The sequence below is a fragment of the Planctomycetaceae bacterium genome (assembly GCA_041398785.1).
Lineage (GTDB): Bacteria > Planctomycetota > Planctomycetia > Planctomycetales > Planctomycetaceae > JAWKUA01.
In genome coordinates, this window is record JAWKUA010000002.1 from 1 (window position 1) to 57,671 (window position 57,671).

43 protein-coding genes (1 of these 43 running past the window's edge) are annotated in these 57,671 nt (G+C 60.3%); 26 read left to right on the plus strand and 17 right to left on the minus strand.

Features of this window, described 5'->3' with window-relative positions:
- The 7 genes from R3C19_02210 to R3C19_02240 form a co-directional block, all read left to right on the plus strand.
- Positions 1-753 (plus strand): RNB domain-containing ribonuclease (locus tag R3C19_02210; GenBank protein MEZ6059153.1); only part of this gene is annotated, 753 nt, incomplete at its 5' end.
- Positions 754-924: 171 nt separating this feature from the next.
- Positions 925-1,707 carry an ABC transporter ATP-binding protein gene (locus R3C19_02215; protein ID MEZ6059154.1) on the plus strand — a complete coding sequence of 261 codons (783 nt, stop codon included), beginning with the start codon at positions 925-927 and terminating at the stop codon, positions 1,705-1,707.
- A 150-nt stretch (positions 1,708-1,857) separates the two neighbouring features.
- On the plus strand, positions 1,858-3,504 hold the full coding sequence (locus R3C19_02220; protein ID MEZ6059155.1) for a hypothetical protein: 1,647 nt from the start codon (positions 1,858-1,860) through the stop codon (positions 3,502-3,504).
- Positions 3,505-3,654: 150 nt separating this feature from the next.
- The gene (locus R3C19_02225; protein ID MEZ6059156.1) at positions 3,655-5,544 is read left to right on the plus strand and encodes an oligopeptide transporter, OPT family; all 1,890 of its coding nucleotides are present in this window, start codon (positions 3,655-3,657) and stop codon (positions 5,542-5,544) included.
- Between the two features lie 336 nt (positions 5,545-5,880).
- Complete coding sequence (locus tag R3C19_02230; protein MEZ6059157.1) at positions 5,881-6,183, plus strand: DNA-3-methyladenine glycosylase; 303 nt, start codon at positions 5,881-5,883, stop codon at positions 6,181-6,183.
- 157 nt (positions 6,184-6,340) lie between these two features.
- Positions 6,341-6,865: a 5-(carboxyamino)imidazole ribonucleotide mutase gene (gene purE / locus R3C19_02235; protein ID MEZ6059158.1), complete on the plus strand. Its 525-nt coding sequence runs from the start codon at positions 6,341-6,343 to the stop codon at positions 6,863-6,865.
- Positions 6,862-8,022 carry a 5-(carboxyamino)imidazole ribonucleotide synthase gene (locus tag R3C19_02240; protein ID MEZ6059159.1) on the plus strand — a complete coding sequence of 387 codons (1,161 nt, stop codon included), beginning with the start codon at positions 6,862-6,864 and terminating at the stop codon, positions 8,020-8,022. The genes purE and R3C19_02240 overlap by 4 nt, the downstream gene beginning before the upstream one ends.
- Before the next feature lie 30 nt (positions 8,023-8,052).
- On the opposite strand, the gene metW is transcribed toward R3C19_02240, so the two are convergent.
- The 3 genes from metW to R3C19_02255 form a co-directional block, all read right to left on the minus strand.
- On the minus strand, positions 8,053-8,724 hold the full coding sequence (gene metW / locus R3C19_02245) for a methionine biosynthesis protein MetW (protein MEZ6059160.1): 672 nt from the start codon (positions 8,722-8,724) through the stop codon (positions 8,053-8,055).
- A 98-nt stretch (positions 8,725-8,822) separates the two neighbouring features.
- Positions 8,823-9,998 carry a homoserine O-acetyltransferase gene (locus R3C19_02250; protein MEZ6059161.1) on the minus strand — a complete coding sequence of 392 codons (1,176 nt, stop codon included), beginning with the start codon at positions 9,996-9,998 and terminating at the stop codon, positions 8,823-8,825.
- Positions 9,999-10,049: 51 nt separating this feature from the next.
- Positions 10,050-11,588, minus strand: a complete 1,539-nt coding sequence (locus tag R3C19_02255; GenBank protein ID MEZ6059162.1) for a threonine synthase — start codon at positions 11,586-11,588, stop codon at positions 10,050-10,052.
- A 233-nt stretch (positions 11,589-11,821) separates the two neighbouring features.
- Here R3C19_02255 and R3C19_02260 point away from each other — a divergent pair, with 233 nt between their 5' ends.
- Both R3C19_02260 and R3C19_02265 read left to right on the plus strand, forming a co-directional pair.
- On the plus strand, positions 11,822-12,589 hold the full coding sequence (locus tag R3C19_02260) for a PIG-L family deacetylase (GenBank protein MEZ6059163.1): 768 nt from the start codon (positions 11,822-11,824) through the stop codon (positions 12,587-12,589).
- A 232-nt stretch (positions 12,590-12,821) separates the two neighbouring features.
- Positions 12,822-13,064 (plus strand): hypothetical protein, encoded by a 243-nt coding sequence (locus tag R3C19_02265; GenBank protein MEZ6059164.1) that lies wholly within the window; start codon positions 12,822-12,824, stop codon positions 13,062-13,064.
- A gap of 229 nt (positions 13,065-13,293) precedes the next feature.
- Here R3C19_02265 and R3C19_02270 read toward each other — a convergent pair whose 3' ends face one another.
- The gene (locus tag R3C19_02270; GenBank protein MEZ6059165.1) at positions 13,294-14,688 is read right to left on the minus strand and encodes a MerR family transcriptional regulator; all 1,395 of its coding nucleotides are present in this window, start codon (positions 14,686-14,688) and stop codon (positions 13,294-13,296) included.
- Positions 14,689-15,198: 510 nt separating this feature from the next.
- Here R3C19_02270 and glyA point away from each other — a divergent pair.
- Both glyA and R3C19_02280 read left to right on the plus strand, forming a co-directional pair.
- Complete coding sequence (gene glyA / locus R3C19_02275) at positions 15,199-16,461, plus strand: serine hydroxymethyltransferase (protein ID MEZ6059166.1); 1,263 nt, start codon at positions 15,199-15,201, stop codon at positions 16,459-16,461.
- 96 nt (positions 16,462-16,557) lie between these two features.
- Positions 16,558-16,821: a hypothetical protein gene (locus R3C19_02280; GenBank protein MEZ6059167.1), complete on the plus strand. Its 264-nt coding sequence runs from the start codon at positions 16,558-16,560 to the stop codon at positions 16,819-16,821.
- A 19-nt stretch (positions 16,822-16,840) separates the two neighbouring features.
- Here the strand turns inward: R3C19_02280 and R3C19_02285 are convergent, their stop codons facing one another.
- Entirely contained in the window at positions 16,841-17,449 is a 609-nt protein-coding gene (locus tag R3C19_02285; GenBank protein ID MEZ6059168.1) for a Uma2 family endonuclease, read from the minus strand.
- Positions 17,450-17,523: 74 nt separating this feature from the next.
- Positions 17,524-18,423, minus strand: coding sequence for an ATP-dependent sacrificial sulfur transferase LarE (larE, locus tag R3C19_02290; protein MEZ6059169.1), 900 nt, complete (start codon positions 18,421-18,423; stop codon positions 17,524-17,526).
- Between the two features lie 597 nt (positions 18,424-19,020).
- Between larE and R3C19_02295 the strand changes: the two genes are divergently transcribed.
- The 4 genes from R3C19_02295 (at position 19,021) to R3C19_02310 (ending at position 31,359) form a co-directional block, all read left to right on the plus strand.
- Positions 19,021-22,578: a hypothetical protein gene (locus R3C19_02295; protein ID MEZ6059170.1), complete on the plus strand. Its 3,558-nt coding sequence runs from the start codon at positions 19,021-19,023 to the stop codon at positions 22,576-22,578.
- Positions 22,575-26,234, plus strand: coding sequence for a cyclin family protein (locus R3C19_02300; protein MEZ6059171.1), 3,660 nt, complete (start codon positions 22,575-22,577; stop codon positions 26,232-26,234). The genes R3C19_02295 and R3C19_02300 overlap by 4 nt, the downstream gene beginning before the upstream one ends.
- Positions 26,235-26,280: 46 nt before the next feature.
- A complete protein-coding gene (locus R3C19_02305) occupies positions 26,281-26,757 on the plus strand; it encodes a hypothetical protein (protein ID MEZ6059172.1) in 477 nt (158 codons plus the stop codon).
- A 216-nt stretch (positions 26,758-26,973) separates the two neighbouring features.
- On the plus strand, positions 26,974-31,359 hold the full coding sequence (locus R3C19_02310) for a hypothetical protein (GenBank protein MEZ6059173.1): 4,386 nt from the start codon (positions 26,974-26,976) through the stop codon (positions 31,357-31,359).
- Positions 31,360-31,396: 37 nt separating this feature from the next.
- Here R3C19_02310 and R3C19_02315 read toward each other — a convergent pair whose 3' ends face one another.
- Positions 31,397-31,720 (minus strand): hypothetical protein, encoded by a 324-nt coding sequence (locus R3C19_02315; GenBank protein ID MEZ6059174.1) that lies wholly within the window; start codon positions 31,718-31,720, stop codon positions 31,397-31,399.
- A 202-nt stretch (positions 31,721-31,922) separates the two neighbouring features.
- Here R3C19_02315 and R3C19_02320 point away from each other — a divergent pair, with 202 nt between their 5' ends.
- The 8 genes from R3C19_02320 to queG all read left to right on the plus strand — a co-directional run bounded on the left by R3C19_02320 (position 31,923) and on the right by queG (position 40,296).
- Positions 31,923-32,606, plus strand: a complete 684-nt coding sequence (locus R3C19_02320; GenBank protein MEZ6059175.1) for a hypothetical protein — start codon at positions 31,923-31,925, stop codon at positions 32,604-32,606.
- Between the two features lie 234 nt (positions 32,607-32,840).
- Positions 32,841-33,950: an aminotransferase class I/II-fold pyridoxal phosphate-dependent enzyme gene (locus R3C19_02325; protein ID MEZ6059176.1), complete on the plus strand. Its 1,110-nt coding sequence runs from the start codon at positions 32,841-32,843 to the stop codon at positions 33,948-33,950.
- A 205-nt stretch (positions 33,951-34,155) separates the two neighbouring features.
- A complete protein-coding gene (locus tag R3C19_02330) occupies positions 34,156-35,292 on the plus strand; it encodes a DUF1559 domain-containing protein (GenBank protein ID MEZ6059177.1) in 1,137 nt (378 codons plus the stop codon).
- 244 nt (positions 35,293-35,536) lie between these two features.
- On the plus strand, positions 35,537-36,691 hold the full coding sequence (locus R3C19_02335; GenBank protein ID MEZ6059178.1) for a hypothetical protein: 1,155 nt from the start codon (positions 35,537-35,539) through the stop codon (positions 36,689-36,691).
- Between the two features lie 32 nt (positions 36,692-36,723).
- Positions 36,724-37,338, plus strand: coding sequence for an imidazole glycerol phosphate synthase subunit HisH (gene hisH, locus R3C19_02340; GenBank protein MEZ6059179.1), 615 nt, complete (start codon positions 36,724-36,726; stop codon positions 37,336-37,338).
- A gap of 7 nt (positions 37,339-37,345) precedes the next feature.
- Positions 37,346-38,089 (plus strand): 1-(5-phosphoribosyl)-5-[(5-phosphoribosylamino)methylideneamino]imidazole-4-carboxamide isomerase, encoded by a 744-nt coding sequence (hisA, locus tag R3C19_02345; GenBank protein ID MEZ6059180.1) that lies wholly within the window; start codon positions 37,346-37,348, stop codon positions 38,087-38,089.
- Positions 38,090-38,257: 168 nt separating this feature from the next.
- The gene (locus tag R3C19_02350; GenBank protein MEZ6059181.1) at positions 38,258-39,052 is read left to right on the plus strand and encodes a phytanoyl-CoA dioxygenase family protein; all 795 of its coding nucleotides are present in this window, start codon (positions 38,258-38,260) and stop codon (positions 39,050-39,052) included.
- 125 nt (positions 39,053-39,177) lie between these two features.
- Positions 39,178-40,296, plus strand: coding sequence for a tRNA epoxyqueuosine(34) reductase QueG (gene queG, locus R3C19_02355; protein MEZ6059182.1), 1,119 nt, complete (start codon positions 39,178-39,180; stop codon positions 40,294-40,296).
- Positions 40,297-40,533: 237 nt separating this feature from the next.
- On the opposite strand, the gene dxs is transcribed toward queG, so the two are convergent.
- The 5 genes from dxs to R3C19_02380 form a co-directional block, all read right to left on the minus strand.
- On the minus strand, positions 40,534-42,441 hold the full coding sequence (gene dxs / locus R3C19_02360) for a 1-deoxy-D-xylulose-5-phosphate synthase (GenBank protein ID MEZ6059183.1): 1,908 nt from the start codon (positions 42,439-42,441) through the stop codon (positions 40,534-40,536).
- Complete coding sequence (locus tag R3C19_02365; GenBank protein ID MEZ6059184.1) at positions 42,441-43,460, minus strand: polyprenyl synthetase family protein; 1,020 nt, start codon at positions 43,458-43,460, stop codon at positions 42,441-42,443. Before R3C19_02365 ends, dxs begins: the two co-directional genes overlap by 1 nt.
- Before the next feature lie 146 nt (positions 43,461-43,606).
- Positions 43,607-45,565: an alpha/beta fold hydrolase gene (locus R3C19_02370; GenBank protein ID MEZ6059185.1), complete on the minus strand. Its 1,959-nt coding sequence runs from the start codon at positions 45,563-45,565 to the stop codon at positions 43,607-43,609.
- 371 nt (positions 45,566-45,936) lie between these two features.
- Positions 45,937-46,431: a hypothetical protein gene (locus R3C19_02375; GenBank protein MEZ6059186.1), complete on the minus strand. Its 495-nt coding sequence runs from the start codon at positions 46,429-46,431 to the stop codon at positions 45,937-45,939.
- Positions 46,432-46,917: 486 nt separating this feature from the next.
- The gene (locus R3C19_02380; protein ID MEZ6059187.1) at positions 46,918-47,199 is read right to left on the minus strand and encodes a hypothetical protein; all 282 of its coding nucleotides are present in this window, start codon (positions 47,197-47,199) and stop codon (positions 46,918-46,920) included.
- Between the two features lie 316 nt (positions 47,200-47,515).
- Between R3C19_02380 and R3C19_02385 the strand changes: the two genes are divergently transcribed.
- The gene (locus tag R3C19_02385) at positions 47,516-49,042 is read left to right on the plus strand and encodes a hypothetical protein (GenBank protein MEZ6059188.1); all 1,527 of its coding nucleotides are present in this window, start codon (positions 47,516-47,518) and stop codon (positions 49,040-49,042) included.
- Between the two features lie 33 nt (positions 49,043-49,075).
- Here R3C19_02385 and R3C19_02390 read toward each other — a convergent pair whose 3' ends face one another.
- The 5 genes from R3C19_02390 to R3C19_02410 all read right to left on the minus strand — a co-directional run bounded on the left by R3C19_02390 (position 49,076) and on the right by R3C19_02410 (position 56,534).
- A complete protein-coding gene (locus R3C19_02390; protein MEZ6059189.1) occupies positions 49,076-51,784 on the minus strand; it encodes a DUF255 domain-containing protein in 2,709 nt (902 codons plus the stop codon).
- Positions 51,785-52,278: 494 nt separating this feature from the next.
- Positions 52,279-53,955: an energy-dependent translational throttle protein EttA gene (ettA, locus tag R3C19_02395; GenBank protein ID MEZ6059190.1), complete on the minus strand. Its 1,677-nt coding sequence runs from the start codon at positions 53,953-53,955 to the stop codon at positions 52,279-52,281.
- Complete coding sequence (locus R3C19_02400; GenBank protein MEZ6059191.1) at positions 53,948-54,514, minus strand: putative molybdenum carrier protein; 567 nt, start codon at positions 54,512-54,514, stop codon at positions 53,948-53,950. The genes ettA and R3C19_02400 overlap by 8 nt, the downstream gene beginning before the upstream one ends.
- 542 nt (positions 54,515-55,056) lie before the next feature.
- Complete coding sequence (locus tag R3C19_02405; GenBank protein MEZ6059192.1) at positions 55,057-55,800, minus strand: hypothetical protein; 744 nt, start codon at positions 55,798-55,800, stop codon at positions 55,057-55,059.
- Positions 55,801-56,246: 446 nt separating this feature from the next.
- Complete coding sequence (locus R3C19_02410) at positions 56,247-56,534, minus strand: hypothetical protein (protein ID MEZ6059193.1); 288 nt, start codon at positions 56,532-56,534, stop codon at positions 56,247-56,249.
- Between the two features lie 105 nt (positions 56,535-56,639).
- On the opposite strand from R3C19_02410, the gene bshB1 reads away from it, so the two are divergent.
- The gene (bshB1, locus tag R3C19_02415) at positions 56,640-57,335 is read left to right on the plus strand and encodes a bacillithiol biosynthesis deacetylase BshB1 (GenBank protein ID MEZ6059194.1); all 696 of its coding nucleotides are present in this window, start codon (positions 56,640-56,642) and stop codon (positions 57,333-57,335) included.
- 206 nt (positions 57,336-57,541) lie between these two features.
- On the plus strand, positions 57,542-57,671 hold the 5' portion of the coding sequence (locus tag R3C19_02420; GenBank protein ID MEZ6059195.1) for a PQQ-dependent sugar dehydrogenase. 1,091 nt of this gene lie beyond the right edge of the window; the window shows 130 of its 1,221 coding nt (coding positions 1-130); its start codon is at positions 57,542-57,544; its stop codon lies off the right edge, out of view.

Sequence of the window (57,671 nt, forward strand, 5' to 3'; positions counted from 1 at the left end):
CCGGAAGAACGAGCCATCAACTTCGCGCTGCTGCGTTCGATGAAGCAGGCCGAATACAGCCCCGAAGATTTCGGCCACTACGCGCTGAACGAAGAAGATTACAGCCACTTCACAAGTCCGATTCGCCGCTACCCGGACCTGACGATTCACCGTATCGTCGGCGACCTGGCAGCCGGACGGAAACCGAAACCGGACAACATGGCCGAACTTGTGCAGCTGGGAAAGCACTGTTCGCGCACCGAACGCCGGGCCGAGCGAGCCGAGCGGGAACTGACAAAGATCAAGCTGCTGCGTTACATGGCCACTCGCGTCGGCGAAGAAATGGACGCCTTCGTCACGGGAGTCGAAAGCTTCGGCATGTTCTGTCAGGGAGTTGACATCCCGGCCGAGGGACTGATTCACATCAGCGCGCTGACGAATGATTTCTACACATTCGATCAGCCAACTCGGACGCTGACCGGCGATCGAACCAAGCGACAATATCGCCTGGGCGACCGTGTCCGCGTCGTCATTGCCAGAGTCGACATCGATCGCCGCCAGCTCGACCTGCGCCTGGCAGACAAGCAGCCACCCGCCGCCGCAGCGCCTTCGAAGAAACAACCGTCGCCAAAAGGGCGCGTCCGACAATCGACTTCCTCCACATCCGGTTCGCAGCGAAAGACAAAGACGTCGCAGCGGAAGTCGGCCGGAAAAAAATCGCCTGAAAAACCCGGCAAAGCGTCCGGGCGCCGGCAGGGACGCCGCAAGCGATAGTCCGAACGTCGGCTGCAGCCTCAGAAGCTGCTTCCAGGCGCGCTTCGTGTCAGTTGCGTCGGGTCGCCGATCGTCAATCGTCAGAAACGGCCGCAAACGATTTTTCCGGCGCTTCAGCGGCTCGCGTGACGTAGGTTTTTGCAACAGATGCAAACCTGCGGAGCGACTCGCGTGACCTCGACAACCGTGCTGACCGTTACAGATTTCCACAAGGCCTACGAAGGCGTCCCCGCCGTTTCGGGTGTGACGTTTACTGTGCAACCGGGCCAGATTCTGGGAGTGATCGGACCGAACGGAGCCGGCAAGACGACCACCATGCGAGCTCTCGCGGCCGTGATTCCGCCGACGTCCGGGTCGATGCACGTCGGCGGATTCGACGTTGAAAAGGATCCGGTTGCGGTGAAGCAGCGGCTGGCTCTGGTGCCCGATGATCCCGGCCTGTTCTCGAATCTGACGGTTGATGATCACCTTGCGTTCACGGCCGCTGCCTATCGCGTTACCGATGCCGCTCGCAAGGCGGACAGCCTGCTGAAGCAGTTCGGCCTGGAACACAAACGCAGCGCTGCGGCGAAAGACCTGTCTCGCGGCATGAGACAAAAGCTGGCCATCTGTTGTGCATGGCTGTACGACCCGATTGCTCTGCTGCTGGATGAACCGCTGACGGGCCTGGATCCGGCCGGAATTCGGACTCTGAAGAAGTCAATTCGCCAGCGCGCAGCGGCGGGAGCGGGCGTGATGATCAGCTCGCACCTGCTGGCCATGGTCGAAGACGTGTGTACTCACATTCTGCTGATCGATCAGGGCCGACAGACATTCTTCGGAACAGTCGCGGAACTACGACTCCGGTACGCTGACCTGAACGAAGGTGTCAGCCTGGAAGAAATCTTCTTTGCGGCAACCGGCGCACTCAACGACGAGTCACCGCACAGTGAAGCGACGGCTGTGCTGGCGTGACGCCGCTAAGCAGCAACCCTGGTCCATTCCTTCGTTTAACCCGTGGTCGATGACCAGACAGCCTGTGCAATCGATACCGCTGACCGCCGGACCTTCGACAATAAACCACACTTCATTCAGCAGCCGCCGCACTTCCACGAAACCCGATTCATGCATCACGCACTGACAACACTGCTGAAGGCTCACGGACGCGCGAGACTGCGCCGGCTGACGCTGGCTTTTTCCACGCCGCGACGAACGCTGCTGTCGCTGCTGATCGTATTTCTGGCCGTCGTCTGGACCGGACAGACCGTGGCCAGCATGCTGATGCGAGAACCGAGTCCGCCGGAAGTCTTTCGCAACTGGCTCGCCGCAGTTCTGGCGGGCTGGACGGTCTGGCACGTGCTGCGCGTCGCGTGGAAACGTCCGGAGACAGCCATCGAATGGTCGGCTGCGGAAGAAGCACAAATCGTTGCCGGTCCGTTTTCGGCTCGCGAACAACTGGTCTATCGGTTCCTGGTGATTCTGACCGCGACTCTGCCGAAGGCATTGCTGACCATTCTGATTCTGTGGCCGGATCTTTCGTGGGTCAGCCCGATCGGTCTGGTCGCGGCCCTGGTGGGACTGGAATTGTTTCGCATGCTGATGGACGTGGCCACGTGCTGCCTGAGCCGTCGCGGATATCAGTCGTATCGACTGGCGGTGTTTGGCGCCGCGATCGCCGCTGCGGTGTTCTTTCCGCTGGAAGCAACAGTCCGAAACCCTGATGCCGCTGCCGGCTCGACCGCGCAACTTCAGATGAATCCCGCAACGGTGATTGTCAGTTCGCTGCTGTCGAATCCGGCAGTGAAGCCAATCGCGTTTCCGTTTCTCCGTGCCGCGGAATTCATCGCCGGTCAGGGAAGCCGGGCGGCACTTGCGGTGACGTTCTTCGCGATGATCGCGACACTCGCGACGATGGCGATGACGATCATCGCTCTGGAATCAGCGTGGCGGCGCCAGCAGATTCGCAGCGAACGCGAGCTGTGGCGATTGTCCGCCGGAAGTTCAAACTCCGCGCGGCCGATGGCCGCTGCCGACGGACGACTGCCCCGGGTTCCGTGGTGCGGTCCGGTCATGTGGCGTCAATGGCGAAGAGTTCTGCAGTACAAGGGCAGTCTGCTGATTTCGATGGCGATTCCGGCGCTGCTGATGAGTCCCGCGGCGCTGTCGATTCCGGACGCATCCACAGCGTTTGGCTTCGTGCTGGCAAGTACTCTGTTCTACACGTTCGTGCTGCTTCCGGAAGCCATCAAGTTCGACTTCCGCCTGGACAGCGACCACATGGTGCAACTGAAACTGCTGCCGATGACCGCTGCCCGAATCACGATTGGACAACTGGCAACTCCGGTGGTGCTGGGAAGCCTGTTTCAGGTCGTTGTTCTGTCGGCTGTGGGGTTCTATCGCTCGGTTGACCCGCTGCTGGTCGTGGTCGGTCTGGCACTTTGTCTGCCGCTGACCGTGCTGTTTGTCGCGCTGGATAACCTGGTGTTTCTGCTGTACCCGCATCGGCCGACTCAGGAAGGCTTCGAAGCGTTTCTGCGCACGATCCTGAAGTTCACCGGCAAGATGCTGCTGATCACGCTGTTCCTGCTGTCGCTGGTTGCGTGGGCTCCTGCGGCCGCCGCGATTGCATCGGCGCTGCCGTTTCATGCCAGCGTCGCCAGCGTGTTCGTGCCGGGAGTCATCGCTGGTATCGTCGCCCTTGCCCTGGCGGCGACCGCCTGCGTGACGTCCGCATTCCGCCGCTTTGATCCGTCGCTGCACGGACTGGCGTGAATTGGCTGCAGTTCTCCGGTCCATGCGCGGGACGCGTCCGAGCCCGTTGACGCTCGCGACATGGCAGCGGCGTCGGTAAGGTTCATCTTCGCTTCCGACCGCCGGAAACGGGAACCCTTCCCGAAGTCGTTACGAAACGGAGTTTGCACCATGTCCACAGATCCCGTGGATTCTTCGAAGCTTGAACTCACGCCGCGAGCGATCGTGCTGGGGCTGATTCTGTCCGTGGTGATGGGAGCCGCGAACGTCTACGTCGGGCTCAAGGCCGGCATGACGGTCTCCGCGTCGATTCCCGCTGCCGTGATGGCGATGCTGTTGTTTCGGCTGCTGTTCAGCAACTCCACGATTCTGGAAGCCAACCAGGTTCAGACCTGCGCCTCCGCCGGCGAATCTCTGGCAGCGGGCATCATCTTCACGATGCCGGCAATGGTCCTGATCGGCCACTGGCAGCATTTCGACTACTGGTCGATCACGATCATCGCCATCACAGGTGGGCTGCTGGGAATCCTGTTCATGATTCCCATGCGGAAAGTATTCGTCGTCGACAACGACGAACTGCGGTACCCCGAAGGCGTCGCCTGTGCTGCTGTTCTTGAAGCCGGCGAGGCGGACGCGGATGCCGGCGCCGGACGCACGCTAGTCCTGGGAGGGCTGCTGGGCGGAGCCTTCAAGATCGCCGGCAGCTTTCTGGGACTTGTCAAAGAGAAAATCGAGACGGCAGGCCTGTTCGGCAGCCATGTGACGTACTTTGGCGGCGATCTGTCTCCCATGCTGGTGGCCGTCGGGTTCATTGTCCGATTGAATGTCGCGGTGCTGATATTTCTGGGCGGATCGATGGCCTGGCTGATTGGAATCCCGCTGCTCGGCGGAGCGGACTACAGCCCGGAAGCCAAATCCGCCCTGGATCAGGCCGATTACCTCTGGAAGTATCAGATCCGGTACGTCGGCGTGGGAGCGATGGTGGTCGGTGGATTCAGTTCGCTGATTTCGGTTCGCAAGGGTCTGCTGGCCGCGATTCGTCATCTGTTTGACGGGGTGACCGGACGAACGTCCGACGACAGTTCGGGCCGCGATATTCCCTCCTGGCTGATCCTGCTGCTGGGACTCGCCTGCGCCGGTGCTCTCGGGTACGTGAACTATTCCTTTACCAGGGACGGCGGCATCACGATCCTGTCGACCGCCGTGATGCTTGTGATGGGATTCTTCTTCACCGCTGTCGCCAGCTACATCGTCGGGCTTGTCGGGAACACCAATAGCCCGGTTTCAGGCATGACGATCACGGCGGTGCTGGTAGCGGGCGGGCTGCTGTGGATGTTCAAATACACCGGCATGCAGGCGATGGTTGCGACGCTGGGGACCGCCGCCATCGTCTGCTGCATCGCCTGCACGAGCGGCGACGTCTGCAACGACCTGAAGACCGGATCCATCGTGGGAGCCGCCCCCTATCGTCAGCAGTTCATGCAGATACTGGGCGTGATCGTCGCTGCGTTCGTGATGGCCCCGGTACTGACGCTGCTGCACGAAAATCCGGCCGGCGGAATCGGAAGCAAGCAACTGCCGGCACCGCAGGCAGAGCTGTTCCGAAGCCTGGCCGAGGGATTCTCCGGAAAGACAAAGCTGCCGTGGCGATTGATCGGAATCGGCGGCGGCCTGGGTATGATCATTCTGCTGATTGACACGATGCTGAAACACAGCCGTGCCGGTTTTCGAGCGCACCTGATGCCGATTGCCGTCGGCATGTACCTGCCTTTCGGACTGGCAATACCAATCCTGATCGGCGGGCTGATTGCTCATTTCTGCACGAAAGGCAAACCGGAAGCGGAACACACGGCGCTGCTGCACCGGGGAGTCCTGTTTTCATCAGGCGTCATCGCGGGAGAAGCCTTGACCGCCCTTGGAATCACCGCGCTGGCGGCAGCCGGAATCCATGCGCTGAAGCCGCACATTCGGCATCGTGCTGACAGCCTTTCCGTCGCCGCAGCTGTATTTGCCGTCATCGCGTTTGTGGTCATGACGAAACCCGCCGCCACGCAGGATTGAACCGTGACGGTGACTCCGACATCCGCTCTGCCGGCCACCTTCTATGAACGCGACACAGTCACGGTCGCTCGAAAACTGATCGGCAAGCTCATTTGCCGACGTGATCGCAGTGGATTCTGCATTGGGCGCATCGTGAGACAGAAGCGTATCTATCGATGAACGATGCTGCCTGCCACGCCGCGTCAGGAATCAACCGCAAAAATGCTTCGATGTTCGGTCCAGCCGGGCGAGCGTATGTCTACACGATCCATGCCCGGCAATGCTTCAACATCGTCACGGAAGCACAAGGCGGCGGCGCGGCTGTGTTGATACGAGCCGTTGAGCCGATTGCGGGGTTTGCCGCTGATGCAGAACCGCCGCCGAACGGAAACGCTGCGAGACCTGTGTCGCGGTCCGGCTCGACTGACCGAAGCATTCGCGATTGACCGCGGGCTAAACGGCTGGAACCTGACGAAGACAAATCGGCTGTGGATCGCGGAAGGCGGTTCTTCCGCAAAAACGGTGATCCTGTCGTCACCGCGGATCGGCGTCACTTCCGCACACGATCTGCCGCTGAGGTTCTTCGTCGAGGGCAGTGCTTTCGTCAGCGGCACTCGCAGGCTGAACGAAGCGGGCCTGGCCGGATCGCACATCGACTGATGCGTTACTGTGATTGCTGCTGACGAAAACCTGGTTCGAAGCGGCAAGAACGAGGCGTGTCACGGCTGGCTGCATTTCCACGACTCGCGGCGACGGTACGTTTTCCGTCTTCGATCGCCTAGATTTCTCCGGCAAACCTCTCCGCGGAACCGTGCCAATGACTGATAAGAACGCTCCGAATTCCTCGCCGCTGGTCGGCGTTATCATGGGCAGCCAGAGTGACTGGCCGACGATGCAGCTTGCGTCGAATGTCCTGGACGAGTTCGAAATTGCTCACGAATGCCGAGTCGTGTCGGCCCATCGCACGCCGGAATGGCTGGTGGAGTACGCGTCGACGGCGGCCGGTCGCGGGCTGGAAGTCATCATCGCCGGAGCCGGCGGGGCCGCTCATCTGCCGGGCATGGTCGCGTCCTGTACGGTGCTGCCGGTACTGGGAGTCCCGATTCAAAGCCGGGCGCTGAACGGCCTGGATTCGCTGTTGTCGATCGTGCAGATGCCGGGCGGCGTTCCTGTCGGCACGATGGCGATCGGCGATGCCGGAGCAAAAAACGCCGGCCTGCTGGCGGTCCGAATTCTGTCCGGCAGCCGTCCGGAACTTCGCGACAAACTGCAGCAGTACAGTGATCGGATGAAGCAGCAGGTGCTGGATGGCGCGGCGGATTTGAAGAAGGAACAGCGATGACCTTTCTTCCCGGCAGCACCATCGGGATGCTCGGCAGCGGGCAACTGGGACGAATGTTCGCCTTCGCAGCCCATCAACTGGGTTACCGAATCGTCGTCTATTCGCCTGACAGAAACTCACCGGCGGGGCAGGCAGCCAATCGCGAGATTTCCGCCGCCTACGACGACGCGGACGCTCTGCGAAAATTCGCGAAGTCCGTGAATGTCGTCACACTGGAATTCGAAAACATTCCGATTCCGACGGTGGAAGTCGTCGAGCAGTTCGTTCCGGTGCGTCCGGGGCCGCATGTGCTGGCCGTCGCTCAGAATCGAATCCGGGAAAAATCAACCCTGCAGCGAGCCGGTTTGCCTGTGCCGAAGTTCGTCGCCGTTCAATCCGCCGACGACATCACGACATTCCTGCAATCCGAAACCACAAACCAGCGCGGAGTTCTGAAATCCGCCGAAGCTGGTTACGACGGCAAGGGCCAGACGATCGCTGAAGGGATCCTGGACACCGCGGATGCGTGGAACCGCATCGGTAATGCGTCCGCCATCATCGAAGAACTGGTCGACTTCCGCTGTGAAGTGTCGGTGATCGGCGCGCGAGGCATCGACGGACAGATCGAATGCTTCGGCCCGGTGCTGAACCATCACAGCAATCACATTCTGGACGTGTCGATCGCGCCGGCGATGGGACTGGCAGCGTCGCTGAACCTCGAAGCGATCGAAATCACCCGGTCGGTGCTGGAATCACTGGACGTGGTTGGTGTGCTGTGCGTTGAATTCTTCGTCACCAGCGACGGTCGGTTGCTGATTAACGAGATTGCACCGCGACCACACAATTCCGGGCACCTGACAATTGAAGCGGCGGTGACCAGTCAGTTCGAACAGCAAGTGCGAGCCGTCTGTGGTCTGCCGCTGGGATCGATGGAACAGATTCGACCGGCGGCAATGGCGAATCTGCTCGGCGACCACTTGCTGCCGGGGCCGCCCGCCTGGGAACGGCTGCTGGCCAACCCGGAAATCAAGCTGCATCTGTACGGCAAGGATGAAGCTCGCATCGGCCGCAAGATGGGCCACCTGACATCGATGGCCGATACGCCGGAAGATGCACAACGAATCGTGCGAAACGCACGCAAATCGCTGGTTGTCACGGAAGCGACCTGCGCGACGTAAGTCCGCAATCCACTCGGAGTGAAAGCGGACTCACGTCGCGCTGCTCGCCGGTGTTTGCGCGTTGGCGGGACGAGCGTTCCCGCGTTCCAGCAGATAGAACGCGCTGTCAGCACGCAGATTGGCGGCCCAGGCGCGGTCGACCGCGTGACCTCGGATGATCGGGCTTTCCTTCACGATTCGCAGGCCGATGTTCTGCATCAGTTCGCGGAAATCGTACATCGACATGAAATGGACATTCGGCGACTCATGCCATTCGTAGGGCAGGTCGGCGGTCACGGGAGTCCGTCCGCGCCACAGTACTTCGTAGCGAACTCGCCAGTGCCCGAAATTCGGCACAACCACCAGTGCCCGCCGGGCCACGCGCAGCATTTCGACCAGCAGATCTCGCGGACGCTGCACCTGCTGCAGAGTCTGGCTCAGCACGGCAAAGTCAAAGCTGTCGGACGGAATGTCGACAAGTCCTTCGTTCAGGTCGGCCGCCACAACGGGAAGCCCGCGGCTGATCACCGAGACAACGTTTCTGCGTTCCAGATCGACTCCCGTCACGCGGCAGTCCATGTCGTCACGCAGCCGCTGCAGCAGTCGGCCGTCGCCGCAACCCAGGTCGATGACCCGGCTGCCGCGGACGATGTGGTCCATAATCAATTCGTCCGTCATGCGAACGGACGAATCCGGCACCTTGTAACGTGTGTTGTTTGCCATGGGTGTTTGACTGTTCGACGGATACCCGGTCGAGTCGGAGTCGTGACTTCCGCAGGCGCGCCGAAAAAGAGAGACGGGACAGGCTCCGGGCAGGATGTTTACCGCGCTGCGTGCGTCTGTTCCAGGAAGGGCCGGACAAGTTCGGCCAGCGGGTCGATATCGATCAGAAACGAATCGTGGCCGTAGGCGCACGGCAGTTCCGTGAATGAAACGTGTTTCCCTGCCTGCAGCAGCGCCGTTGTCAGAATACGGCTCTGGCCGGTGGGAAACAGCCAGTCCGTGTCGTACGACGCGACCAGAAACCGAGCCTGCACGTGTTCCATGGCTTCGACCAGTGAACCGTGGCCTTCCGCCAGATCGAAGTAGTCCATCGCTCGCGTCAGGTACAGGTAGCTGTTGGCATCGAACCGCTGGACGAAGCGTTTGCCCTGGTAGTGCAGATAGCTCTCAATCTGGAACTCAGTTTCCTTCAGCATGTCGAAGGCAAATTTGTCGCTGTCCTGCAGCCGGCGGCCGAATTTCAGTTCAATCGAATCCTCCGACAGGTACGTGATGTGCGCTACCATGCGAGCGAGTGCCAGGCCAAACCGCGGGCCGTCGCTGTCGTAGTAGTTTCCCTGGTGGAACCCCGGATCGGCGTAGATGGCTCGACGTCCGACCGCGTTGAAGGCGATTCCCTGTGCAGCCAGCTTCGGAGCAGACGCCAGCACCACGGCTCCCCGCACCTGCTGCGGAAACTGGACGGTCCAATCCAGCACCTGCATGCCTCCCAGACTGCCCCCGACGACAGCCAGCAGGCGATCGATGCCCAGTTGCTTCACAAGTTCCGAATGCACCGCAACGATGTCGGACACGGTCAGAAAGGGAAAGGTCAGGCAAAAGCGTTTGCCGGTTTCCGGGTTAATGTGACCGGGCCCAGTGGTTCCCTGGCAGCCGCCGAGGACATTGGCACAAATCACAAAGTACTTTTCGGTATCGATGCCCTTTCCGGGACCGATGAAGGCATCCCACCAGCCGGGCTTGCGGTCTTCCGCTTCGTGCATCCCTGCGGCGTGAGCGTCACCGGTCAGAGCGTGGCAGATAAAGACAGCGTTGTCGCGAGCGTCATTGAGTTTGCCGTACGTTTCGTAGGCAACAGTCACGGGCCCCAGCGTCTGACCGGACTTCAGCGTCAGACGGTTTGGTGGCTGAAACAGCGTCGTAAACTGAGTTTCAACCTGTCCGACGGAATTCGCATCGGACGATTTCTGTTCTTCAAGGATTTCGGCAGACATATCAGTGAGGAGCACTTGCTGTGAGAACGAGGCAACTCATCGGACCGTTCCTCATCTCCGTAGTGGACATCTCAGTATCGAACGTGCGAACAGTTTCGCGCAGCAGCCCCGGATTGGGCATCTTCCCGCTCCCTGCCGCACACCGCCGGAATGGCGATCGACAAAGAACCCGCCGGCTTTCCGAAGGCGCGACACAACGGTTCTTCCGGATGGTGTGCGGATTGTATCGCTGTGTACCGATCGATTCGACGTACGCCCTTCCATGAAATCGGCAGAAAGTTCGCTGCTGTTGTTCCGCCGCAAACACGCTGCTGAACCTGAGCCCATCAACCGTGTGCGGACATGCCGCGTTACTGCAAGTCGCTGGTAATCCACCGGCCGCGTGCAGTCCAGAGTCGCGCTGGCTTCGGGCAGTGGATACTTCAGTCCCGTCGCGCAGTTGAACAGGACGCAGTTGTCGTCCGGCGAGATTCGCCCGCTGGCCAGTTCCTGTTTCCAGGCGGCGAACGTGGCAGCTCCTTCGGGACACAGCAAGAGACCCTCGCGACCGGCCACTTCGGTCAGTGCCGAAACGATGGCTTCGTCGTCAACGGCAGTGGCGAAACCATTACTTTCACGCACGGCATCCAGAATCAGAAAGTCGCCCACGGCAACGGGAACGCGGATGCCCGAGGCGATCGTGTGAGCGTTCTGCCAAAGCTGTGCGTGACGCGTTCCTTCTTCGAACGCCCGGACGATGGGAGCACAGCCGGCTGCCTGGACAGCCACCATTCGCGGCAGTCGACCACGGAGCCAGCCGATCCGCTGCAGTTCGCTGAAGGCTTTCCACATGCCGATCAGTCCGGTGCCGCCGCCCGTCGGGTAGAAGATGACGTCGGGAAGTTGCCAGCTAAGCTGGTCGGCCAGTTCCAGTCCCATGGTCTTCTTGCCTTCGATGCGGTAAGGCTCCTTCAGCGTGGAGAAGTCGAACCAGCCCATTGCGTTCCTGCCTTCACCGACAATCCGGCCGCAGTCATTGATCAGCCCGTTGACTCGCCAAACCCTGGCACCCTGAGCGGCAATTTCGCGAACGTTGATTTCCGGCGTATCGTCGGGACAGAACACGAACGCTTCGATTCCCGCGCGAGTCGCATAGGCGGCCAGCGCGGCTCCCGCGTTTCCATTCGTCGGCATCGCGATTCTTGTGATGCCCAGCTCCTTCGCCATCGAAACAGCCAGACACAGGCCGCGTGCCTTGAACGAACCGGTCGGCAACCGGCCTTCATCCTTCACAACCAATCGCCCGGCGCCGCTTTCGAGTTGAGCAAGTCGGATCAGCGGCGTGTGGCATTCGCCAAGGCTGACAATATTTCGCGTGTGCCGGATCGGCAGGAATTCGCGGTACCGCCACATGTCGGGCGGACGGCGAGCCAGTTCGTTTCGGTCGACAGTTCCGGCCAGCCGTTCCAGATCATATCTCACCAGCAGCGGTCGTCCGGCTTTCGAAAGCCCGTGGACGACGTCCGCCTCGCAGCGCTCGCCGGTCAATCCACATTCCAGGTGAGTGACAAACGTCGGTCGATCGATCGTCGTGTTGGTGGATTCAAACATGGAAGCTCGCGCTGATTTCAGGAAAACAATTTTCGGGCAGGCGGACGGTAGGAGGTTTTCCTTTGACTTGCCACAGAGTTCGCGGGGCAGCCCTGCCATTGACGCGGCAGCACGGACGTTTGCGTCGCGTGGTGTTTTCTCGTGCTCATTCGACTTCCATGACGGCGTGAAGTACGGTTCTCCGGCATCCCACGGGACCTCAGATTCAGCTCAAACAGGCACTTTTTCCCGCCATGACACAGCCTTCGTCTGACCTTCGCGTTCTGGCGATTCACGCGCATCCGGACGACATCGAGATCCAGTGCGCCGGAACATTACTGCGACTGAAGGAACTCGGCTGTCAAATTTCCGTGGCCACCATGACGCCGGGTGACTGCGGCAGCGCCGAACATTCGGCCGACGAGATCTCCCGGATTCGAAGAGGCGAAGCTGCGGCCTCTGCACAGATACTGGGGGCCGACTTCACATGCCTGGAGTTTCGCGACCTGTCGATCGTGTTCGACAACGACAGCCGGAATCGCATGACCGAGTTCCTGCGAAGAAAACGGCCGGACATCATCCTGACCGCACCGCCGATCGACTACATGCACGACCACGAAATCACCAGCATGCTGGTGCGCGACGCGTGCTTCAACGCGTCCGTGCCCAACTACAAGACTCGCCAGTGGGATCCCGCTCCGGCTGCTGAGAAGATTCCGTATCTGTACTTCGTGGACGCCATTGAAGGAATTGACCACTTCGGAAACCGGCAGCCCGTTGATTTCATCGTGGACGTGTCGGAACAGTTTGAAACCAAACAGCGCATGCTGGCCTGTCATGCCAGCCAGCGGAACTGGCTGAGACAGCAGCACGGCATTGACGAATACATGGATTCCAGCCGCCGCTGGAGTGCCGAACGCGGCCACGAAATCGGAACTGAATACGGAGAAGGCTTTCGGCAGTACAGAGGCCATCCGCATCCGACCGACAATCTGCTTGGCAACCTGCTGGCGGCGAAATAGCGGCCAGAATGTGCCATACCGTTCGGTACCGCGGCGGGCGAGTTCTGCTGAGTCGGCAGCCGGTTTCAAACGCCGGTTCTGCCGGTCGCAGTCAGACGGCCTTCCGGAGTTCGAAAATCTCGAATGGAACAGAATCCTCGATTCGACGACGCGGCGAATTCCAGCTATCCTGCCGCGAGAAAACTGCCCGGAAGTCTCCGTTCCTGAACCTTTTTCTACGCATGTCGCCGTCATGACCGAAACCGCCACCGAAACGAAGATCGAGAAGCCGCTGTTTTCCGATGTGGAGATTGAACAGTTCGACGCGGACGATGTCGTTGCCGGGTCGGCCATCGGCAAGATGCTCTCATTGCTGTTCCTGTACACCGTGCTGGCCATGTCGCTGGTCGCCTGGTGGACGTTTCGAACGGTCGATGCAAGAAGCGTCGCGGAAAGTCCGTCGGACGCTGCGGCACACGGCGACACCGGACATTGAACCGACCTGTGGGCCGGCCGTGTTCAGTACGGCCGTGTTCGGTGCGGCGGTGCTCGGTGCGGCGGTGCTCGGGCCGGCCGTGTTCAGGCGGTGCACCGGCGAATCTCGCGGTCACCTCGAATTGCCGTCACCGTGAATCGCGGCGCGGGACGCGGTTTCGGTTCGGTCAGACAGAAACCCGACGCGCCAGGACCAATGTTCAAAAGCGGAGCGGCTGAGGCCGGTGGCTTCATTCCACGGTTGCGGCAGCTTCCTCCAGCCGCTGCCTGGCATGATCGGCCCAGGGACCTCGCGAATCATGCTTCAGGTATTCTTCCCACTGCAACACGGCTTCTGCAGGCCGCTGCATCTGATCCAGTAGCTGAGCGTAGTGCAGCAGCGCGTCCGGGTTCGCGGAATGAATCGAGATCGCGGTCACCAGCGATTCTTCGGCGGCGGCCCATTGCCTGCGTTCGCCCTGAAGACAGCCGAGCTGTGTCCAGGCTTCGATGAAATCCGGAGCAAACTCAATCGCACAGTGGTAACGTTCGATCGCCGCTTCCGTTTTTCCAACGCGATACAGCGCGTCGGCCAGGTGGAAGTTGACATCGGCCGGATCCGGAAACACGTCGGCAACGCGCGCGACGTGCGGCGGCTCGCCGATTCGCAGCAGGGCGTGGTCGGAAGCCAGCAGACTCAGGCAGTTCCGAAACGCGTTGATCGCCGAATCAAACGCGGCTTCTTCTGACAACCGGCAGCCTTCCTGAAACCACTCTTCGGCCGACCAGTCGCTCATCGCACGATCGTCAAGCTGTAATCGAGCTTCCGCGAAGGAAATGGCCACCGGTTCGTCATCATCGCTGCTGCCATCGGTGACGAAGCATTCGCCGTCGGCGTCGCGAGCTGATTCCGATTCCGTCGGATGGAATACCGACAGGTTGCCGGAGTCGTCGAAATCCAGCAGACGCTGTCCGGTTCGCGGGTTCAGGACTCCGTGAGAATCCCGCATCAGCACTTTTTCGTCCTGGACCAGCAGGTTTAGCTGCGCCAGCGAACGATCCGTCCCGGCCAGCGTGTGACTAAGCTGCGCCAGGCTGTTTTCCAGCTTCTCCGGGCTGACTCCCTCGTCCAGAAGTCTGGCCAGCCGCTGAGCACTGGCGACTTCGCGAAAGTCGAAATAGGGCAGCCGGCAGACGCGCCGCACCGGACGAATCAGCCCGATGCGAACCCAGCGCCGGATGAGCCTGACGGGGACATTCAACAGCCGACTCAGCATACCGGGTGTGTAGGATCGCTGGATTTCGTCGCGTCGATCATTCAGACCGATCAGATGCAGCCAGTCGGATTCCGCGACGATCCTGATGTCGACGCCTTCGGCGAGCAACTGCGTCGCCTGAATCAGTTTTTGAGAGGCCGTGCCATCTTCTTCCAGCGGCCAGCCCTCTTCACCGACGACCACCATCGTGACCGCTCCGGACATCGTATGCACCGCCCGTCCGCCGAACTGCTGGACCAGCGCCGCCGCGTCGCGATGAACCATCGACGCCAGCGTGCCGGTAAACGTCACGCACTCACCTGACATCGGCAGCGAACTGCTGAGCGGATTGTCGGAAGGCGGCAGGTTGTCGGGTTTGTCGTCAGGCACGGTTGTTCAATTCGTTTCGGGTGCAGGCTGCTCAGTCTTGCCGAGAACGATGGAACTGTCACTCGGCCGGAACAAAAATCTTTGAACCCTCCGGCAGCCGGCAGCGGTTCACGTCGCATTGCGGCGATCGTCGCACGTGGTCGCCCGAAGATACCGTCGAAATTCCGCGAGAGGTAGCAATCGCGGTCATTGACGCTATAAGTCTCGAAAATCCCGGTTTCGCACTGGCTGACGCTGAGAAAATGGTGAATTCCGGGCGAACAAAGCGGGCTGCATTCCGGCACCGCGAACGGCGTCCTGCCGTTCCGCAAGGCCACGCCGCGATCAGCACCGATCGGATGGCCGGCAGAAACCCTGACTGACCATTCCGGTCGGAGTTCCCGTCGGAGCCAATTTGAATGCGTCGCCGCAAAGCATTCGTGGTGACAGAATAACTTTCCCGCGTACATCCCGTTTCCCCACACGATGGAATCGCAGTTTCCTCATCCACTACCGGAAAGACAGTTTGCAATGCCCACCGTTCAAACCACTGACGCCACGCTTCAGTCCTGCGACACCGATGTGTGGGATGCGATCTGTCGCGAACGCACTCGACAATCGCAGGGCCTGGAACTGATCGCGTCGGAGAACTACACGAGTGAGGCCGTCATGGAAGCCGCCGGAACCGTGCTGACCAACAAATACGCCGAAGGATATCCGGGAAAGCGTTACTATGGCGGGTGCGACTTCGTGGACTCCGTCGAAGACCTGGCTCGGCAGCGAGTCTGCGAACTGTTCGGCGCCGAACACGCCAACGTGCAGCCTCACGCAGGGTCGCAGGCCAACATGGCGGTTTACCTGACCGTGATGAAACCGGGTGAAACCGTGCTGGCCATGGACCTGGCTCACGGCGGCCACCTGACTCATGGCATGAGGCTGAACTTCAGCGGCATTCTGTACAACGCGGTCCACTACGGAGTTCGCAGGGACGACAATCGCATCGATTTCGACCAGGTGGCGGCTCTGGCGAAAGAACACAAGCCGAAGATGATCATTGCCGGGGCCAGCGCGTATCCCCGCGAAATCGATCACGCCGCGTTCGCGGAAATTGCCAGAGACGTCGGAGCCGTGCTGATGGTCGACATGGCACACTACGCGGGACTGGTCGCCGGCGGACTGCACAATAACCCGGTTCCCGTCGCCGATTTTGTAACGTCCACGTCGCACAAGACGCTGCGCGGCCCGCGATCCGGTTTTGTGCTCTGCGGCAAAGACCGCGCGAAGGATCTCGACCGCAGTGTGTTTCCCGGCATGCAGGGTGGACCGCTGATGCATATCATTGCCGCGAAAGCCGTCTGTTTCGGAGAAGCTCTGCGGCCGGAGTTCCGGCAGTACGCGCAGCAGATTGTTGACAACGCAAAGACGCTGGCCGACACGCTGCTGGCCGGCGGCCTGCGTCTTGCCAGCGGAGGCACCGACAACCACCTGATGCTGTGCGACGTCACCGCCATCGATCTGTCCGGCAGCATCGCGGAAGAAGCGCTGGACAAAGCGGGGATCACGGTCAACAAGAACATGATTCCGTTCGACCAGCGCAAGCCGATGGACCCCAGCGGCATCCGCATCGGCACGGCCGCCCTGACGACTCGCGGAATGAAGACCGACGAAATGAAGCGCGTCGGAGAATGGATTCTGGACGCGCTGAATCATGCCGACAGTGAAGAACAGTTATCGCGAATTCGAACCGAAGTTGCGGAGTTCGCGGTCAACTTCCCAGTCCCCGGAATCGGCTAGCGTCGAGTCCCCGGCTTTCGCTCGGAAAGCACAGTGATGTGATCGAATCCGTTTCAGTCTCCGCAATACGACGATTGGCCCGCAGCGCGAACGTCGGTGCGGCTGAAACGTGTCGGTGTTCTGTCGCTGGGAAAAGTTTTCGGCGTGATGGGGCTGATGGTCGGCGGAATTTTCGTGGTGGTGTCTCTGGAAGAAGCGCAGGGTCCCGTCGAAGTCTTCGCGTTCGACACTGCCATGGTCATTGTCGCGCCGCTGGCCTACGGCGCCGCCGGATTCTTTTCCGGCATCGTCTACGCGTTCATTTACAACGTGATCGCCGGCGTCACGGGTGGAATTGAACTGGAATTCGACCTGAACTGAGCACTCGGCCGCCAGGCGATCAAGCGTCGCGATTCAGGTCTGTCGAAGCCCGTTTTCGGAACGCGCGGATGGCCGTGTTCTCTCCGTCCGCAACAGCCGCGTTTATCACCGGAACGACCTGATCAAACGGAAAGCCAGGTAACTCGCGACTGGACGGCACCTGCGACAGCTTGCCCTTCTGATCTGCTGCAAACGCTCGAACAGTGTGACCATCAAACAGCCAGACTTCGGGCACACGCATCGATTCATAAACGGCCAGCTTGTTCATGGATGACGTGCTGATGTCGATTTCAACCACCAGATCCGGCGGCGGGTGGACTTCCGAATCGAACTCGCGGATCCCGCGCATTTCCCGTTCGTGAGTCACATAGTAGCTGTTGTCGCCTTCGAAGCCCCGCTGTTCAGATTCGCGGCGACACGTCATCGAACGTGTTCCCGCGATCTCAATCCCGGCAACTTCTGTCCAGGTCTCGATCATGCGCCCGATGATGTGGGCAGCTTCTTCGTGACGTCTTCCCGGTGACATGATTTCCAGCGTTCCCTTGTCGTAAGTCATCAATGCGCGGCGGTGTTCGTCGGCGTCGCACAGCGAGACATACGTGTCCCACGACACGTTCTGCAGGGTCACCCGCTGTTCGCCTGGCAATGCGCCTGCTTGCTGTAAACGTCGTGACCGGGTTAAGGACGACATGGTTGGCGGAATCATCGCGAGGCTCCGGATAAATTGCAGCCACCAGTTATCTCCGCGTCGACACCCAGAGCCACGACCGGGAGTGCTTCGTTCAGGCTGCCGGACCGAAAGCCTTCCAGGTCCAGCGTGATCCGGCGAAACCCCAGCGAGCGAAAGTGCGAACAGACTTCCTCACGGCAGCGGTCATCCATCAGTTGCGCTAAGTCGGACAAAGGCAGTTCGATGCGAGCCACTTCGTCGGCTTCGTGACGAACGCGCAGTTCCCGCAGTCCTGTGATCTGCTTCAGGAACGCTTCCGCGAGTTCCACGCGCCGGACGCGCTCCTCCGTAACTTCCACGCCATACGCGATTCGACTGGCCAGACACGGCGAGGCAGGCTTTTCGGCAACGCTGAGTTTCCAGTAGCGAGCCAGTTCCCGGACGGTGGCCTTGTCAATGCCGACGTCGATCAGCGGGCTGACGACTGCGTGATCCGCCGCCGCCTGCATTCCGGGACGGTGATCGCCAAGGTCATCGACGTTGGCTCCGTTGATGATGCACGCGACGCCCAGTTCCTTCAGCTTTGAGGTCGCCAGAGAATACAGCGTGTCTTTGCAGAAGAAGCAGCGGTTGCCGGCGTTGGCCTGGTACTCGGGTCGCTGGAACTCGGTGGTATGAACTTCCACGTGCCGGATGCCGATCGACACCGCTTCTTCGCGAGCCGCGTTCCGTTCGGCAGTCGCCAGACTCGGGCTGACGGCGGTCACGGCAACCGCGTTCTCCCCCACCGCTTCGACAGCGGCTTTCGCCACAACCGCGCTGTCGACGCCGCCGGAAAATGCCACCGCGACCGACTCCAGCGACCGGATACGTTCGATCAACCGCTGCCGGACGTCTGTCAGGCTGATGTTTCGCTCAGTCGTAGATGGCATGAGAAATTTCGCTGAAACGGAAGGGACACAATTATCTTAACCGCGCAGCGCTGCGTTTTCGTCCGGTGCGAGGAAAGTTGGACTCCCGGTCTTCGCAAGACGCATCCTGCCAGCTGTGGTCGGTGCGAAGCCGAACGTGTTTTCGGGTGCTCGTCGGCAGGCGGGCACTCTCCCGTCAAGCGGCTGGCGGGCCGAAATCCGGGTCAATCGCTGCAGCTAAGAGTCGCGCGTTGCCGGGGTGGTTGCGAAGATTTGCTTTCCGAAATTCCTTGAACGAATTACCCAGTTTGAACACTGCAACTTCAGGACCGCAAGCTGTCCACTGACGATCGGCGAACTAGACTTCCGCGTAGAATTGTCAGTTAGGAAACCCAAAGCGACCGCGCAAAATGTAAATTCGGCGCAATCCGCACGGTAGCGGTCTCGAAGGGCGGTCCTGGCAGCGTTCAGAATGCATGGCTGCGAGAACCATGACAACCGCTGCTTTTCGCAGTTTCTGCAGCCGCGGGACAAATCCGTCCGGTTAACGCTGTCGGGTTGCAATCCATAAGAACACCGAGCAGGGCTCAACACCACTTTCCAGACAAGGTCGATGGCATGCCGTCACCCGTTCACTTCTCAACCCGTTGCTGGCTGATCTTCGTCGCATTCGCATTCAGCGTCACAAGTCACTCCGCCATTGCGCAGGAACAGGCGGGGCAGGACCCGGCCACGGAGAATCCTGACGCGGTGGCGGCAGCGCCGGACGAAACCGAAACGGGAGCCGCGGACGATTCCGTCAGCAAGTGGGATCGGCTGATCTTTGTGCCGTTTCGAGAACTGCAGAAGGTATTCGACAACCAGGATGCGTCCGCCGTTATTCCTTACGCGCAATACGTCGAGCTGCTGCAGAACTATCTGGATCGGCAGGGCGGCAGGCTGCCGGCTCCCGACGCCATCATTACGAAGTCGGAATTCACCGGCGTTGTGGAAAAGGATGTCGTCAGAATTCAGGCCCAGTTCCGGATCAGCGTTCTGCGGGAACAGGGCTGGGCTCGCGTGCCGCTGGCATTCGGTGACGCTGCGGTCGGCAAAGTCACGGCCGGTGACAACAACGCGATCCTGCAGGGAATCGGCACGGGACGGTATTCGCTGCTGCTGAAGGGTCAGGGCGAGCACACTGTGACAATCGAACTGTTGTCGACGGTCAGGACTTCGCCGGAAGCGCGTTCGTTCCGGCTCAGCACTCCCCCCGTCGGCATCAGCGAATTGTCGCTGACGATCCCGGAACCGGACCAGACCGTCACGATCAATCCCGTGCAGGTTCTGCTTCCGACGGACGGCGGCAACGACCAGCAGACGGTGGTCAAAGCCAGCCTGGGCGCGACGGAACAGATTGACGTCCAGTGGAATCCGCGCGCGGGAACGAAGCCGGTGATGGACCTGCTGACCAGCGTCACCAACGTCAGTTCCGTGCGGATCGAACCGGGTCTGATTCAGACAACGACATCGCTGGACTACGAAATCCTGCGGGGCGAACTTCGCGAAGTGACAATTCTCGTTCCACCGGATGCCCGCATTATCGACGTTGTGTCCGGCAACGGCCGCATTCGGTCGTGGAACACCGAAGCGGTCGGTACGACGCATCAGCAGATTCGCGTGGAACTGCTGACTCCCGCGACCGGCAGATTTCAGATCGATGTCCAGACCGAGCGCGTCCCGGACGGTGACACGTTTCAGCTTGTCGGCAAATCTCCGGACAGCGGCGTGCTTGCGGGAGTACACGCGGATTCCGTGGTCCGCGAATCCGGACGGATTGCGGTCAGCATCGATCCGTCACTGACGATGCTGGTGCAGGAACAGTCCGGCATGAAACGCATCGACGCGGCAGCCACCTTGAAGGAAGCTTCCGCGCCGGGAGCGCAGGCGTGGGAATTCAGCGGCATGACAGGTCGCCTGATCGTCCGGACGAAACCCGTCGAACCGCGGTTGCTGGTCGATCAGGGCATGCGCCTGATCTTCGGTGATGATGACCTGCGGCTGGTGACACGACTGACGTACAACGTCGAGCGAGCCGGTGTCTTCCAACTGCAGCTGGAATTTCCGGAAGCGCTGACGATCGACACGGTGCAGGCCGACGGCATGAGCGAATTCAATGTCGACCAGGATGCCGGCAAGCTGACACTGTCCCTGACGGAAAAACGCGTCGGCACCGTGATCGTCGACATTACTGCTCACCAGCCGTTCGATTCGACGTCGGACAACGTCGAAACGACGTTGCCAACCATCACACCTGTCGGGGTCGAGCGTGAAACGGGCCGCATCGCGGTGTTCGCCCCGCAATACCTGAATGTGATCACACTGGACGAGAATACCACCGGCGCGTTTCCGGCTCCGGCGGCTGATCCGGCCGCCGTCGGCCACGCTCAGCGAGTTTCGTCGTGGCAATACACGCAGCGGCCCGTCAACCTGGTCATCAAAACATCACCCCGCCCGGCTCAGCTTTCAGCCAGCGTCGCCACGACGGCAACCATCGATCCGGACCTGATGAAAATCAGCAGCGTGGTTCGCTTCGACGTGCGCAATGCCGGCATCGACACCTACCTGATCGCTGTTCCTGAAGCGATCGCCGGCGATGTCCGATTCCGGTCGCTGAACGCCAGCCACGTGATTCAACAGCGCAACAAGGCGGCGGAGGCTGTTGATGGTCTGGTCACCTGGACGCTGATTCTTCAGGACGAAGTCACCGGTCAAGTCGCTCTGGCCGTCGACTGGGAAGTGCCGCTGCAGGACATGGAAGCCGATGCCGCCGAACAGACGCTGACACTGCAGCCTCCGCAGGTGAAATCGCCATTCGACGAGGACCAGGCCGACAAGCGCCGCGTCACGCTGACTCAGACAAAGGGTGAAATCCGCTTGCTGAGACATGAATCGCTGTCGATCGCCGCGGAGGCTGTCGGCGACACGGTCGAAAAAATTGACGTTCGTGAGCTGGAACTGACGCCGCAGGAAGGCTACCTGGCGTTCCGGTATTTTTCGCAGCCGGCTTCGGCAACTGTCACGGTCCGCAAGCACGAAGTTCACGAAGTTGTGGCGACCGTTGTTTCGCGAGCCGCCGTGGAAATTGTGACCGAAAAACAGCGGCTGGCCGCCTATCGTGCCCGCTTCCGCATCACCAGCAGCGAACGTCAGCGACTGCGGATCGATCTGCCCGACGGAGCCGATCTGCAGGCTCCGCTGATCAACGGCCAGCGAACCACCTTCGAAGCGGCAGCCGGCGTGCAGGCCGCGGAAGGCTGGGATCCGTACTACATCAACATCAGCCGCGAAGGCACGTCGGACGAAAGCTTTCTGCTGTCCTTTCAGTTCCGCTGCCCCATTATCGAAGCGACTGTCGACGCGTCGAATCCCGGCGAACCGACAGTCCTTCCCTACGACAAACGAGGCGGCACGCAGGTGCTGCGACTGCCAATCACCGGCGACAGCAGTGGTGGAACCGTCGTGCAGGAAACCCGCGTCGCCGTCTGGACTCCCGACGACGTTTCTCAGTTTGATGAACCGGAATCCTGGACCATCATCGGACAACAAGTGTGGTCGTGGAATCCTCTGCGGTCGTCATCGACTCCGCGGGCCGCCGCGGAACTCGACGACTGGGTGGGCGATTCCGGAGCGGCGTCATCCGACTTCGCGCGGCAGGGAAACGTCACCGTCTATCGCGCACTCGGGCCACAGGCAACGATCCGGATTGACTGGTGGAAGCGGCCGTTTCTGGTCGGCGTTCTGTGCGGAACGCTGATACTTGTCGGATTCGTCCTGCGGCGCACGTCCTGGGAAAACCGCATTACGATCGTGATTCTTGCCTGCGTCGCGCTTTGCGTCTGGGCTTTGAACGACAGCCACGCCGCGATGCAGACGCTGACGGCGAGTTCTCCCGGACTGCTGGCTGTCGCCGGTATGTGGCTGGTGGGTCTGGTTCTGGGCAATCACAACCACAACCAGAATCACAACCAGAATCATCCGGCACCGCCGAATCCCGGTCCGCCGCCGGGTACTCCGGCATCACCTCGCCCGATGAATCCGGCACCTGCGGCGGAAAAACCGCTTCCTCCGGGAACCGTGGTCCCGTCACCCGAAGTCCGCAAGGCCATGGACGACCTGATGGGAGGTGGAAAATGACGGCGCCGAAATATTTCACTTCAGGCTGGGACGAAAAGCCCCGGCGCGTCACGACGCGGCGCGCCGAGCCGACCGGTCCGCGGACTGCTGCCCGGGCTTTGCTGTCCAGTCTTACCGCGATGATCGTGGCGGTCTGTGTCGCGGCAGGTTCGGCGATCGCTCAGGAACCGAATCTGGCGCGCGAAAGGTACGTTCCGGCCGATCAGCTGGATGTCATCTTCGAACGCACTCCCAACGGAGTCATGCTGCCGAAAACAGAGTTCGAATCTCTGATGCAGAAAGCCGACCTGGCGCGCAAACGTCATCTGGACATCCCGGCGACGATTACCGTTCGATCGGCCGCGTATTCCGTCCGGCAGGTGGACAGCCACGCCGTCGTGGAACTTCGCGTTGACGTTGAACAGTTCATCGACGACTGGCAGTCGGTCAGCATCCCGGCGGGACATCTGGACCTTGAGGAAGCCACGATCGACGGCGAGCCGGCGTTTGTCGGCAGGGATCCTCAGCAGCCGGCAACGATCACGCTGCTGCATCGCGAATCGGGGCGGTTCACACTGACTCTGAAGCTGTCGACGCCGCTGGGAACGGTTGGCAGCGATCGGGTTGCCGTGTTTGGAGTTCTGCCGAACGCCGCGGCGACACTGGAAATCGCCAGCCGCGAAAACCAGTCCGTCGAAGTCAACAATCTGACACTGAAACGTCCGGCCGCTGTCGATCAGGCGGCCACCTATCAGTTACCGATCGGATCCCTGTCCGAGGTCCGCATCCGCTGGACGTCGGGAGGCCGCCAGTCAGAAGCGGAAACTCTGGTGTTTGCCCGAACAGCGGCGTCCGCGCGGCTGTCCGTCGACACGCTGCGGTGGGAATCTCAGACACGAATCACGGTGTACGGAACTCCCGTCAATCAGATCATTGCCAGCGTTCCTTCGTCGCTGGAAGTCACGTCCGTCGAAAGCACGGGTCTGGAATCCTGGAAGCTGGAAGACGATCCGCAGCGGTCCGGGTTCACTCGCGCGGTGCTGACGTATCGCCAGCCGTTTACAGACGACCGCATCGTGTCGATCGCGGGTGTCGCCGCGGCGGAAAGCGGCCGCGCCACGCAGATCCCGACGCTGCAGTTCAGCAATGTGACGGCTCACACGGGACGATTGAACGTTTCGCACGAAGACCAGCTGCGGCTGCGTTCGGAAGCGGGCACCGGGATTCGCCAGTTGAGCGTCAACGAACTGCCGATCAGCGCCGCCGACACATCCGTATTCGATTTCTGGCTGCAGGACTTCAGTCTGTCCGTCGCGGTGCGGCCGCGAGATCGCGAACTGTTCAGCCAGGTGAACTCGATACTCAGCTTTTCCGACACACTGTCGAGCCTTCAGGTTGATGTGACTGTCGAACCGCTGAATGAAGCAATCTTTGAGCTGGAACTCAGTCTGCCGGCGGGCTGGCAGATCGAGAACCTGAACGGCGGCTCTGAGCAGCCGGTCCTTTGGCGTCCGGTCGGAAACGTCCAGGACGGCAACCCGCTGCGGATTGTCGTGGAACCGTTGATTGCCGTAACCCCTGGTCAACTGCTGAATTTTACGCTGCGGATGCGGCGATCAATTCCTGATCCGGAAACGCCTCAGTCACTGCCACTGCCCGTTGTGTCAGCTCCGGAGGCCACGCTTGTGGCCGGCAGCTACCGAGTCTCCGCGGCATCGGATCTGGAGGTTGCTCCGGTGGACATTCAGGGACTGGTGCCGATCGCGACCGAAGGCGATTCGCTGCTGTTTGAAACTCAGGGGACGACGTTTTCCGGTCAGCTTTCCATTGCACGCCGTCCGGTGCGTATGTCCGCGCGAGCCGAACTGCGGACGTGGGCGGATTCCCGTCAGAAGACCACGCTGGCCACGATCACGGTCGATGTCACCAACGGCACGACACGAACGCTGCAACTGCTTGTTCCCGAAGACGCCGGAGCGGAACTGCGGTTCACGGTAGCGTCCATCGGCCAGGTTCCCGGCTTCGATCAGCAGCAGGTTCCGTCGGAGATTGCCATCACCGAACAGTCGCCCGCGGAACCGGTTGACGGGCTGCGAGCCTACAACCTGACGTTTGACCACCGGTTTGCCGGATCGGTCACGCTGCAGACCGTGATCGAAAACGACCGAGCCGCCGGTGATCCGATTGCCGCTCCGCTGCTGCGAGTTCCCGGTGCGGTGCGGCAGCACGGACTGCTGGTGTTTGAAGCAACGCCGGAACAGCAGCTTGCGGCGGCCGAAGGCGCAATGTCGGGACTGACGTCGGCGGATCCCGGGCTGGTGAATGCTCCCGCGGAACGGACCAGCCGGCGCACGGCTCTGGTGTACCGCTATGTTCAGCCCGATTATTCGCTGGTGGTCAGCGAAACGCGGTTTGATACTCAGCCCGTCCCGACGGCCGTCTGCGAAACCGTCGAAAACGTCAGCCTGCTCAGCGATACCGGCTCAATCCAGCGAGCCGCCACGGTGCATCTGCGATGCGTGGGAATCCAGACACTCAGATTCTCGCTGCCGGAATCGAACAACACGTTTCTGTGGTCGACCGTGCTGAACGGCGAAGCGATCGAAGTGCGCCGCGACGGCGATCACTATCTGGTCGCCATCCCGACGGACACAGGGCGGACCGAGCATACTCTGGAGATCCTCTTCGAAACTCCGGGCGATGAATTCGGCGGCTTCGGAACAACGCGGCAGGATTCGGTTTCGCTGTCGATCGACACGGAGCAGGGCACGGCTCAGCCGATTGAGATTCTGGAACAGACCTGGGACGTCCGCTACCCCGGCGATTCGCTGCTGCTGGATCACGACGGCGGGTTTCATCCGCTGAACGGCATGGATCAACCTGGCTGGCTGCAACGGTTCGGCTCAGCATTCCAGCTTCCCACCGGAAGAACTCTGTGGCAGAAGCTGATCCCGACGGCCATCTTCCTGCTGCTGCTGTTCGTGGCAACGGTCCTGATGGTGCGGCGGCGGTGGAAGTCACTGGCGGTGTGCGGTGCCGGATGTGTCCTGCTGTTTCTTGTCCTGCAATTCGGAACGCTCTCGCTAAGCGAACGAGCCGCCTCCAGCTATTTCACTGACGCCGCGGAGTCTGTTTCAACGCCAGCCGGCGATCGTGGCTCCGTCTTTGAACAGATCGGAGTTGATTTCGACTTCAATGTGGGACCTGAGTTGATGGGTGGCACGAATGAACTATTCGGTCAGGGCGGAGGACAGCAGTTTGGTGGTCAGGGTGGAGGGATGCCGTTCGACGGGCGGCAGGAACTGTTCGACCAGGTGCGGCGAATGAACGCTCCGCGCGACGACTTCAGCGGACAAGTTGCAGGTTTGGTGGCGAACGGTCAGCAGGGTGGTCAGGGCGGGGACAGCCGTCTGACAGCCGACGTGAACTTTTCGATCAAGCCGCCGCATGAACCAATCCGGCGATCGGAGCAGCGGCCGGATGCAGGGATCAATGGGCAGTGGCGGATTCGGCGGCGCCGGTGGTGGCATAGGCGGCGGCGGACTCGGCGGTGGCGGACTCGGCGGTGGCGTGGGCGTTGGCATGGGCGTTGGCATGGGCGGATACGCCGGTGGTGCGCCCGGAGCTCCGGCAACGGCCGAACCCACGAATGCAGCAACCGTTCAACCGCCGTCTGATCAGCCTGCGCCTCCCTTCGCGTCCGACCCATCGGGGCAACAAGCCTTGTTCGGCCAGCTCGGCGGTGAGGTTTCGGAAGTGCCGCAGAGAAAATCCGGCTCCGCTCGCCTGTCCGTGCGAGTCGACCTGCAGACTCCGGACGACTATCGGTCCACCGGCTTCCGGTCCGTCGGAACGACCAACGGAGCCGGGCAGCTTGATGTCGTGATTCAGAACCGCCACCAGTTGATGGCTCTGAGGCTTCTGACTGCCTTTCTTGTCGTGCTGCTGTGCCGATGGCTGGCGGGAAGCTCGTGGCTTTCGCGACTGTCGGTCGTCACGGTATTCGGGCTGGCAGCCATCGCCGCAGTTCCGCTGTTGCCCAATCAATGGCAGGCCGTCGCCGACGGCGTCGTCATCGGAACAGTCGTCGCCATTGGCTTGTGGCTGGTCTGCGCAACGATGCATTGCTGCCGCTCGTGGACGGAATCACTGCGACACAAATTTGAAAACAGGGAAAACCGGCACATGGAAGCAACGTGATGGCGTCTCAGGCGTGTGGCAGATGCGAATCTACCCCGCCAGCCGCGGGGCGCTAGCCTCGGTTCACTGCGGGCATAACCGCAGCTAGCGCCGTGCGGCTCGCGGGCAGGTAACGACTCATCTGCCGCTCGCCTTAACGGACGGCAGGCGAGACAACAGCAACAGGAAACGAAGTGGGCAACAGAAACGCCGATCAGAACCTACGTGGATAAGAAAATGGCCTTCACATTTCGAACAACTGCATTCACGGTCGCGATGCTGCTCGCTGCGATCAGCAACTCGCCGGGCTCAGGACTCTTCGCTCAAGTCGGTCCGGACGTCGTGCGCCCGTATCCCGAAGGCGAACCGGCTTTGTCCGCTGATCGCGTCTATGTGTCCCGCGACGAATTTCTGAAGCTGTATCGGCTGGCGAATCCCGGGCAGCTTCAGGGACCTGCGACGGCTCACGAAGCGAGTGTCACGGCGGCGATTTACAACAGTGAGGAACTGCGTCAGATCAATGCCGCGTCGTGGTCGCAGAGCTTCCGGGCTCGATTTGTCATCCGCAGCTTCAACGACGTTCCGGTGAATGTCGCGTTGCCGCTGGGAGCGGTGGCCGTTCGTTCGGCGAAACTGGATGGAGACAATGCGATTCTGCAGCCTATCGACGGACGCATCCCGCAGCCCGGAATTCCCGAAGCTCCGCTGGGCCAGGGTGAAGCGACCAGCGCGGAGCAGTTGCCGATTGGGCCACCCAATCAGTTCGAAGTCCCGGAACAGCAACAGGCAAACACTTTGCCACCGGCACCGCCCATCGTCGCTGCGGCGTATTCTGTTCGAATTGCCGGTTCCGGGCTGCATGTTCTGGACGTTTTGTTTGAGGTTCCAGCCGTCGTGGAGGAATCGGTCGGGCGTCTGCAGATTCCGCTGGTCGCTGTGCCGGCCGGAACGCTGACGTTTCAGCTTCCCGATTCTGGTGACGCCTCCGGGGAAAGCGGTGCTGCCTCTGAGCCGACTGACCCCGATGGTGGAAGCGGCTCGGCGGAAGCCTCGTCCTCTCGGGCCGCGACGCAACTGGCCGTGACCGTCAACGGACGCACGAACACGTTTCGCCGCGACGGCCGCTCGATCGTCGTGCCGGTATCTCCGGGCGGAAATCTTCGCATTCAGTGGCAGCCCGAAACTTCGAAAACATCGGCCGACGCCGTTTTTCATTCCGTGGTCCATTCAGCCCTGACGATCGACGACGAAGGCCTGACGGTTCAGGCAACCGTCGCCGTCAACGTTCGGCAGGGACAGGTCGCGGAACTGGGTGTGAGGCTGCCGGCGGGCTATTCGGTGCAGCAGGTCGCGGGTAGCGAACTTGCCGGATGGAGTCTCGATGAGTCAGCGGATTCACCGTCACTGAAGCTGCTGTTCAAGCAGCCAATCGATGGCACAACGGCGGTGGACGTGCAACTGTTTTCTCGACAGGTGTTTTCCACTGACCGAACGACGGTCGCCGTCCCGGTTCCGGTTGTCACCGACGCATCGCGCGATACCGGCAACGTCTGCGTGCTGGCGGGGTCGGAACTGCAGATTCGCACGGAATCGCTGTCGGGAGTCAGCCAGATCAATCCCTTAGAAGCCGTGTTGCCGAACGGGATCGAAGGTTCGCCAAGGCGAGTCCTGGCGTGGCGGTATACGCGGCACCCGGTCAGCGTGTCGGTGCGAGTTTCCCGCGAAGCCGACAAGCTGGAAATCACAGGGCTGCACGGCGTTCAACTGGAAGCTCAGCGGCAGCTCTGGACCAGCCACATTGCCGCCACGATTTCGGGAGCACCCCGGCGGCGGCTCGATCTTGTCGTGCCGCGAAGCTACCTGGCTCTGGAAGTCAACGCCAACGATCTGGCCGACTGGTACGTCACCGATCCGGACGACGCTGCCGCCACAACGAAGACGATCAGCGTGCAGTTCTCCGCCGCTCGCACAGGACCGGTCAACGTCGTGATCCAGGGCCAGACCGATCGCGCGGCGGACCCGTTTCAGCCGGCGCTGTTCGCGCCGCGAATTCCGGCGGCCACGTCAGCGGAATCGAAGCTGAGCGTCTGGCTGGATGCCGCCACGGAAATCGCCGGATTCACAGCGGACGGCTGGAGCACCGTCGGCCCCGGTCAGGTCGATTCCCGCATCCTGCAACTGCAATCGGACAGCCCGGACATCTCATTCACGTCGCAGTCGACAGATCCTTCCACTGTGTCGCTGAATCTGCGGGAAGCAAAGGCGTCCGTGCTGGCCGAATCCGTCTCCGTCACCAACGTCACCGACACGTCGCTGGAACTGACGCTGGCGCTGAACTGGCAGATTTCGCGAGCCGCCACCAGCAGTCTTTCGTTCGAACTGCCTGCCGGCCTGGCCGACGTGTTTGACTTCAAAGTGCCCGAACTGCGCCAGCTTCAGAAAACGGCAATTGACGGCGATCGCGTCCGGCTGACGTTTCACCTGCAGCGGCCCGTCAGCGAAAGCTTCTTTCTGCTGGGAGTCGGCACGCTGCCGCTGCCGGCTGACCGGCAGGTGACAGCTCAGCCGCCGGCGTTCGTCACCAACGGCGAAGCCGATACGTCGACGACGATCACGAATCAGTCGCACTTCTGGGTGATCGTCAATCAGTCGACCGGCGTGATGGAAGCCGTCAGCCTGGATGAAGACGGCGATGACATCTCCGCCGATCAGATTCGCACGGAGATTCCGGAAGGCTTTCTGCAGCAGTCAGTGGCGATTCGTCGCCTGAATGCAGGGCGCGCCCAGTCGCCGTGGAGGCTGAGATTTCCGGAACCGCAGCAGGTGACGCCAGCCGTGATCGCTCTGGCGGAACACGTCACAATCCTTGCCGAAGATGCCAGTTGGCGGTCTCGCCATCATCTTCAGGTCCGCAATGAATCGCGTCAGTTTCTGCCGGTGTTCATTCCGAAAGACAGCCGGTTTCTGTACTGCCTTGTGAAGGGACAGCCCACGCGAGTCGTCACGCGCGCGGAAGGCGAAAGCACGCTGTACCTGATTCCCGTGCCGCAATCCGGAGCAGTCTCGGCGCCGTTTGATGTTGAGTTCGCTCTGGCGGGTCTGGTGGATCAGTCGGCGATGAATCTGGATGACGCCTGGCGACAGCGAGCGCTGAAGGTTCCGGTGCCGTCGTTTCCGGAATACCGCGATTTTCCGGAATTCGGCGTGACCGTCAGTCGCAATACCTGGAGCGTCTACGTGCCGAAAGCCTGGCAGGCGGCCATGGAGGACGATCCGCGGCGGACAAACGTCGTTCCGGCAGACGAAGGAGATTTCATCGACGCGGAGGTGTATTCGGCCACGGAAAGCGTCAAGTCGCTGTTCGAAGCGTCGGGCAAACTGGTCAGCGCCGAAGAACAGGCGCGACGCGACGCAGAACTTGTCCAGCAGCGTGAACGGCTTTCGCGGCAGCGAGGCACCGAAGCGCTGGTCGAAGCGGAACGCACCAGAGCTCTGCAGCAGATTGACGAGTACTTCGCTCAACAAGAGGAACCGGGCGAATTGCAGTTTGATTCTGCCTCCGGCTTTGCCATCGACGCGGGGCGTTCGTTGTCATCCGGTGGCGTCATTTCCGGCAACAGCTTCCTTTATGAACAGGATGCAAAACAGAACTTCTTCAACGGAGCGAACAACGATCGATTCTTCATGGATAATTCGACTCGGGGATTCGAAGGAAAAGCCCGCGGCGGCCAGCAGCCGGGTGGAGCACTCAACTTCAACTTCACACTTCCCGAAGAATCGCAGCCGCAGACGGCAGCTCCCGCAGTGCCGTCAGATGCGGAAAAGGGCATGGCTCTGGGACGTCGGCCCTTGAAGGAAGAAGCCGCAAGCAAAGCTCAATCCGCCGACGGGATTCGGAAGCGATCGCAGTTGATCGAACAGAAGAAGTCCGGCATGCAGCGCGAATTTGAAGAAGTGAATTCTCCAGCCTGGGAGGGCCGACTGCAGTTAGGCGACGGCGTGGACCGGGACGAGGCAGAGGCGCCTCAGGCAGCCGACGGAGCGGTTCCGTTGAGCGATACGCGGAGCGGCGAAAGCGATCAGAGTATGGAATCATTGACGACACCCTTCGGTCTTGAATCGCACACAATTCGTAATCTGACCAATGATCAGCTAGACGATCTCGGCATAGTGATCCTTCGCGGCGACAAAGCCGATACAGACCGCCTGGCGGGAATCATCGCCGCCCAGGAAAGTCTGCAGCGATCCGGCACGGGGCTGCTGTCGCTGCAGTTCGCCATCCCGACAGACGGTCAGCGGCATGACTTTGTGCGGCCTGCGGGAAATCCGGAACTGACGCTGGAAGTTCGCGGCAGCGAGGCCGTCGAAACCGGTTTCGGAACGCTGTGGGCCGCTGCCTGCGTCGTGGCACTGCTTTTTCTGCTCCGTTCAGCGGCGTCGGGAAATCCACGGACTCTGATTCATCGCCTGCTGCTGGTCGCGGCCATTGCAGGACTCTGCGGCTGGCTGTTACTGCCGGCCCCGGTGAATTCATGGAGCGGCGTCGTGTTCGCGGCGTCCGCGATCGCATTCTGTGTCTGCCTTGTGACGGAAAGCTTTCGAGCGACATCCCGTCGATCGTAATTACGGCACGAAATCCTGCGTGCGGCGGCTGGTACGCTCATGTCAGCTCGTTCACGATCAGCACCAGGACTCCCGCCGCGGCGACAAACGTGTTTCCCACCAGCTTGAAGACTGCGCCAATCGCCTGCAGGACCGCGGCGACGACAGCCCCCACGAAGGGAATGCCGCGGACCGCAGCAGCGGCGGCGGAAATCGCCTTCGCCATGTTGGAGATTGATCCCGCGGCGGCGATGAGCTGCGTGTACCCCGGATACTTATTGTGCTTCGTGATGGCCTTCACAACGCTGGAATACGCCAGTTTCTGAGATTTGACCTGACGGTGATGCAGATGCTTGTTGGGAATTGCTGTAATCGACGGCATGACGTTCCTTTCGAATGATCTGCGATGCCGGGACGCCCCGAGTGCAGCAGGAAGGATCAATGCAGTAACCGCAGTTCCGGACCACACGAGACATCCAATTTGGCCGGAATCTCCGGAATGCTGATCAATCTGGCGGCGATCCGCGGGATCTGAATACGATTCGTCGGGAAATCGCGAACTTACTGCCGACACGGACGCTTCCATGGCCACATCGCTGCACCAGCAACTGAAGCTGCATTACGTTGAAGACACGGCTCGGCACGAAGTCGATGTCGGCGGCTACCGCATCGATGCCGTCGACAGGCGACGTCGACTGATTGAGATTCAATGCGCGTCGCTGGGCGCGATCCGGGACAAGATCCGCAGACTCCTGCAGGATCACAAAGTCATCGTGGCCAAGCCGCTGGCTCTGAACAAAGTCATCCTGAAGAAGGCGCGGCGCAACGGGCAAGTGGTCAGTCGGCGAGTCAGCCCCGCGCATCAGACGCTGCCACACGTGTTTCTGGATCTGGTCCATTTCAGCACCGTGTTCCCTCACCCGAATCTGCGCCTGGATATCCTGCTGACCGAACAGGAAGAAGTGCGAGTTCCTCCGAAACGGCCGTCCTGGCGACGAAAGTTCAGCGTGCAGGAACGCCGCCTGGTTGCCGTTCAGCAGGCGGTTTCCGTCAAGACGGCGGCGGACCTGTGGAAGCACGTGGATTTCCGCCTGCCAGAAGAGTTCACCACGGCAGACATGGCAGCGGATTCCGGAATGCCGCGCTGGCTTGCTCAGAAGGCGGCCTACTGCTTCCGGCAGATGTCTCACATCGAAGTCTGTGGCAAGCAGGGCAACGCGGTGAAGTATCGCCTGCTGAAAGGTGTGCGACGCAGGACGGCGGCGTGAAACGGACCCGCCGTCGGCAGCAAACACGCCGTCATTCCCGCGCAGGCGGAAACCACCTCGTCATTCCCGCGCAGGCGGGAAACCAGCCGTGATCGCACTGGGTTCCCGTCTGCGCGGGAATGACGGGATGCGGATGGCGGGGCGGGATTAACGCCGGGTTCCCGCCTGCGCGGGAATGACGATATGCTGCAGATCGGAACTGACTCCCATTGTCACCTGAGTGAAAGCCCAACAGTGAGCGAACGCTGGATTGCCGACCGGATGCACAGGATCGATGCTTCCGGAATTCGTAAGGTCTTCGACCTGGCGGCGACGATGAAGGACCCGATTAACCTCAGCATCGGTCAGCCGCATTTTGAAACGCCGCAGCCCGTCAAGGACGCACTGTGCCGGGCCGTTCAGGAGGGATTGAACGCCTACAGCCAGACTCAGGGAATTCTGCCGCTGCTGGAAGTTCTGCAGGCGGATGTTGACCAGCGCTATGGCCACACGGATCGAAAGGTGTTCGTCACATCGGGCACCAGCGGAGCACTCATGCTGGCATTGTGTACGCTGGTGAACCCGGGCGATGAAGTCATCGTGTTCGATCCGTGGTTTGTCATGTACAAGCATCTGACCACGCTGGCTGGCGGCAACGTGGTTCAGGTTTCGACATACCCCGAATTTCGAATTGACCCGGACGCCGTGCGAGCGGCCATTACGGATCGCACGAAGGTGATTCTGTTCAACAGCCCGGCCAATCCCACGGGAGCCGTCGCGTCGGCGGAAGAAGTCAGGGAACTGGCGAACATCGCCGCCGAATATGATGTCGCACTCATCAGCGATGAAATCTACAAAGCGTTCTGTTTCGACGGACCGTTTCACAGCCCGGCAGAATGGAACGACCAGACGATCGTCATTGACGGATTCAGCAAGTCTCATTCAATGACAGGACTTCGGCTGGGATACGTTCACGGGCCGCAGCACGTGATCCAGCAAATGCTGAAGCTGCAGCAGTTTACCTTCGTCTGTGCTCCGCATCCGGTGCAGTGGGCGGGTCTGACAGCCTGGGAACTTGACCTGACGGAACAACTGGACGACTACCGCCGCAAACGCGACCTGATGGTGGCGGAGCTGCGGGACGACTATGAAATCCGGGGCGGGCAGGGTGCGTTCTATCTGTTCCTGAAAACGCCCTGGGGAACCGGAACTCAATTCGTGGAGGAGGCGATTCGCAACAACCTGCTGATCATTCCCGGAAATGTCTTCAGCCAGCGTGACACCCACTTCCGCCTGTCCTTCGCTGCGGAAGATCAAACACTGTCGCGCGGCGCGGAGGTACTTCGGAAGCTGGCGAAGAAATGAGCCGGAAAACCAGCATTTTTTGGCAGTTGACGGGAATTTGGACAAAAGAAATGTGATTTGCGGATTGAAAAATGAACAATAAGGGGCAGCCCCTCGGCTCAGACTTCTGAGAACGCCTGAGACTGCGGCTGCGAAAAAGTCTTGTTTCGGGTATTCTCTTGCCCGCTGATGTTCCATCACCCACCGAATTGAAAGGGAGATTGCCATGCGTCGTGCATCCCGCAGTTCACGAGGCTTTACGCTGATCGAACTGCTCGTCGTAATCGCGATCATTGCCGTTTTGATCGCGCTGCTGCTGCCTGCCATCCAGCAGGCTCGTGAAACGGCCCGGCGGACTCAGTGCCTGAACCACCTGAAGCAGATGGCTCTGGCACTTCACAACTACCACGATGTCCACAAGGTGATGCCTCCCGGCCAAATTTCAAGAAGGCAGATTACGGTGACTCCGTTCAACAATCTGCAGATGAACATTACGGATCCCGCAGAACCAACGACGAATGTGTTCTTCCAGGAACTGCACGGCACAAGCTGGATGTATCACATCCTTCCGTATGTTGACCAAAAGAACGTTTACGAACTGTGGGAAGAAAACTTCAACGTCTGGGGAAACACCGACATTGCCCAGAAACCGATTCTGTGGGGAGAAGTCGGCAACGCACCGACTCAGGTTGACCTGCCGTTTTTCTACTGCCCGACACGCCGTTCCAATATGGAGTCCACCGGAAAGACGTCGCTGTCGTTCCGAATCGACAAGGACTTCGCACTGACGACGCTGGTCAACGGCTTTCAGCCGGTTGTCAGCAAGGGCGGCAATGACTACGCCGCATGTGCGGGTTCGGGGCTGCTGTTCTGGCAGGATACCACGAATTTCGGACGAATCGGCACTTACTATCTGACGGGGCCGCAGTTGCAGAGCCTGAACGTCGCCAAGGAAAACACAACGGTCGTGGCTCCCGCAATCTATCAGCGATCAGACCTGATCGGGATGTTCTACCCGAATAGTGCCGTCAGACTCAGCGACGTCACCGACGGTACGACGAATACGATCATGATTGCCGAAGCGGAACGATTCACGGAACTGAAGCTGGCGGGAACGCAACAGCGCCGCGGCGAACAGTTCTCCAGCGACGGCTGGGCCTGGGGCGGACCGGCAACGCTGTGTTCCACATGGTTTGCACCGAACCGGCGGGAAAACTTCTCCTTCCCCGGCGGATCGCATACCGGTGTTGTTCAGGTCGCACTGGCGGACGGTTCCGCCCGTGACGTCAGTGAAAACATCGACCTGCGCACGTGGCGACGGCTGGGCAGCCGAGCGGAAGGGCTGCCGGTTTCAGACTTCTGATGGCACTGTCCGGCTGCTGTCGAACAGTCGTCGAATGATCGCCGCGGAAAGTTTCGGCCCGCGGCGACCTGGTTCTGAGACGCCGGTTCAAGGAAACGTCTGAATCACGGTTTGACACCGTTCATCTTCAGCGTCAGTGCTGACGGCGTCTCCGCCGGCACTGGCGCTTTTTCTTTGGACTCAGCTTTCCGTTTGCCCGCTTTCGGGCGGAGTCCTCCTGCGGTCACGTCGTCTGAGGTTTCCTATGACAATCCGTTACAAGTGCGGCGACTGTGGATCGGTGCTGAAAATCAGGGACGAACTGGCGGGAACCGAAGGCAAGTGCCCCAAGTGCAAGACGGTCTTCACAGTCCCGTCACGGGAAGATGAGACGCCCGGTATCGAACTTGATGACTCGCCGGATCACGAAGACTCATCGTCGGCTGAAGATGCGCCGTCGAATGAGCCGCATAAGGATCTGTCGGCAGATGAGGATCTGTCGGCAGATGAGGATCTGTCGCCGGATGAGGACGTGCCTGCGGACGAAGATGTGTTCACCGAAGAGGATGTGTTCGCGGATGAAGATGTGTCGGCGGGAATCGACGAACCGGGTGACGATTCCGATCCGGATGCCGATCTGGTCGACCTGCCCGTCGACCTGACGCCGGATGTCGATATTCCCGACGATATCACCCCCGCCGCTGACGGTGGCGGCTTCGATCCGATGGATGTGCTCGCCGGCAGTGCCCGAAAATCGTCGGGCAAGGCGTCCGGTGGAACCGCCACCGAAGAACGAAAGCCGACCGTCGCGGAGCTGATGCGTGACTACGAACAGACGAAAAAGAAATCTCAGCGCCGCGAAAAGTCGGTTCGACCGAGAATGGACACCGTCGTTGCTGACGCAACAGCCGGTTCCGCTGCGGACACGCTGAACAGAAACTATGAAAAGAAACGCGGCAAGGTCAGCGAACCTCCGCCGCTGAGTCGCGAACAGCGTCGAGCCCTGGAAGAAAAGGAGGCGATGAAGTCGTTCGTCATCCGGGCCGCCGGAGGACTGCTGGGACTTACGTTCGTGGGCTACCTCTTCTTCGCCTGGGTATTTCGCGAACGACTGCCGGATCTGGCTTATGTCAGCGGAGTCGTCACAATCGGAGGCCAGGCAATGGAAGGAGTCACGGTGGTGTTCGCTCCGACACGGCAACCTGACGGGTCGGCCCCGACGGCAAGTGTCTCGATCGGCAGAACGGACGCGGAAGGAAAGTTTGTGATGATGTACAAGACGATCTACGAAGGAGCGGCGTACGGCGTTCACCGTGTTGAAATGTCGACTCGCGAAGGCATGGAAATCAACGTTCCGGACGATCGTCGCGAAGTCAGCGTCTCCGCGGACGGCGAGAATGAGTTTGAATTCCACTTTTGACGTCCGACCCGATTCGCGGATAACACGCACTCATGAACTCCATCATTATTGTTGACTACGGCATGGGAAATCTTCGCAGCGTTCAGAAAGCCGTCGAAAAGGTCGGCCACGCTGCGGATATCAGCTCCGACCCGGATCAGATTGCAAAGGCTGAAAAGGTCATCCTTCCCGGTGTCGGCGCGTTCCGAGACGCCATTCAGGCGCTTCGGGAACAGAACCTTGTTGACTGCGTCCGCGAACATGCACAGGCAGGCAAACCGCTGCTGGGTGTCTGCCTCGGGCTGCAGTTGCTGTTCGACGTATCCTATGAAGATGGCGAACACTGCGGACTGGGAATTGTTCCCGGCGCTGTGAAGCGTTTTGACCTGCCGCGGGAACTGAAGATTCCTCACATGGGCTGGAACCAGTTGCAGCCGCATGGCACCGGCAATCCGCTGCTGAAAGATGTTCCCGATGACGCGTGGTTCTACTTCGTCCACAGCTACTACGTCGAACCGGCTGACGACGCGTGGACTGCGACCACCACCGATTATGGTCTGTCGTTTACTTCCATGGTCGCCCGCGACAACGTGTTTGGAGCGCAGTTCCATCCGGAAAAAAGTCAGTCTGCCGGAATGCAATTGTTGAAGAACTTCGTGAACCTCTGAGCCCGTCATGCAACTGTATCCGGCCATCGATATCCGCGGCGGCAAGTGCGTACGCCTTCGCCAGGGAAACTACAACGACGAAACCGTTTTCGGCGATGATCCGGTCCGGATGGCGGTTAAGTGGAAGGAACAGGGAGCCGAATGGCTGCATCTGGTGGACCTGGACGCAGCCAAAGCCGGGCGTCCCGTCAACCACGATGTCGTCCGCAGCATCGTCCGGGAAACGGGACTTCCCTGCCAGATGGGCGGCGGCATCCGCAGCGAAGACAACATCCGGCTGGCAATCGATGACCTCGGCCTGTCTCGCGTCATCATCGGTACGCGGGCGCTACGGGAACCCGAATGGTTCGCGGACGTGTGTCATCAGTTTCCCGGAAAGCTGGCTCTCGGACTGGACGCCCGTAATTCCAGAGTCGCAACCGACGGATGGCTGACCGATTCCGAGGTGTCGGCCATGGACCTTGCCGCGAAATTCGTCGACGCCCCGCTGGCGGCGGTGATCTACACGAACATTGCGAATGACGGCATGATGAACGGCATCGACCCGGATACTCTGTCGGACCTCAGAACTCTGGCGGAAATGGGCCTTCCCGTGATCGCATCCGGCGGAGTCACAACCATGAAGGATATCGAAGCGGTCAGCCGCATCGCGGCGGAAGTCCCGACGCTGATAGGTGCAATTGTCGGGCGAGCCATCTATGAAGGCACCATTGACGTGCGTGAAGCTTGCGAGTACCTGGCCGCGACATGAACACGCCGGTGGCGGTGCAGTTGGAGTGGTCTTTTCGTCCTCGCGTTCCGAAGTCGCCCTCGTATGACAGCCCAGGACGCGGCGGTGGTTCCGTGACATGTGAGGGCCTTCGTCGCAATAATTTGCGGTGACCTTGTCACTTCACAACTTTCGCTTCGGACGACCAGTATGCAGACCCAGTTCCTTCCCGCCGATGCCGCCGAACGTTTTCGCACAGACGGCTACGTCATCGTGCCCCGGTTGCTGTCCCCCGAAGAAACGGATCTGCTCGGTCAGGTCGCCCGCATGGATCGTGAACTCGCCGCGGCGCGAACCGGGCGAGCTGACGGCGAAGGCGGTTCCGTCGACCTGGTCGTCCGCAACGAACTTGCCGACGACAACATTTACGGAGCGATCGTGCGAGCCGAACCGCTGGTCACGGCCATGGAACAGCTTCTTGGTGACGAAGTTTACCACTACCACCACAAGATGATTCTGAAGGAGCCCCGCACCGGAGGAGCGTGGACGTGGCATCAGGATTACGGCTACTGGTACAACAACGGCTGTCTGTATCCCGACATGGGAAGCTGCATGATCGCCGTCGACAAAGCGACAAGGGAAAACGGCTGCCTGCAGGTCGTTCGCGGGTCGCACGCATTCGGACGCGTCGACCACGTGCAGCGCGGCGATCAAACGGGGGCCGATCCCGAACGTGTCGGTGCAGCGTTACAACGACTGGAAAAGGTGTACGTGGAACTTGATCCCGGCGCCGGCGTGATCTTCCACGGCAACACGCTGCATCGGTCAGATCAGAACAAGAGCGAAAACGCTCGCTGGGCATTCATCTGCTGCTATAACACAAGACACAACGACCCGTACAAGGCGTCAAAACACCCGAATTATTCGCCGCTCGAACGCTGGCCGGCGGACCGCATCGCAGAAATCGGTCGCCAGCAACTGCAGCAGTTGGCGAGCGCTGTGTAGTCAGGGCTCACCCGGTCTCGACATGCTGTCATGCGACGCCCGTTTCACAAGTCGTGCTTTCGCTGTTCGCAAGCCAGACGACAGTGGCCTCGGCGAGCCCGAGCTACCAACCGAGACTCAGCCACGTGACTGCTGAACTTGCTGACCAGATCCGCAGTGCCGGCCGCGACATCGGCTTCGATCGCATCGGCATTGCCGCCGCCGTGACTCCGCCGGGATTTCATCCGCTGCTCGAATGGCTGGCTAACGGTTACGCAGCCGACATGGACTGGATCGAACGGCGCCGTGACGCGTACGAACATCCGGCCGGTGTGATGCCGGGAACTCGCAGCGTGATCGTCGCAGCGATGAACTACCACAGCCGCGAACCGGAACAGCACGACGAGACTCCGGGCTCGTCAAATCCGTCACACACGGCGACGACGGGATCAGAGTCCCGTCGTACAGAAGGCGCAACGGGGCGAGTCTCGCGGTACGCGTGGGGTTCCCAGGACTATCACTCGGTGCTGCGACGACGGCTCAAGCAACTTGCAAATGTCGTTCATGAATCCGCACCGGACGCACACACTCGCGTTGTCGTTGATACCGCTCCGCTGCTGGAACGCGATTTCGCCCGGCTGGCGGGCATCGGCTGGTTCGGAAAAAACACGATGCTGATCAGCCGCGACATCGGTAGCTGGTTCTTTCTCGGAGCAATCCTGACCGACCTCGATCTTCCCGCCGACGAACCGTACGCCGACGACTTTTGCGGCACGTGTACTCGCTGCCTGGAAGCGTGCCCGACCGATGCGTTTCCGAAGCCCGGTGTGCTCGATGCCAATCGCTGCATCAGCTATCTGACAATCGAACGTCGCGACAAGCCGATTCCTCCGGAACTGCGTTCCGGGATGGGACAGTGGATTTTCGGCTGCGACATTTGCCAGGACGTGTGTCCGTGGAACCGGTTCGCTCCGGCAACCAGCGACGCGGCATTTGTCGCTTGCCCGGACCTGCGTTCGCCGGACTGCGTCGAGCTTCTGACGCTTTCCGAGGACCAGTTCGTCGAGAGATTCCGCGGCACGCCTCTGCAACGAACCGGCCGAGATGCCATTCTGCGAAACGCGGCGATTGCACTCGGCAACTCGGGTGTCGTATCTGCAATCGCGCAGTTGCGACGATCACTCAGCGCCGAGTCACCGCTCGTGCGCGAGGCCGCGGAGTGGGCGTTGCATCGGATCATCAGCGGCGCTGACAGCGCGAAATAACGCGGCAGCGTGCCACATCAAGCACCTGCCGTAAGATGGGCTCACTGGCGGTTCGCGTCGTACCGATGACCACAGAGGCCATCGCACGGGCACTTTCGCAGGCCGGACCGAGCGGGACGAGTTCCGGCATTAGCGCGATTTGTACGATGGCCCTCTGAGGCCGTCGTATCGAATTCGACCGCCCTGGGAAGGCCATTGTACGGGCAGACCCGCATTGGCGCTGGCCGAACCGCCGCGCTACACCGCCGCCGGGTCTGCACGACGTTCGGCGGGGCACAGTGCGCGAGCGGCCTGCACAATCCCTTCGGCGTCGAGTCCCAGTTCGGCGAGCAGTTCGTCACGGTCGCCGTGTTCAATGAATTCGTCAGGAATGCCCAACACGCGGATTCGGTCGGTCCGTTCCCCCAGGCGATTGGCGGTTTCCAGAACAGCGCTGCCGAACCCGCCGGCGACCGCGTTTTCTTCGATCGTAATCACGAAGCCGGATTTCACCGCTTTGCTGACGACTTCTTCGTCGATCGGTTTGACGAACCTTGCGTTGACGACGCCCACGTCCAGTCCTTCAGCCCGCAGTCGCTCCGCCGCCTCAACCGCGCGCGGCAGCAGCGTTCCCAGAGCCAGGATGTTGCCGTCGTCGCCCCACGACAACACTTCGCTGCGTCCCAGTTCCACCGCAGCGATGTCGCGTTCCACGGATTCCACATTGGCTTTCGGATATCGGATCGACACGGGCGATGGATGCCCCAGCGCGAAGTCCAGCATCGGCTGAACGTCCCGCTGGTCTCCGGGAGCCATCACGACCATGTTCGGGAACACTCGCATGTAGCTGTTATCGAAGACACCGTGGTGAGTCGGTCCGTCAGGTCCGCACAGGCCGGCGCGGTCCATACAGAACGTCACCGGCAGGTTCTGCAGAGCGACTTCCTGAAAGATCTGATCGAAGCTGCGCTGCAGAAAGGTGCTGTAGATATCAACGATGGGTCTCATGCCGGATTTCGCCATTCCCGCGGCGAATGCGACGGCGTGACTTTCGCAAATGCCGGTATCGAAGAAGCGGTCGGGGAACTCGCTGCGAATCCTGTCCAGCTTGTTGCCGGCACACATGGCCGCTGTCAGGACGCACACTTTTTCGTCCTGACTCATGGCCGCATGAATCGCGTCGGACACGACGTTGGTGTACGCAACGCTCTTGTCTTTTTCGACGGGAACGATTTCGTTGTGTTCGTCGCGCTGGAACGGCGCCGGAGTATGAAACCTGACCGGGTCCTCACACGCCGGCTCAAAGCCGTGGCCCTTTTCGGTAAACACGTGCAGCAGGACCGGCCCGCGGACGTCCTTGACCATTGTCAGGTACCGCTGCAGCGACTGCATGTCGTGACCGTCGACCGGGCCGATGTAGCGAAAGCCCATTTCTTCAAACAACATGCCGCCGTGCAGAAAGGTCTTCAATGCGTCGCGGAATTGTCCCAGCATGTGTTCCATCGGCTCGCCGACGACGGGAACCTTATTCAGCAGCCACGACACATCCCGCTTCAGGCCGTTGTAGAACGGAGCGACCCGGGCTTTGTCCAGGTAACTGGCAACTCCGCCGACACGCGGACAAATGCCCATCTTGTTGTCGTTCAGGATGACCAGCAGATCCTTATTCAGCCCGGCGGCATTGTTCATCGCTTCGAAGACGATGCCCGAAGGAAGGGCTCCGTCGCCGATCACAGCGACCGAACGGCGGTTGTCTTCAGACAGCAGGTCGTCGGCGGCTTTCATGCCCAGCACTGTGGAAACGCTGGCTCCGGCATGTCCCGTCACGAACAGGTCGTAGTCGCTTTCCTGTGGATTCGGGTAGCCCATCAGTCCGCCGCGTCTGCGGATGCTGGTGAATTCCGCGAACCGGCCGGTGATAAGTTTGTGCGGATAGATCTGATGCCCGGTGTCCCAGATCAGCCGGTCCTTCGAAAAATCGAACACGCGGTGCAGGGCGATGCATAGTTCGACAACGCCAAGATTGCTGGCAAAGTGAGCAGCACGGTCGGCAACGATACTCAGCAGTGCTTCCCGAATCTCATCGGCAAGCTGATCCAACTGCGAGTCATCCAGAGAAGCCAGATCACGAGGCGAGCGAAGCTGACTGAGAATCTCAAATGCCATCAGTGATCTCTTTCAACGATGAACCGCGCGAGCTGCCGCAGCGGTTCGGCTCTGTCCGTGAAAATATCGAGCGCTCCGTGCGCTTCGTCGATGAGTTCTGCTGCTTTGATCCTGCTGGCTTCGACACCGATCAGTGAGGGATACGTCAATTTGCCGAGTTCCTGATCCCTGCCAGGCTGTTTTCCAAGACTGGCGTCGCTGCCGGTGACATCCAACAGATCATCGGTAATCTGAAATGCCAGACCGATACACTGCCCGAAACGAATCAGCCCGGCCCGTTGACCCGCTTCCGCTGTTGATGCGGCAGCTCCCAGTTCCAGAGCCGCCGTAATCAGAGCACCGGTCTTCATTTTATGGATCTGCATCAGATGTTCTACGTGAATCAAATCCGGAGTGCTGGAGGGATCTTCCGACCTGGCTTCCCGCGACTGCGAACTTGCCGCCCTTTCTGAAGGCTTAACCGCAGTCGCGTCCGGTTCCGCACAGGCCCCGGCAGGAGAATTCGGGAATTCTGGTGCCAGGCACCCGCGTTCGGCTTCCAGATCCAGTACCTGCCCGCCCGCCATCCCGGCACCTCCGGCAGCTTGTGCAAGGACCACTGTGCAATCGGCCCGGACTTCCGCGGAAAGGTCGGCCGAAGCCAGGGTTTCGAACGCCAGAGTCAACAGCGCGTCGCCGGCCAAAATCGCCAGAGCCTCCCCGAAAATGACATGGCTCGTCGGCCGGCCGCGCCGCAGATCGTCGTTGTCCATGGCCGGCAGGTCGTCATGAATCAGCGAATATGTGTGGATCATTTCGACGGCACACGCTGCGGGGACCGCTTCTTCGAAACGTCCACCGCACGCCCGCGAGGCCATCAGCGTCATCACCGGACGCAGCCGCTTTCCGTTCGCCAGCAGACTGTAATTCACGGCTTCGGCCAGCGAATTCGGCCAGTCCCGACCGACGACGATTTCCGCCAGCGCGCCGTCGATCCTGCTCTTCAGCGATGCGTAGTCGTGTTGAAACGTCTGGGTCATTATTACTCGGCGGCAGGTGGCAGCGATCAGCAGCGGATGTTGACGACCCGCGACATCGCTCGCAAGCTACGCGGGTGGCCGTCCCTCGAATCCTTCGCTGATGCCCATCCGGCCGCGGGTTCGACTGCTGCCGCCAGGCCGCTGGATCACGGCACAACGACCGGCGGGAACGCTGGCATCGACGCCCGCGTTGAAGCTCCGACCGGAACCACCGGGTATCGCCGCAGTGCCGCGTCCGTCAGGTGTTCCAGCAGAACTCGGCGAACTTCCGAAATGGCCTCCGGGTGGCGGTGAACGGCGCTGTGAGCCGCCCGGACCTGAATCTCCGAATCCGCGTCGTCCCGATGGGCGCTGGTGTACTTCACAACGCCGTCCGTCCAGTCGGCGGCCGATGTGCCTTTTTCGATTCCCACGATGTTGTGATGCCGGACTTCGGGCGACACGGTCGTATTGCCCACCAGCCGCAGCACAGCAGAGTCCTTCGCCAGGGAATCGACACTCGTCTTCGGCGCAAACATCCGGTCCCAGAACCCACTGTGGTTTTGACGAAAGATCAGCTCACTCAGCCGGGACGTCCTGTTCGGCAGCGAGATCACCGAACCGCTGAGCCAGCGTGTGAACGAATTCGCGTAGCCGCTACCCGCAAACGGGCTGGCAATCGTCACAATGCGGCCGATGGATCGGTTGGACTGAAAGAAGAAGACGCGCCGAATTTCGCTGCGGGTTTCCGCGTCGGTCTGAATCTCATCGACGGACAGCCGGCTGGTCGCGTTCCACAGCTTGTCTTCGCTGTCGACGGTCATCAGATACGACATGATGCCGCCCATGCTGTGTCCGACCAGCACCATTTCGTCCAGCCTGTCGTTCGACTGGAAAGGATCGCAGCGCTGCCGCAGTTCGCGAAGTTCGTCCCGCAAATCGGCAGCGGCAAACGTCATCGGTTCGCCGGTCGGATACATGTAAAACCAGAACTGATACTTCTCGCGCAGCCGCGGATCGCTTTGCAGATCGTTGAACATTTCCATCCACGTCATCGGACTCGACCAGACCCCGTGAACCATCAGCACCGGAATACGGTCCGGATCATACGGCTGCACCATGTACAGTCCCTGCAGATGCTTGGCTCGATCCGGCCGCAGCAGCGCGAACGTATCCAGCAGCCGCAGCTTCGGGTTCGTCAGCATTCGAGCCAGCGGGGTGCTGAGATCCGTTTCAATCGGAATCAGTGTGTCCCGCATCACGATGCCGTCGGTATCGCGAGGATCGTACAATTGCAGCCGCACGTCCTTCTGGTCACGCGACCGCGATCCTGGTTCGGCAAATGTCAGCACGACCGTCGCCGGGAATCTCATGCCGTCGCTGTAGTAACGTTCCAGGCCGTCCGTTGCGTTATGCCGCCGACGCGTGACGATGATCGGAACGCCGATACCGGGAGAAACGTGCCGATTGCGAAGATTCTTCAGTTCGTAGTCGCTGGCAAACTCAAATCCGTCAAGCTGATCCGCATTCAGCCATGCCGACGGAAAGGGCAGTTCAAAGCTGATGCGTCGCCCCGAAACGGGCAACTGCATCGAGCGCAACAGACTGTAGTCGCCGCTGCGGCGAGCCAGACGAAGGAACTCTTCCACGCTGGTATTGTAAACCTCAACCGTTTCGCGGTGAGGCATCGCATTTGGATCGACGAGACCGCCGTCTTCCGTCGGCAGGTCCAGATATTGCCAGCCGTAGTAGGCCGAATCCAGATACAGTTCCATTGCAAGCGCCGGATCGGTCAGCGCCGCCGCCTGACCGGACAGATAGCTGACTTCCGCCGCAACGTGGAGCGCTTCATGAGGTTCATTGCCGGCTAACTGGTTTTTTGCGTGCTGCAGCAACAGAACATTGTCGCGCCCGCCGCGGTAGTGAGTCATCGCCAGAAACCGCTGAGTGCGCTCGGACGGCGCCGGACCACCGAGAGCCGTCAGGTTCAGTCGCTCGGCCAGCGGGTTTCGAGGCTTTTCCCTCAATTCGACAAATTGCGTAGTCGTACACCCACCCATGACGACCGCAATCAGGGCCGCCACGACTGCATTCAACAGTCGTTTCAGACGAAAAACACGGGACATTGCGTGGGATTAGTCGAGCCGAAATGGCAAACGCGGCCGGAGGAAATGGCGCAAATAAGACGGGAAGGACGTAGCGTGCTGCGACCGTCAATCTGAGTCAATGCCAGTGTCACCGACGGCCACGAAGGCAGAGAAGACGGGAAGAAAGGGAATAATGGAGAAAAATGATTGTTTATTGGCCCGACACGGGACGGTTGGGAATCCGACACCGATTCGTTTGACTTGAGCCAGCAGCGCGACAGCAGCCCTTGGCACAACCGAGTCACCTCGGCGGCGGATTCGACGATTCCAATCGACCGCAATCTCGATTGTGCGAAGTGAATGCGGCAGACGGCGAAGAGTCACCTCCGGAAATGGCGCGACTTGCCCCATTACTTCCGACACACAATGCCTGTTCGCAACGTGGTTACAAGTAACCAATAGCTGCATCCCGTCAGCGGCAGGCCAACGATGTTTGGCATTACAACAAAGCCATCCTCGCCCCCGACAAAGATCCAGGCAAACACACCAAGCGAATAATCGTTGTGGAAACCCCAGACAGGTTGAACCCAAAGAAGGTGGCCAGCGGCAAGCATAAAGACGCACTTACAGACGTAAGCAACGTCGGTCGACGGAGCATTCGCACGAAGCAAATAGCCACTGCAGATCGACGACGTGACGGCTGAACCAATCGCAATTCTCTGGAACCACCAGACGTCACGGCGAACTGAATTGATGTACGACCTATTGACCGCTTCAACCTCGGCATCGGACGTTCTTGGCAGATATCCCGGCATTGCCGGAAAGTCCGTTGCCAGAACCGCGCCAAGAACCGCAACAAGAACGCAAGTTGCAAGATGGAAAGCTGCGCGCTGCGTGATTGCCATGCCAGTCATTCTTTCTATTTCTGCGACTTCGAAGATTTGTGCCGATGGTCACGGTGAATGCCAGCGTCGCATGTCATCGCCGACATCGGCAGCAGCTTTCCGGTTAAAGTGTCAGAGCAATGAGACTTTGGATGAGACCGGGGCCGTTCGGCGATCTCTGCTGGCCATGCGACACGCGTGCTGCAAAAAGGTGGTACCGGTGCTGCGATCAATATCAGCCGGCTGCGCTTCGTATTGGCGAAGTCTCAACACTTGCTCCTCAAGGTCGAAACCCTCCACATTGAAGAATTCGACACCCTCGCTGCGGTATTCCCAGGGACTCGGAAGTTCCAGTCGACCGCAACTTCGATTGTGCCAAATCACTGCCGCACCGGCTGCAAAGACTGAAACGACCGCCGTCGAAATGGCAAACTGTCGCGCAATTCTCACTCGTGCAGAATGAACACTCAAATCAGGCATGTCGCCGGGACTCACTGGTTCTTCCATTTAGTCGCCTCTGTTCTCATCTTTCCACCCGAACCGCTGGCGCACGGCGTGCGCGACGAACGAACTCAGCCCGGCAAAGCGGAAGTCTCCGTCGACATAGTGCTGAATGACGTAGAATGCGAAATAATAGAATCGGCAGAAACACCAGATTGCGATCAGCAGCAGCAGTGCGGTTCGAAGCGTCGGGTGGTCGTAAAGCAGCAGCGCTGAAGCCAGAGTGCCGCTGACGAAGAACAGCAGTCCCTTCAGGTAAATCAACCGCGGACTTTTGATGTCGGCCAACTGGTCGCTCCTCGGCTTGAATTCGCAGACAAAATCGCGGCAAATCCTGGTCACAGTACAGCACGCCCGTCATGATGACGAATGGAAGCGCCTTGAGGCAAATCGCAGAAGACCGCTGGTCATGAGACAGAAGAGATTTCCAGGCTCGATTGACGACTCACCACGCCCCGTCCGGCGGCACGATGGCGGACGGACGTGGCGCCGCTCGCCGATCCGTACGTGCGTGTTCGCCGCAGTCACAATCGCTTCCGCGTTCGCAGCGGCTGACGAATCCCACGACGAAGGTTCGAATTCTGATCGGGCGACGATGGTCGTCATGGCTCCAGTCGGTCCGGTGATCGCCGATGTCAGAATCTCCATCAACGACCGGGCGTATCGCACCTGGCTGGCGGAGTTTCTGGCGACAAAGCTGGATACGAACGGCGATGGTTCACTTTCGGCGACGGAGATCGATCTCATTCCGCAGAGACTCCGCGATCAGATCAACATCCAGTCCGCGTCGCAGATCGTGCAGCAGATCACGGGTGTCGACGCTGCGGACGACGTGAGTCCTGCGGAGTTTTCGTCGTGGTTCTCGGAGCGACTCAGCCGCAGCTTTGATGTGATTGCCGAGGCAGTTTCGGCAGCGGAAGCCGTGCGGCTGGCCGGCCTGATTGATCAGAACGACGACGGACGGATTGCAGAAGACGAATTGGCACAGGGAACACGCACTCTGCGGTTTCGGGATCTTGACGACGATGAGACCTTCAGCGTTTCAGAACTGATGCCGTTTCGGGATCCTCGCAACCAGCAGGCCGCCGTGGTTCCGGAAGTTGCCAATCTGCCGTTCGTCCAACTGACGGACGAAGATGCCGTCGCGCGAACGGCGACTCGTCTGTTGAAACGATATGGTGATGGTGAACGGCTGCCGGTCAGCAGTCTGCGTTTGCCGCCGGTCTCCCTTCCTGAAATCGATGCGGACGCGGACGGAATGCTGACGGAACCGGAAGTCCGGGCATTTCTGACGGCCCCGGTGTTTCACCTGGCCGTTGACGTCCTGTTATCCGATCGGTCCGGCGCCAGTCGTGTCAGCATTTCGCCGGTTGGGACCGCCGCCGAATTCTGCCGAGTAGAGCAGTCACGCCGTGACCGCGCCTCGATGCTGGTTGACGACATGCCGATCGAAATCCGTTCGCGCGGCGGCGCGGCTCAGAATCGTTCGATCCTGACGCGTTTTCTGGGCCAGCACTTTTCTGTCGCCGACGCTGACAAGAGCAGTTACGTTGACGAGACCGAATTCAGCGGACTGGCGGGGCCGCTGAGTCAGGCCGGGATTACGGCTGACTTCGCTGCCATGGACTTCAACAGCGATGGAATGATTACTCGCGACGAACTGCGCGGGTTCGTCGAACGTGACACCATCGCTATGCAAAGCCACATCGAAGTTTCGGTTCGCCAGGACGGAAAGACTCTGTTTAAGCTGCTGGACGGAAATGTTGACCGCCGCCTGACACCTCGCGAATTTCGGGACGGCTTTGCTTCGCTGCTGGAATACGACCTGAATCAGGACGGGCAGCTTGCGGAATCGGAACTCGGCACGCAGTACGTTCTGCAGATCGGCCTGGGCCAGCCGCAGTCGCTGCGGACCTCAGCAACAAACATGATGATGAACACGACCGATGCCGTACTGCCCGGAACAAGCCGCCTGGATGGTCCCGAATGGTTTCGCCGCATGGACCGCAATCAGGACGGCGACGTTTCGTCTCGCGAGTTTCCGGGAACTCGTGCGATGTTCGAACAGCTCGACAAGAACGCCGACGGTCTGGTGAGCGCCGACGAAGCCGATCTGGCCAGCGGATCTTAGCGGCTCTTCGCTGACTGCCTGGCAGCCGGCCGCTCACGGACCCGACAGATCACCGTCGGGATTCTCGCTCTCTTCGTCGCCTTCGCCGTCCTTCTTCGGCTTCGGAAACTTGTCCGCATGGATCTTCCGGATCGGATCTCCGGGGTTTGCCAGAGGCAGTTTGCCCTTCATCACAACCTTATCCGGCGGCAGACATTCTCTTTCGTTGCACGCCTGAAACGCGACTTCGAATTCCAATTCCGCCTTCTCCGCAGTTTCGGCCGCATCGATCTCCAGCAGTCCGTAGACGATCACATGGCCGTCGTACACGTGGTACGGCTCATCAGACCCGATCACTTCCAGCTCCTTGTGCTTCGGGTATTTGATTCGAGTCAGCTTCACCTTCTGCTTCGTGGTCAGCTTGACGAGAGTCGGCTTCAGAAAGTCGGGTGACGACGGGTTGGAGTTAATGTGCCAGCCATCTTTGATCTGCAGTTCAAGCGCAATCAGGACCTTCTCGCCTCGCGGAAGCTTGTCGTACATCGGGTAAATCTTGACGGTCAGCGGTTTGAGCTTTTCATCCCGGTTGAACCCGCCAATCTGCGGAACCGCCGGAAGAACCGGGCGAAACGCGGTCTGTTCAATCGTCTCGTCGTGGTTTCCATCGTCCGCGACCGGCAGGTCATCGGCCGGTGTTTGGCCGGTAGCGCCCTCTTCCGCGACAGCCAATCGATAACGTGCAGCAACCAGAGGACGTGCCTGAGGCGTGATTGCCGGTCGCGTGGAGATCTGCGGCGCGGATGCTTCCGCAGCGGCTTGTTTTTCCGAATGTCGCAGCCAGTCATTCAAAGCTGCAGCCAGACCCGCAGTCGACGCCGGCGACTTTTCGATCATCGGTGCGAACCTCTGCAGCATGGATTCAGCGATGACTTCGGCGTCTGTCAGCGTTCCGGCATTAGTCAGCTTCAGCAGGTTGCGAATTGTCACGCTGTTGCCCGACGGGAACACAGAATCATAGACAGGGCTCGTGCGAGCGATCAGGTTTTCGTGATCGCTGGCCGTAAAGTAGAAGAGATGCAGGTCGGCGTCGTAGAAGCGACTGACCTGCTGTCCGGCGAGTTCCGTTGCTTCCTGCAGCCAGCGCGCTTCCCCAGTGGCGCGATGCAACTCCAGCAGGGCTGCGGTCAGAAATGCGTAGTCATCCAGGTAAGCCTGATATCTGGCTTCACCCGCTCGCCACGTTCGTTGCAGGTGGCCATTGTCGTCCCGCAGGTTCTTTAGCAGAAAGTCAGCGGCGGACGCGGCGGAGGCAATGTCCTGGTGTCGATCCAGCAGCCGGCCGCTTTCCGCCAGGGACTGGATCATCATTGCATTCCACGCGGTCAGAACCTTGTCATCCAGCAGTGGGCGTTCGCGCTTTGATCGCAATTCGAGGAGTTTTGACCTGCAGGTTTGAAGCCGAGCTTCCAGTTCCTCCGCCGGTATCCCGATTTCCTTCGCTACTGCGGCGATGTCCTGCGGCAGATGCAACACGAACCCGTGTTCGAAGGAGTTCGAGTCGTTCATCCCGTACACGCGACAAAACGGACCGGCGTCCTCCGCGCCGAGCGCTTCGGTGACTTCTTCCTTCGTCCAGACGTAGTACTTCCCTTCGATCGCATTGGTTTCCGCGTCCAGAGCGGAACTGAACGCTCCCTGCGGAGTCGTCATTTCGCGCCGGACGAAATCCGCGATCTCGACCGACACTGTCCGGAACAGCGGATCGTTGGTGACGGCGGCGGCTCGCGAATACACGCTCAGCAACTGTGCCTGGTCGTAGAGCATCTTTTCGAAGTGAGGCACGTGCCATCGCCGATCGGTGCTGTAGCGATGAAATCCTCCCGCCAGGTGATCGCGAATTCCGCCGCGAGCCATGCTGGTCAGCGAATGGTTCACAATCTTCAGCAGCGTCGGATCGTCCGTCTGTTCATAGATGTCCAGAAGCAGTTGCAGCCGCGGCACGTTGGGAAACCTCGCCCCATCCGGCTGCCGTGCGTCAAAATCGACACCGCCCCATTCGGGATCGTAGAGGCTGGTGATATCGTTGACGGCCGTCTGAACCAGTTTGTCATTCAGCGCCACAGATTCCACGTCGGCGGCGGGCAGACTCAGTCGTCTGACTTCCCCTGAGACCAGTTTTGCGGTCCGCTGCAGATCGGCCCGGCGCGTTCCCCAGAGTTCGGAAATTCGACCGGCAGCCGTCAGAAATCCCGTGCGACCGTCCGGAGTGTCTTCAGGAGGCAGGTAGGTAGCTCCGGCAATCGGATCGCCTTCGGGAGTCAGAAACAGCGACAGCGGCCACCCGCCGCCACCGCCGTTTCCGGCAAGTTGCTGATACACAAGCAATCCGGTCATGTAGATGTCGTCAACATCCGGCCGTTCCTCGCGGTCCACCTTGATGTTGACGAAGTGTTCGTTCATGAACTTCGCAATGCGTTCATTCGAGAACACCTTGCGTTCCATCACATGGCACCAGTAGCAACTGCTGTAGCCGATCGACAGGAAGATCGGCTTGTCTTCGCGCTTTGCACGTTCCAGAGCTTCCGGCCCCCACGGGTACCAGTCCACGGGGTTGTGGGCATGCAGCAGCAGATACGGGCTGGATTCGGCTGCGAGGCGGTTTGCGGGCCGGCTCGGATCATCCGCGCTGCAGATCATCGGAACCAGGAAAATCAGCAGGCTGAACAAAGTGCGGCTTGAGCCAAAGAAAGCTGATTCGGACATAGATGTCACCTGTTTAACTGGGCCCATGCTGTGGGAGGTCCGGCCCGTTCATCGTCTCACGCGTGCATCGCTGCTTCGAACAGAAGACGAATCGGCAATTCTAACGCTGAGGGTCGCATCATACACAACCTGCGCATCCTCAACGATCACTTCCGCTCGTTTTCGACACTTGTGAATTCGCCTTTCGGGAAGTCCCGCTCCCGGAACATGCAAGTGGACTCCTGGTGCCTTCACGCACAGATCTCACGAATCTGCCCAGTTGCCGCAGTTTCACGCCGGACGCGCGTGCGTGCGGGTCTTCGTTCGCTCGATGTGACCGTTCCTGAGCCTGAGTTTGTCGGTTCCGCGGACTGCGGATTGAAAGGCGGCTTCTTCAGTGCGCGCTGTGTGTGCCGCGCCGCAGCGGTTCGCCAGCGGCTGACCGCAATGGACATCGTGCTTCGCTGGAGAATCTTGGTCGCGGGGATTCCTGAACACTGCGGTCGCGCCGGCGGTCACACTCGACTGAGCGGTTTGAACCGTCCGCCGGCGGGAGCATCGGCTGCGTCGCCGAGACGTTCGCGGCGCTGCTGTTCGTAAATGCGATAATTGCCTTCGCACCAGACGACGCGACCGTCACCTTCAAACGCCAGGATGTGCGTGGCGATGCGGTCCAGAAACCAGCGATCGTGGCTGACAACCACAGCGCAGCCGCCGAAATTCGACAGGCCTTCTTCCAGAGCTCGCAGCGTGTCGACGTCCAGGTCGTTGGTCGGTTCGTCCAGCAGCAGCAGGTTGCCGCCGGATCGAAGCAGCTTGGCAAGATGAACGCGGTTGCGTTCTCCTCCGGACAGGTTGCCGACGAACTTCTGCTGATCGGAGCCTTTGAAGTTGAAACGTCCGCAATAGCTGCGGGCGTGAATCTTCGCCTTTCCGACTTCCAGCGTATCGTGACCGCCGGAGATCTCCTGATACACGGTCTTCTTCGCATCCAGGGCATCGCGGGACTGGTCGACATACGAAAGAGAAACCGTTTCCCCGATCGTCAGAGTACCGGCGTCCGGCTGTTCCTGACCCATGATCATGCGGAACAGCGTCGTCTTGCCGGCACCGTTGGGTCCGATCACTCCCACGATTCCTCCCGGCGGCAGATCGAAATTCATGTCTTCGAACAGCAGCCGATCGCCGAACGACTTCTTCAGGTTCTTTGCCACAACAACCTGCTGGCCCAGCGGGCGCGACGTCGGGATTTGAATCTGAGCGGCTTCTTCGCGGGCATCATATTCGCGTGCCGCCAGTTCCTTGTACCGATCCAGTCGTGCCTTGTTCTTGGACGAACGGGCTTTCGGCGACATCCTCACCCATTCCAGTTCGCGCTTCAGTTCCTTCTGACGCCGGCTTTCAGAACGTTCTTCCTGAGCCAGCCGCTTCTGCTTCTGTTCGAGCCACGATGTGTAATTGCCTTCAAACGGAATGCCGCGGCCGCGATCCATCTCCAGAATCCAGCCGGCGACGTTGTCCAGAAAATAGCGGTCGTGAGTCACCGCCACGACGGTTCCCGGAAAACTGTCCAGAAACTTTTCCAGCCACGCGATCGACGACGCGTCCAGATGGTTGGTCGGTTCGTCCAGCAGCAGAATGTCGGGATTCATCAGCAGCAACTGGCACAGGGCGACTCGGCGTTTTTCGCCTCCGGACAGCGTTTCGACGATGGCATCCGCGGACGGAAGCTGCATCGCGTCGGCAGCGATTTCCAGAGTGCGGTCCAGTTCCCACAGGTTGGCCGCGTCGATCTGATCCTGAACTCTGGCCTGTTCGTCCAGCAGTTTCTCCATTTGCTCCGGCGTCATGTCTTCACCGAGCTGCATGCTGATTGCGTTGAATCGATCCAGAATGGCCCGCGAATCGGCGACGGCTTCTTCAACACATTCACCGACCGTCTTCCTGGGATCGAGCCGGGGTTCCTGCGGAAAGTAGCCGATCCGGATGCCCTTCGCGGGACGCACCGTGCCCATGAAGTCCTTGTCTTCGCCGGCCATGATCTTCAGCAGCGTACTCTTACCGGACCCGTTGATGCCCAGCACACCGATCTTCGCGCCGGGGTAGAACGCCAGCCAGATGTCGGACAACACCTCTTTCTCGTCATAAATGCGAGTGAGGTGTTCGATCGTCATGATGTATTGTTCAGCCATGCTTTTTGCTTGCCGCGTACGTTCGGCTCAGTTCAGCGAAGAGTTGTTGAAGAAATTCCAGTGCCTGCGGGTAGACGTTCGCGTCCGAACTGGCTCGCGGCCCGGCCACGTTGAGGACGCGAATTCTATTGCGGCGAACCCAGTCGACAACTGACGGAATGTGATCGCAGCCGGAAATCGTTTCGGAAAGCAGAGTGCGCTGCGTCGGCGGCAGAAGGTGAATCACCAGCAGCGGCTTTTCCAGTTTCCGAGCGACGTCGATGGTCAGTCGCGTGCCGCTGCTGATGTCATCCAGCACGACGACCAGTGTTCCGTCCGCATCGCGAACGTTCCATTCCGTACGGACAGCGTACGATCGGGCGGCCGTTTCCAGCAGCGGGTATTCGACGGGAACACGTCCGTCTTCCGCCCGGCGTCCGCGGGGACACCAGCCGCCGATGTCGATTTCGGCGGCGATCGCGGCATCCAGCGCGGCTCGGTCGACTCCTGTCTGTCCACCGGAAATCACGCGTGAGACCGCGACCGGCTTTCTGCGGCGCGGCGTCTGCTGTTTCGCCATTTACGAACGTCCCTGACTGCTGCTGTCCTTCGTGGTCGTTGACACAGCCAGTCTATCGAAACATGAAACTCGGCGAAATCCGTCGGAACTGCACAACACGTCGTTCATTCGCGGGACACAGGTTCGCGGCCCGCTGCAATCAGTGACTGGACGCCGGTCCAAAAACATCAAATCTGAAAGTCCGGCCACGACGCGTCGTCGCGCGACTTTCGCTTCTCAGACGGTGCGCGATATCGTCGCAGGCGCTGGAAGATCCGGTGAACGAGGATTCCCCACAAGACGGGCAGTACGACGCAGCCGGCGACGAACCAGATGGACACCAATGGCTCTGCCGCGACCGGCTCACCGGGCGCAGTCGGTGGCGTTTGCGACTCGGTCAGGCTGGCGGAGTCAGCAGGCGGTGCTGTATCGAGCGACAACAAGGGATCAACGCTTCAGCGAACATTCCGAAGACGAACGGTGATCGCCGGGTTGTAGGCCACGCGACAGCAAATGAACAGAAGGCCGGACGCTGAATTCTCCGGCAGTCACGCGTTTGGAATTCACGAGGCAATCCGAAGGGACATCTTCCGCATGTCCTGAACGCGGTAAAGTGGTCGGCCGCGTTTGTCCTGCAGACTGACGTCAACCTGACCGCGCACATCCACAGCATCGCCGCTTCGCAGACCCTGCAATTGGTGCGGCTGGACCAGCAGATTCAGATCGCCGTGGTAACGGTCGGATTCGGTCAGACTGTAGGTCACGCTCCACTGACGCGACGCTTCGTCAAACCTGAGAATCCCGCGCAGCCAGCGGTAGTTGTCTTCGTCAAACCCGAACTGCGGCACGATGCGCCGAGTCGAAACGGACGTCACAGTGACTCCGCCAGCTTCGTTCAGCGGCTGGCTGCCTGGATGCAGTTCTGTCGTCGGGCCGAGATCGCTGTCGAACATGTTGCCGTTCGGATTGACTTCCCTGGGATTCGGAACTCCGCCTTCTGAATCATTCCGCTGGTAAAACTGTCCATCGCCGCCGTTCGTGCCGGGAGACGGCTGCCATGTGTCCGTGGCGTCTTCATAGGTGTTCGTTCCGGGGCTGGAAGGTTCGTATGGCGGCGCATTGCTTTCCGGGATGTACAAAGTGCCTGGTGCCGACGGCGCCAGATTCTGCGGCGGCGCGTACATCGGCTGAGCTCCATACGGACCGCGCGGATACATATACGGGTTGTAGCAACCGGCAACCGGCAGCACGCAGGCAGCGATCATCAGAACCACGGCACCCGGCAGGGAGGTTTGACGTGGAGACATGGGTGGCTCCCGTGAAGACGGGGACGATGCGCCCCGCAGGCAGGTACAGGTGACGGGAAATCAGCGTATTCCGAAGCAGACAGCAGTCAGCCGTTCGGATTTCCGGGCTGATTCAGGCGAAACCACGGCCGGCTGGCAGCAGTCAGGCATTCAGACAGGAAGAGGGGGAATGTTCTGCCGTTCCGTTTCATGATTCGGCAGGATCTGCGCGGGATGTACCTGATCCCGAATTCTGTGTCCAGACCGGTTTGACCGTCGTCACGCGCACGTTTGTCGCCGGTCCGGCGTCCGGGCGAACGACCCTTCAGCGCAAGTCGGCGGTGGCGCAGATGGATTCGGCGGTTGGCCGCGATCGCCGTTCGAAACAATCGGCCGTGGCAATTGTCCGGAAGCAGCGGCGGAGTGAGTCTTATCGACCTTGCTGTCCGGCGGCTGCATCGCTGGCTTCAGTCGATGCCGAGGTTGCGTTCGATGTTTCGAGCGTCCTCGGACATCACCAGGTTCTGCCACCAGCGGTCCGGGTCGCGTTCGCGAGGAAGTTCAGCGCGGCCTTCGTCGCCGACGAAACCCCATTCGTCCGGCTGATCGTCCACATCGGCGGGTTCGTCAAATGGACGAGGACGAAACATCCTCATCGTCTGGCTCATCGCGTCGCGGCCCGATTCAAAGACCGCACAACCGGTTGACGCGCTTAGCAAAACTGCAACGATTCCTGTCACATACACGCGTTTCATGGTCGAAATCCGGTTGTCTGGTCTGTCAGTCAGAAGAATGTCTCCGTTCGGACGACAAGTGTCACCCATCGACGAAAGCGCGCCCAGATTGAAGAAGGGGTTCTGATGCCGTCACTGGATGTTCTGGTCGTGGCACCGCATCCGGATGATGCCGAAATCAGCGTAGGCGGCATTATTGCTGTCTCTCGACGGCAGAATCTGCGAGTTGGCGTGCTGGATCTGACCTCCGGCGAGCCGACGCCGCACGGCACCCCGGAACGTCGAGCCCGGGAAACCGCCGAAGCAACTGCGGTGCTGGACCTTTCCTGGCGACGTAACCTGGATCTTCCAAACCGCAGCCTCCAGCCCACCCTGGAAGCTCGCCGCCGCATCGCGGAAGTCTTTCGGGAAACACAGCCTCGCATCATCCTGGCCCCGTATTGGCAGGACGCCCATCCCGACCATGTTGCAGCCAGCAGCCTTTGCGACGAAGCCAGGTTCTGGGCGAAACTCAGCCGCTCCGACCTTGCCGGAGATCCCTTCTGGCCGTCAACGCTGCTGCACTATTTCAGCATCCACCTGCGGATTCACCCGGCCGCGTCTGTCGTCGTCGACATTTCGGGGCAGATCGAAGCCAAGATGCAGGCCGTGACCGCCTACCGCAGCCAGTTGATTGAAGGCCGCCCGGATCAGCATCCAACCGCCATCGACGATATCCGCGACAGAGCTCGTTACTGGGGCTGGACCATCGGCCGAAGCTACGCAGAACCATTGCTGAATCGCGAACAAATCGGCGTCGCGTCGCTTCAAAGTCTGTTGTAGCTGGACAGCACCCGGTTTTCCTCAACGTCAGCTTGTAGCGCCATCGCGACCTGTGCCGTTTGATTTCACATGCGGCCATCACTACGCTCCGCGCTGGTTCTTGAAATTCCTTCCGGGCAGCAACTTTGTCTGCTCACATCGGCGGCGCCGGACGTAGGCACCAGCGTCTGGTGCGAAACTGTACCATCCATTTCGTGGAGACGACTGTGAAGAAAATTGTCGCGATCGCAATTCTGCTTTCAGGATCGGCGTGTGCCGGAAATGAATTTAAGGACGTCAGACAGGAATCTCTCAACGTCAGCACGGAGCGCGCTTTTGAAAATCTGATCTTCGAAC

Bases quoted from the DNA above. Each gene is read 5' to 3' on its own strand.
- R3C19_02220 (MEZ6059155.1), top strand. From the start codon at position 1,858: ATGCATCACGCACTGACAACACTGCTGAAGGCTCACGGACGCGCGAGA.
- R3C19_02225 (MEZ6059156.1), top strand. From the start codon at position 3,655: ATGTCCACAGATCCCGTGGATTCTTCGAAGCTTGAACTCACGCCGCGA.
- purE (MEZ6059158.1), top strand. From the start codon at position 6,341: ATGACTGATAAGAACGCTCCGAATTCCTCGCCGCTGGTCGGCGTTATC.
- R3C19_02240 (MEZ6059159.1), top strand. From the start codon at position 6,862: ATGACCTTTCTTCCCGGCAGCACCATCGGGATGCTCGGCAGCGGGCAA.
- metW (MEZ6059160.1), bottom strand. From the start codon at position 8,724: ATGGCAAACAACACACGTTACAAGGTGCCGGATTCGTCCGTTCGCATG.
- R3C19_02250 (MEZ6059161.1), bottom strand. From the start codon at position 9,998: ATGTCTGCCGAAATCCTTGAAGAACAGAAATCGTCCGATGCGAATTCC.
- R3C19_02255 (MEZ6059162.1), bottom strand. From the start codon at position 11,588: ATGTTTGAATCCACCAACACGACGATCGATCGACCGACGTTTGTCACT.
- R3C19_02260 (MEZ6059163.1), top strand. From the start codon at position 11,822: ATGACACAGCCTTCGTCTGACCTTCGCGTTCTGGCGATTCACGCGCAT.
- R3C19_02265 (MEZ6059164.1), top strand. From the start codon at position 12,822: ATGACCGAAACCGCCACCGAAACGAAGATCGAGAAGCCGCTGTTTTCC.
- glyA (MEZ6059166.1), top strand. From the start codon at position 15,199: ATGCCCACCGTTCAAACCACTGACGCCACGCTTCAGTCCTGCGACACC.
- larE (MEZ6059169.1), bottom strand. From the start codon at position 18,423: ATGCCATCTACGACTGAGCGAAACATCAGCCTGACAGACGTCCGGCAG.
- R3C19_02295 (MEZ6059170.1), top strand. From the start codon at position 19,021: ATGCCGTCACCCGTTCACTTCTCAACCCGTTGCTGGCTGATCTTCGTC.
- R3C19_02300 (MEZ6059171.1), top strand. From the start codon at position 22,575: ATGACGGCGCCGAAATATTTCACTTCAGGCTGGGACGAAAAGCCCCGG.
- R3C19_02310 (MEZ6059173.1), top strand. From the start codon at position 26,974: ATGGCCTTCACATTTCGAACAACTGCATTCACGGTCGCGATGCTGCTC.
- R3C19_02315 (MEZ6059174.1), bottom strand. From the start codon at position 31,720: ATGCCGTCGATTACAGCAATTCCCAACAAGCATCTGCATCACCGTCAG.
- R3C19_02320 (MEZ6059175.1), top strand. From the start codon at position 31,923: ATGGCCACATCGCTGCACCAGCAACTGAAGCTGCATTACGTTGAAGAC.
- R3C19_02330 (MEZ6059177.1), top strand. From the start codon at position 34,156: ATGCGTCGTGCATCCCGCAGTTCACGAGGCTTTACGCTGATCGAACTG.
- R3C19_02335 (MEZ6059178.1), top strand. From the start codon at position 35,537: ATGACAATCCGTTACAAGTGCGGCGACTGTGGATCGGTGCTGAAAATC.
- hisH (MEZ6059179.1), top strand. From the start codon at position 36,724: ATGAACTCCATCATTATTGTTGACTACGGCATGGGAAATCTTCGCAGC.
- hisA (MEZ6059180.1), top strand. From the start codon at position 37,346: ATGCAACTGTATCCGGCCATCGATATCCGCGGCGGCAAGTGCGTACGC.
- R3C19_02350 (MEZ6059181.1), top strand. From the start codon at position 38,258: ATGCAGACCCAGTTCCTTCCCGCCGATGCCGCCGAACGTTTTCGCACA.
- dxs (MEZ6059183.1), bottom strand. From the start codon at position 42,441: ATGGCATTTGAGATTCTCAGTCAGCTTCGCTCGCCTCGTGATCTGGCT.
- R3C19_02365 (MEZ6059184.1), bottom strand. From the start codon at position 43,460: ATGACCCAGACGTTTCAACACGACTACGCATCGCTGAAGAGCAGGATC.
- R3C19_02370 (MEZ6059185.1), bottom strand. From the start codon at position 45,565: ATGTCCCGTGTTTTTCGTCTGAAACGACTGTTGAATGCAGTCGTGGCG.
- R3C19_02375 (MEZ6059186.1), bottom strand. From the start codon at position 46,431: ATGGCAATCACGCAGCGCGCAGCTTTCCATCTTGCAACTTGCGTTCTT.
- R3C19_02385 (MEZ6059188.1), top strand. From the start codon at position 47,516: ATGGCTCCAGTCGGTCCGGTGATCGCCGATGTCAGAATCTCCATCAAC.
- R3C19_02390 (MEZ6059189.1), bottom strand. From the start codon at position 51,784: ATGTCCGAATCAGCTTTCTTTGGCTCAAGCCGCACTTTGTTCAGCCTG.
- ettA (MEZ6059190.1), bottom strand. From the start codon at position 53,955: ATGGCTGAACAATACATCATGACGATCGAACACCTCACTCGCATTTAT.
- R3C19_02400 (MEZ6059191.1), bottom strand. From the start codon at position 54,514: ATGGCGAAACAGCAGACGCCGCGCCGCAGAAAGCCGGTCGCGGTCTCA.
- R3C19_02405 (MEZ6059192.1), bottom strand. From the start codon at position 55,800: ATGTCTCCACGTCAAACCTCCCTGCCGGGTGCCGTGGTTCTGATGATC.
- R3C19_02410 (MEZ6059193.1), bottom strand. From the start codon at position 56,534: ATGAAACGCGTGTATGTGACAGGAATCGTTGCAGTTTTGCTAAGCGCG.
- bshB1 (MEZ6059194.1), top strand. From the start codon at position 56,640: ATGCCGTCACTGGATGTTCTGGTCGTGGCACCGCATCCGGATGATGCC.